This is a genomic window from Vibrio vulnificus CMCP6 (genome assembly GCF_000039765.1).
Classification (GTDB): domain Bacteria; phylum Pseudomonadota; class Gammaproteobacteria; order Enterobacterales; family Vibrionaceae; genus Vibrio; species Vibrio vulnificus_B.
Map to the genome: position 1 here is coordinate 692,058 of NC_004459.3, position 57,411 is coordinate 749,468.

A 57,411-nucleotide genomic window follows, 5' to 3' on the forward strand; every position below is an offset into this window, starting at 1 on the left:
GAATCTCACCTTTTGTACCCATGGTTTTCTGACGTGGCGCGCGGTTCACTGACGATTTAAAACGCGTGTTACCTAAACCATGCCAGCCGCCTTTGGCGACCATGACTTTCTTTCCGTGCTCAGCGACTTCCGCCACAATTTCATTGGTATGAATATCGACTGCACGTGTACCAACTGGCACGCGTAAAGTAATGTCTTTACCACGTTTACCGGTACAGTTACCACCACTACCGTTTTGGCCACGCTCCGCTTCATAGAAGCGTTGAAAACGGTAGTCAATCAGCGTATTTAAGTTTTCGTCAGCTTGGATGTATACATCACCACCGTCACCACCGTCGCCACCATCTGGGCCACCTTTGGTCACGAATTTTTCACGCCAGAAACTTACAACACCGTTTCCGCCGTCGCCAGCTTGAACTTTAATTACCGCTTCATCAACGAATTTCATTTCTTACTCCGGCTACTTTCGCCCGTAAATCAATATCACTACATTTTAGCAGATGACAGATCGAAGACACCATGAGAGGGTGTTTTGAATATGTCGACTGCAATAAAAAACCCCACCATTACGGCAGGGTTTTTCGATTCTGCTAGAAACCTAAATTACTCAGCTTCGATGCTTACGAATTTACGGTTTTTAGGACCTTTCACTTCGAACTTAACTTTACCGTCAGTTAGAGCGAATAGAGTGTGGTCTTTACCTAGGCCAACGTTGTTACCAGCGTGGAACTGAGTACCGCGTTGACGAACGATGATGTTACCTGCAAGAACAGATTCACCACCAAAACGTTTTACACCCAGACGTTTGCTTTCTGAGTCGCGGCCGTTACGAGTAGAACCACCAGCTTTTTTGTGTGCCATTGTTAAACTCTCCTAATAGATTACGCGTTGATACCAGTGATTTTCACTTCCGTGAACCACTGACGGTGACCTTGTTGCTTACGAGAGTGCTTACGACGACGGAACTTAACGATTTTAACTTTATCGCCACGACCGTGTTGTACAACTTCAGCAACTACTTTACCGCCCTCTACTAGAGGAGCACCAACTTTGATGTCTTCGCCGTTAGCAACAAGAAGAACTTTATCAAATTCAACAGTTGCACCAGTTTCAACGTCTAATTTCTCTAAACGAAGAGTTTGACCTTCGCTTACACGGTGTTGTTTACCACCAGATTGGAAAACAGCGTACATATTTTACTCCGCTCTTTCCGCACAGCCTATGCCTATATTTTGTGCAATAAGGGTGTGCGCTAAACTAATCATCAATAGGGCGCAGATTCTACAGAAAGGATCTCCCTATGACAAGCCATATTTTGAAAAAATTGGCGAAAAGCTAATCGCCAAATAAAAGTGCGGCAATCATGCCCTTTAGTAATGTATTAATCAATGTTTTTTAGTGTATTATTCGACAATTATACAAATCGATTAAGCCTTGCAGGGTCTAACTTCAGCCGGATATACGATGGATTTTAAAACTATCCAAGCGCTTACTGCCGATGACATGGCAAAAGTGAATGAAACAATTCAAGCCCAACTCAATTCTGATGTCTCTTTAATCAATCAACTTGGTTTTTATATCATCAGTGGTGGTGGCAAACGTCTTCGCCCTCTTTTGGCCGTGCTTTCAGCGCGAGCGTTAGGCTATCAGGGTAATGCTCACACAACCGCAGCCGCTTTCATCGAGTTTATTCATACCGCAACCTTGCTGCACGATGATGTGGTGGATGAGTCTGATATGCGTCGTGGCAAAGCCACCGCTAACGCTGCCTTTGGCAACGCTGCCAGCGTTTTGGTTGGCGACTTCATCTACACACGCTCCTTTCAGATGATGACAGAGCTAGGATCCATGAAGATCCTGAAGCTCATGAGCGATGCCGTTAACATCATTGCAGAAGGGGAAGTATTGCAGTTAATGAACTGTAACGATCCTGATACCACTGAAGAAAGCTACATGCAGGTGATCTACTCTAAGACCGCACGCCTGTTTGAAGCCGCAACACAGATTGGTGCCATACTCAATGATGCTCCGGCGGAAGTCGAAACCGCACTGCAAAATTATGGCAAGTATCTCGGTACCGCGTTTCAGTTGATCGATGATGTGATGGATTACACCTCAGATGGCGAAGAAATGGGCAAAAACGTTGGGGATGATCTCGCTGAAGGCAAACCTACTCTGCCCTTGTTACATGCCATGCGTCATACCAATGCAGAGAATGCGCAGATGATCCGCGAAGCGATCGAGAATGCCAATGGGATGGAACGTCTAGATGACATTCTGGCTGTAATGCAACAAGCAGGTTCGTTGACCTATACTGAAGCAAAAGCAATGGAAGAAGCCGATAAGGCCATTGCGGAATTACAGGTATTACCTGAGTCTGAATACAAGCAAGCATTGATTGCACTTGCACATATGGCGGTCAAGCGCAGCAAATAGTAAGAGCAAAGAAAGGGAGCAATGGCTCCCTTTCTTCTTTGTTGATTCGAATACTATCAACCACAAACAAAAAAGCCGATCCAACGATCGGCTTTGTTTTTCTAACACTCACATTCGCTGACTTACTTTACGAAGTCCACGCCAATTTGAATGTCACTGTTAAGCGTTTCTAGCATGCCATCTAGCGCTGCTTTTTCGAAATCACTTAGCTCACCGTAAGGTAGGATCTCTTCAACACCCTCTTTGCCAAGTTTCACTGGCTGTGCAAAGAAGCTAGCATGCTCGCCGTTACCTTCAACGTAAGCGTATTCGATCACTTCTTCACCCTGCAGTGCTTTCACGAGCGCAAGACCAAAGCGACACGCAGCCTGACCCATTGAAAGTGTTGCACTACCGCCACCCGCTTTCGCTTCAACCACTTCAGTACCTGCATTTTGGATACGTTTGGTTAGGGCTGCAATTTCTTCGTCGCTAAACTCGACACCTTCCACTTGAGAAAGAAGAGGCAGAATCGTCACACCAGAGTGACCACCAATCACTGGTACACGGACTTCACCTGGATCTTGACCTTTCAGCTCAGCAACAAACGTTTCTGAACGGATCACATCCAACGTCGTCACACCAAAAAGTTTACGCTTGTCATAAACGCCCGCTTTTTTCAGAACTTCTGCTGCAATTGGCACAGTGGTGTTCACCGGGTTGGTGATGATACCAATACAAGCATTTGGACAAACCACGGCAATGCGCTCAGCAAGTGATTTGACGATACCAGCATTGACATTAAATAGATCCGCACGATCCATACCTGGCTTACGCGCAACACCAGCAGAAATAAGAACCACATCAGCACCTTCTAGTGCTGGCGTTGGATCTTCACCGGCATAACCTTTGATCGAAACGTGGGTTGGGATGTGGCTTAGGTCTGCAGCAACACCCGGAGTAACCGGAGCAATATCATATAGGGCTAAATCAGAACCCGCTGGAAGGCGGTTTTTCAGTAAAAGAGCTAGGGCTTGACCGATGCCACCAGCGGCACCAATAACAGCTACTTTCATTGTAGTTCTCCTTGAGAGCGATCTCTTATAGACGTTTTAGTAGGGTATTTTGTAAACAACTGTGTAGAACGCTATAGCAATTACAACTTGATTACAATCAATTAACGCTCGCTTTGCGACCTTGCGCAACTCGATTATCGCGTGCCACATTCACCTCGGCCATTATCCACATAAATTGTAGGTATGACAAAGGCTTAAGCATGAAAGAAATTGACTACATTTCTTGCTTTGTTCGCCATTCACTGCGCTAATCGGACAGTAATCTGTTTAAAATTTACAGTGATACAACTAACAGATTGCAATCAGCTTTTGGCACTGAGTGAATATCTATGCGAAAATATGCAAAACGTTAAGAAATGGAATGTGGATTTTATGCGCCCATCAGAAAAACAAGACAACCTAGTACGCGCTTTTAAAGCTTTATTGAAAGAAGAACGCTTTGGTTCTCAAGGTGAAATTGTTGAAGCCCTGAAACAAGAAGGCTTTGAAAACATTAACCAATCTAAAGTTTCTCGCATGCTGACCAAGTTTGGTGCCGTTCGTACCCGCAATGCGAAAATGGAAATGGTTTACTGCCTACCCACCGAACTGGGTGTTCCGACCGTCAGCAGTTCTTTGCGTGAATTGGTTTTAGATGTTGATCATAACCAAGCATTAGTGGTCATCCATACTGGCCCTGGTGCGGCACAGCTTATTGCCCGTATGCTCGATTCTCTTGGTAAATCGGAAGGCATCCTTGGCGTGGTGGCGGGTGATGACACCATCTTCATTACCCCTACCCTAACAATCACGACAGAACAACTGTTTAAATCGGTCTGCGAATTGTTTGAATACGCGGGCTAACTAACGGCAAACAATGCTCACTTTAGCGATGCTTTGGTGAGCATTTTGTTTGAAATGCATTCAAATACGCGTTAATTGTTCGTGATCTAATTCACGCATTCAACCAAATCTCTACCAAGATAAGCATCAATTTAACTCATTGATCTAAAAGAACCTAACACTAAAAAAACGTCACTCCTATTCTCTTTCCTTAGATTTTTTCGCTATAAGTTTTAACAATTGTATAATTATCTGCCAATTATTTGTTATTATTCCGCCACTTTTCCAAACGATTGGATTGGAAAAGATGCCGTTTCCAAACAGGAAACCCCTGAAGATAATTTGTTATGCTTCTGGGTTAATAATGGATAAAGGAAGGAACATTCATGGCATTAAATACGCTGATTAAAGTGGGTGCAATTGCTGCTGCCGTTATGGGCGCAGGTGCGGTTCACGCTCAAGAATTTATTACGATTGGTACAGGTTCAGTGACGGGTGTTTACTACCCTACGGGTGGCGCCATCTGTAAACTGGTCAACAAAGATCGTAAAGATCACAATATCCGTTGTTCTGTAGAATCAACGGGCGGTTCGATCTACAACGTCAATACCATCCGCTCTGGCGAGTTGGACTTTGGTATTGTTCAGTCTGACTGGCAATACCATGGCTACAAAGGCACTAGTAAATTTGAAGAGCAAGGCCCTTACACTAAGCTGCGTGCCATGTTCTCTCTTCATACCGAACCTTTTAACATCATTGCACGCTCTGACGCAGGCATCGACAAGCTTGAAGATCTGAAAGGCAAGCGCGTCAACATCGGTAACCCTGGCTCGGGCGATCACGCAACGATGAGCGTGGTGATGGATGCTATGGGTTGGAACAACGACAGCTTCAAGCTAGCATCAGAGCTAAAAGGTTCTGAGCGTTCGCAAGCCCTATGTGACAACAAGATCGACGCGTTCATTTACATGGTTGGTCACCCAAATGGCTCAATCAAAGAAGCGACTACGTCTTGTGACGCCAAACTGGTGTCCGCAACAGGTCCACAGATCGACAAAATTGTTGCTGACAACCCATACTATGCTTACAGCACCGTGCCTGCTGGTATGTACCGTGGCACTGATAAAGACGTGAAGAGCTTTGGTGTAGCGGCAACGCTTGTCACCACTGCCGATGTGTCTGACGACGTGGCTTACAACGTGGCGAAAGCGGTATTCGAGAACTTCGATACCTTCAAACGTCTACACCCTGCGTTTGCTACCCTTAAGAAAGAGGATATGGTGAGCGCTGGTATTTCTATCCCACTACACCCAGGTGCAGTGAAATACTACAAAGAAGTGGGTCTGCTGAAATAAGCACCCCCACGGTTCAGGCAGGAAGGCCATCTTCCTGCCTGCGATTCAATCCTGATCCCGACTTCAATCATTCTGTTGTCTGATTTGCCGTTACAATCTCATTAATTCAGACAGCATTGAGTTCACTGCCCTCTCCGACTTCAGAATTGGAAGGGTGACAGCATCAACTAGACCATCAATAACAAGGAAACGTACATGACGACGAATACCACTCCGTCACAAGATGTGCAAGAAATGGTGGCTCAAGCCGATACTGGCGCACGTAACCCGGCAGGGTTACAGGGACGAATCCTTTGGTTTGTTCCTCTTTGCTGGTCATTGTTTCAATTATGGTACGCTTCACCGCTGCCGTTTATTTTCGATTTCGCCGTTCTTAATGACACGCAGGCACGAGCTGTACATTTAACCTTTGCTATCTTTCTTGCTTTCACTGCTTACCCTGCACTGAAAAGCTCACCTAGAGAGCACATCCCTGCCCTCGATTGGGTATTGGCTTTACTCGGCAGTTTCTCTGCTTCCTACATCTACATCTTCTACACCGAGCTTGCTGGCCGTTCAGGCGCTCCAACGACGATGGATGTTGTGGTAGCAGTCACTGGCATGGTGCTGTTGCTTGAAGCCACTCGTAGAGCGTTGGGCCCTCCTTTAATGCTCGTGGCCGCTCTTTTTCTCTTTTATACCTTTGCCGGTCCCTACATGCCGGATGTCATTGCCCATAAAGGGGCAAGCATCAACAAAGCGATGTCCCATTTATGGTTGACCACGGAAGGCGTGTTCGGCGTTGCTCTTGGCGTATCCACCTCGTTTGTGTTCTTGTTTGTACTCTTTGGTGCCATGCTGGAACGCGCAGGTGCGGGGGCATACTTTATTAAAGTGGCCTTCTCATTGCTCGGCCATATGCGTGGTGGGCCGGCCAAAGCGGCCGTGGTAGCCTCCGGTTTATCAGGGCTTGTTTCTGGTTCTTCCATCGCCAACGTGGTCACCACGGGTACCTTTACGATTCCCTTAATGAAGCGGGTTGGATTCCCAGGAACAAAGGCTGGCGCCGTCGAGGTGGCAGCATCAACCAATGGGCAATTAACGCCGCCGATCATGGGGGCTGCAGCTTTCTTGATGGTGGAATACGTTGGTATTTCTTACGTTGAAGTCATTAAAGCGGCCATTCTGCCGGCCTTAATTTCTTATATTGCGCTGATTTATATTGTTCACTTAGAAGCGTGTAAAGCAGGTATGACAGGCTTACCTCGCCGCCATAACCCAACGTTAGTGCAAAGCTTGCTCTCCTTTACAGGTACGATTTTAGGATTGTGTGTCGTCAGTGCGGTGGTTTACTACGGCATCGGTTGGACCAAGGATGTCTTTGGCGATGCCGCGACACCAATGGTGACCATTGCCTTACTGGTTGCCTATGTGGGCTTAGTCAAAATTTCCGCCAATCATGCGCAAGATGGCGCCTTGGAAATCGATGCAGAACTGACCGAAGTGCCCGACCCAGGACCGACGATCAAATCGGGTTTGCACTTCCTGCTTCCGATTGTTGTACTTGTTTGGTGTCTCACCGTTGAACGCTTTTCTCCTGGCCTTTCAGCGTTTTGGGCGACGGTGTTCATGATCTTTATTCTTCTCACTCAACGTCCTTTGATGGCGTTGATGAACAAGAGTGGCGACATTGCACAGCAAACCAAGGCTGGTTGGACCGATCTGTTAGAGAGCTTAGTATCGGGCGCTCGCAATATGATTGGCATCGGTGTCGCAACCGCCGCTGCGGGTACCGTTGTCGGCGTGGTGACCCTAACCGGGATCGGTTTGGTCATGACCGATTTTGTTGAGTTCATTTCCGGCGGCAGCGTGATCATGATGCTGATCTTCACCGCAGTGATCAGCTTGATCCTTGGTATGGGACTCCCTACAACCGCGAACTACATTGTGGTGTCGACCTTGATGGCGCCAGTGATCGTCACGCTAGGCGCTCAGCACGGCTTGATCATTCCACTTATCGCCGTCCACCTGTTTGTGTTCTATTTTGGTATTTTGGCCGATGATACCCCTCCAGTTGGCTTAGCTGCGTTTGCTGCGGCTGCGATTGCGAAATCCGACCCAATCCGCACTGGTATCCAAGGGTTTGCCTACGACATTCGTACCGCTATCTTGCCATTCATGTTTGTCTTCAATACTCAGCTCTTGTTGATGGGCATTGATACCTGGTGGCACTTGCTGTTAACGATACTCTCCTCGATTATCGCCATGCTGATCTTCTCCGCGGCCACACAAGGCTGGTGGTTCACCAAAAACAAATGGTGGGAAACGCTGTTACTGCTCATACTTACGTTCTCGTTCTTCCGTCCAGGCTTCTGGTGGGACATGATTTACCCAGCCAAAGTTCTTTCACCAGGTATTGAGATAGAGCAAATCACTCAGAAGCTAGATGTAGGACAATCACTGGAGCTTCGTGTAGCTGGTACCAATCTAGAAGGTGATTTCACTGAAAAGACGGTCCGTTTACCTTTTGATGATAATGCGACAACCGCACTTGAACGTCTTCAGTCGATGGGGCTTTCCCTCGTTGAAGATCAAGGCAAGATGCTGGTTGATATGGTTGAATTTGACAGCCCTGCTGAAGCATCCGGTATCGATTTCGATTGGGAAATCAAATGGGTGGTAGAAGAAGCAGATCGACCAATGAAAGAATGGGTGTTTGTCCCTTGTTTGCTGATCCTTATTTTCATGGCAGCAAATCAGAAACGCCGAATTCGATCTCAACTCATTCAAGCGTAAACATCAATAGCCCCGTGAAATCGGGGCTATATTTATCTCAAAACAGTATGCTGAAATAACAACAATAGAGATCATACCATGTACAAACAGATTCTTGTTCCCGTCGATCTGAACGATAAAGGTTTTTCAGATAGAGCCGTTGAGCTCGCGGTGTGGCACGCGCGCCAAGCCAATGCTCAATTACATTTGCTCAACGTATTGCCCGGCATTCACATGTCGATGGTGGCGAGCTACTTCCCTAAAGATGCGGCACAGAAAATGAAGCAAGATGTGGTGCAACAACTTAAGAACTTTGCGGATCAACACATTGCCGATGAAATTGTCTACAAAGTCCATGTTGCCGAAGGCAAACCTTACGCTACTATCTTAGAGTACGCAGAAAAGCTGGGGGCGGATTTGATTATCATGCCAAGCCACAAACGTTCAAAAATCGATAAAGTGGTGCTCGGTTCTGTTGCCAGTAAAGTGGTTGAGAACTCACCCATTAACGTATTGGTGGTCAAACCGCAAGCTTAGTCCCGAATTTTACTCAGTTAAGCCGGAACAAAAAAAGGATGTCATATGACATCCTTTTTATTTTAATCATCGATTTTTAAGTGAATCATTGCTGATTACGTAACTTCACTTCTTCATCCAAACTTTCTAATTTGGCTTTCATCTTTGCGCGACAGATTTCTGCAAGCTCGCGAATATGCTCTTTGCCATAACCTTCGGTGCTAATGGGATCCAACATTTCGACAATCACGTGGCCATTATTCCAACGATTCAATTTCAGTTGATCTGTTGAACTACATACGATCGGGATAATCGGTACGCCAGCGCCAATCGCAGCGTGAAAAGCGCCCGTTTTGAAAGGCATGAGACCACGACCGCGTGAGCGTGTGCCTTCAGGAAACATCCATACCGAAACTTCACTTGCTTTCATGCTTGCCACTACCTGATCAATCGTCCCTTTGGCTTTGGTCTTATTCGCACGGTCAATCAAGATGTTACCCGTCAGCCAGTAAAGCTGTCCAAACAGCGGTAACCACGCTAGGCTCTTTTTGCCTACCGTGACAACTTTGGGTGTCACTGCCGCAGAAACGGTAAAGAGGTCCCAGTTATTTTGGTGGTTGGCAATGTAGATATGTTGGCCACGTTGGTAGGCATCTTCAGGAAGACGCAGTTCCAGCTTAATGCCAAATACACGCGACATTTTGGCAAACAGACGGCCAAAGGTGAACACATGCTTAGGGTTTCTAGGGCTAAGTAAACAGTAGCCACAACCAAAGACGAACATCACAACAGCAAACAACGCCGTTGCTAACAAACGCACTAGAGCAATCATTTATAACTCCGGTATTCATTCAGATAGGCATTGCACTCCCAAGATATTGAAAGCCACGCTCTACTTCTCTGACAAAAACAGCTTCTAAAATATAAAAAAGCCGAAACCTGTGTTTCGGCTATATTGGTATCAACGTAGTTTAGTTTGACTCACGAAAACGCTCAATCTTTGCACCCAGTGCATTAAGCTTGTTCTCGATTTTGTCGTAGCCACGGTCAATGTGGTAAATGCGATCAACGATGGTTTCACCCTTAGCGATACAACCTGCAATCACTAAGCTGGCTGACGCTCGTAGATCGGTCGCCATAACTTGTGCTGCGCTCAAACGCTCCACGTCACCACAGATGACAGTGTTACCTTCAATCTCCGCTTTTGCACCCATACGTTTTAGCTCTGGAACATGCATGAAACGGTTTTCAAAGATGGTTTCAGTGATCACACCACCGCCTTTCGCCATCATATTCAGCAAGGTAAACTGTGCTTGCATATCGGTCGGGAAACCCGGGTGAGGCGCCGTGCGGATATTGACCGCTTTGAGCTCTCGACCTGTCATATCGACAGAAATCCAATCTTCACCAGTTTCAACCAAGGCGCCCGCTTCTTCCAACTTCGCCAACACGGCTTCAAGTAAATGCGCTTGCGTATTGTGGCAAACGACTTTACCGCCAGACACCGCTGCAGCAACAAGGAAAGTCCCCGTTTCGATGCGGTCTGCCACCACGGCATGCTTACCACCACCTAGACGTTCAACGCCCTCAATGGTGATGGTGTCAGTGCCTGCACCGCTGATTTTAGCCCCAAGCGTGTTGAGGAATTTCGCAGTATCGACAATTTCTGGCTCACGCGCTGCGTTATCTAAAACCGTCGTGCCTTCGGCAAGTGTGGCTGCACACATGATGGTGATCGTGGCACCTACGCTCACTTTGTCCATGACAATGTGTGCGCCTTGTAAACGGCCGTCGACATGCGCTTTAACGTAACCATCTTCTAATGTGATGGTGGCACCTAGTTGCTCAAGGCCAGTGATGTGTAAATCCACGGGACGAGCACCGATCGCACAACCCCCCGGCAGAGACACTTGTCCTTGACCGAAACGAGCAACAAGCGGCCCTAATGCCCAGATCGATGCACGCATGGTTTTCACCAAATCATAAGGCGCGCAATATTCATCGATAGAGCTAGGGTCAACATGAACGGAACCATTGCGTTCCACTTTGGCACCAAGGCGCTTTAGCAGCTCCATGGTGGTATCAATATCTCGAAGATGCGGCACATTGGCCACTTCAACTGGCTCTTCAGCCAGAATCGACGCAAATAAAATCGGCAGTGCAGCGTTTTTGGCACCTGAAATAGTCACCTCACCCACCAATGGCTGAGTCGACCCAATTACACGGAACTTTTCCATTATAAAACCTTAAAGAGACATCAGTTTCTTGTCACGTGCCCATTCGGCAGGCGTGTATGCTTTGATCGACAAGGCATGAATATCATTGCGTTGGATGTAGTCCATGAGTGGTTTGTAGATCAGCTGTTGCTTCTTAACGCGGCTCATTCCTTCGAAACAAGCATCAACAGCGACCACTTCATAGTGGCTACCTTCACCTTTTACATGCAACTCTTCAAGGTTGAGTGCTTCTTCTAGTAACTGTTGTACTTTTGCGCTATCCACAATTTACCCCTGATAACTTTGAATATGTTTGGCAACCACGGCTTCAACGTTGCTTAACTGAAACAGTGTGCGCAGTTGCGCTGGCACAAAACTCAGCATTATATGACAGTTTTGCTTTTTTGCATGCTCTAATAAGTGAATTAGCATCACCATTCCGGCAGAATCCACCCGTTGTACGGTTTTTAGTGAGAATTCCACCTGACTATTTCTTGGCTTCCAAGTCTGAGCAAAACGCCACAGTGATGGCACCTGTTCACGATCCAAATTACCACTTAAGCTGACTTTCTCGTCTGTCGATTGCTGCCATTGCGGGTGTGACATCAGTTTTTTGCCTCAAAACGAATCGGTTGTTTCGCTAATGCTTCCAGTTCGTTGGCGACGGCAAGAATACCATCTTGGCGAATTTTACCATTCCACTCCGACTGCTTGCTGGAGAGTAAGCTGATCCCTTCGGCAACCATATCAAAAGCCAGCCAATCGCCGTTATTCTCACGACGCAATTTGAACTCTAGCTTAATGTTTGGACGGGGGGTATCAATGATATCAACTTTCACACTGGTGATGCGCTGGCCGTCTTCTACCTTAGGTTCCGGGCCAAAGAGAATTTTCTGATCCGTGTATTGCGTCAATACCTGCGCATAAGAGCTCACTAAGTACGCGCGAAACGCGTCAATAAACGCGGTGACGTCTTCACGCTTTGACCCTTTTAGATTTGTACCCAATAACTTAAGTGCCGCGTACTTTTCATTCACGTATGGCATCAGCTCTTCTTCTACCACCACTTTGAGGTAGTCCGGATCTTGCTGAATTTTAGGTTGCTCTGCCTTTAAACGCGCAAAAGCCTGCTCTGAAACCTGCTTCATCATTTGATACGGCTCGGCTTTGTCCACTGCCGTGCTCGCCAATACATTAAGCGACATCAACAGCGAGAGACAGGTCAAAAAGAATCGTTTCATCGAATTAGTCCTTCTTAGTTTCATCTTTGTTGCCGACGCTATACAGCACTTGGCCAATCAAATCTTCCAATACCAATGCCGATTTGGTGTCTTCAATAAAGTCACCATCTTTAAGCATCTGCTCGTCTTCAAAAACGAATCCTGGCACTAAGCCAATATACTGCTCACCAATCAAGCCGGATGTTAGTATCTGCACACTCGAGGTTTCCGGAAACTGGTTGTAGAGACTGTTGATCGACAGCGATACGACAGGCACCAAAGTTTCAGGATTCAACGAAATGTCGGATACGCGTCCAATCACCACCCCTCCCACCTTCACAGGCGAGCGCACTTTGAGACTACCGATGTTGTCAAACTGTGCTTTGAGCGTGTAAGTATTGCCCGAGCCTAGCCCCTTTACGTCAGCGACTTGAAAAATCATGACCAGAATTGCGCAAATTCCCGCCAAGACAAAGCTGCCAACCCATAATTCTGTTTTACGTGTTTGTTGCATGTTTAATTCCCAAACATCAACGCAGTGAGGACAAAATCCAGCCCCAACACCGCTAAAGAAGAGTGAACCACCGTGCGAGTCGTCGCACGACTGATGCCTTCCGAAGTAGGAATAGCATCGTAACCATTAAAGAGCGCAATCCAAGTCACGGTAATGGCAAAGACCACGCATTTGATCATGCTGTTACCAATATCTTGCCCTAACTCCACCGAAGCTTGCATGGCTGACCAAAAACTGCCGTGGTCGATGCCTTTCCAGTCAACACCCACCAATTGGCCGCCCCAAATACCCACGGCCATGAAGATCATCGCCAACAGCGGCATCGAGATAATGCCTGCCCACAATCTTGGCGCTATGATTCTTTTTAGGGGGTCAACCGCCATCATTTCCATACTAGAAAGTTGCTCTGTCGCTTTCATCAGGCCAATTTCAGCCGTGAGCGCAGAGCCCGCTCGCCCAGCAAACAACAAAGCCGTCACAACTGGCCCTAGCTCACGCAATAACGACAGCGCGACCATTTGCCCTAGGCTGCCTTCTGCGCCGTAATCCACCAAAATCACGTAGCCTTGTAGACTCAACACCATACCAATGAAGAGTCCAGAGACCACGATGATGGCTAAAGACTGCACCCCCACGTTATAGATTTGCTTTACCAATAGTGGCAGCGTTTTTCGCGGTTGTGGTCTCCCCGCAAGTGCACCGGCAAGCATTAAGCTCGCCTTACCAAATGATTGACATAAGCTAAGGAAGCGACGCCCGAGCGCTGAAATCATGTCGACTAAGTTAGGCATCGTGAAATAAATCCTTTTCTATTGGTTGCGCGGGAAAACGAAACGGCACAGGACCATCCGCTTCACCCAATAAAAATTGTTGAACACGAGGATCGCTGTTGTTACGCAATTCCTCTGGTGTGCCTTTCGCGATCACTTTGCCATCCGCCAGCAGATACACCCAATCGGCAATGCTCATCACCTCCGGAACATCATGAGAAACGACAACGGCCGTGACCCCTAAGGCACTGTTCAAATTACGAATCAACTCAACCAGCACCCCCATGGTGATCGGATCCTGGCCAACAAAGGGTTCGTCATACATGATCAGTTCTGGGTCGAGCGCAATGGCTCTTGCTAGGGCAGCTCGACGAGCCATGCCGCCGGATAACTCACTTGGCATCAGTTCAGCAGCCCCTCTCAGGCCAACCGCTTCAAGCTTCAATAACACTAAAGTGCGAATGAGTGAGTCACTCAGTTGAGTGTGTTCACGTAAAGGAAAGGCGACGTTATCGAAGACATTGAGATCAGTAAACAGCGCGCCGGATTGAAACAGCATGCTCATTTTTTTTCTGGCGTGATAAAGCTTAGAGCGAGACAAACTAGGAATATTGACACCATCAAACCAAATCTCACCACTTTCCGGCAAGATTTGCCCACCAATCAGGCGAAGCAATGTGGTCTTTCCAATTCCAGATGGCCCCATGATGGCCGTCACTTTTCCTTTGGGAATACGCAAATCGATGTTGTCGAAAATCTTACGTTGGCCACGGGAAAACGTCAGTCCATGAATCGTTACTAAATCGTTGTGTGACATACTCTCTCTTTATTTACTCAGGTATTCCCCTGCGTTTTTTCATCGCGATTGTGTCGATTGGCGACAAATTCGGCAAGCCATGATAAGCAGATTATTTCAGAATTAAAAGCAGTGTTCGATTAATTCCTTTGAACCATCACTCAATTCAATAGACTTTCTTTCTGCACTCTTTATCAATCCTACCGAAAAATAACACCTTATCGGCTCATCTCTCATTTTCCTTACATATTAGCCTTTACCGCTTACGAGGATGTAATTTGTTACCACTTTGGCTTCCATTTTTGTCGGCAAAAGGTCAAAATTAGCGGTTAATCATTCAACTTATCATTACTTTCTGGAACTTATCATGCTCGAAGCCGTCGCGCTGCTTATCGTTGGTCTCATTTTGTTAGTCTGGAGTGCCGACAAACTTGTTTTTGGTTCAGCCGCCCTCGCTCGCAATATCGGTATTTCTCCATTGGTCATCGGTATGACCATCCTCGCAATGGGCTCCTCCGCACCAGAAATGATGGTTTCAGCCACCGCTGCACTTGACGGTAAAACCGATACCGCAGTGGGTAATGTTTTAGGTTCGAATATCGCCAACATCGCCCTGATTCTTGGTATTACCGCGTTAGTTCGCCCACTGTCGATCAACTCTGCCGTAGTACGTCGTGAGTTGCCGCTCATGATTGGTGTGACTATCTTGGCTGGCATCCTGCTTTGGGATAGTCACCTTGGTTTCTATGAAGGCGTGCTGCTGTTTGTTTTATTTACCTTATTCCTAGTCGCGATGCTGCAAATCAGCCGTCGTGAACAAAAAACCGGAGATGCCTTCTTAGAAGAGCAAGAGTCGGAAATTCCTCAAGGCGTCAGCAATCCAAAAGCCGCAATGTGGATCGTCATTGGTCTGATCCTTTTACCACTCGCGGCCGATATGCTAGTGGATAATGCGGTCATCATTGCCAAATACTTTGGCATGAGTGATTTGGTGATTGGTTTAACCATTATTGCCGTGGGTACCAGCTTGCCGGAGCTGGCCGCGTCTTTGGCGGGCGCTCTGAAAGGTGAAGATGACATGGCGGTCGGTAACATCATCGGATCCAACGTTTTCAATATTCTTGCCGTGATGGGGATCCCCGGTATTCTCAACCCATCATTTATTAGTGAATACGCAATGGGACGTGATTTTTGGGTAATGCTGGCGATTTCCTTACTTTTGGTTGTCATGGCATTGGGCAAATCTCGCAGAATTAGTCGTACCGAAGGTGGTATTCTACTGACCTGCTTTATCGGTTATCAGGCCTATCTGTTAATGAACATGGCAGCGTAAGCTGTTTCGCTAGGAGTACACATGACCCTGTCCTTTGATTATCGTGCGGTAGCAAAGCAAGTTTTAGCCACGGAAATACGCGGTCTTGAGCAGTTATCGCAATATTTTGATGAGCAATTTGAGCAAGCGTGCGAATTAATCCTGAATAACGCTGGAAAAGTGGTTGTTATGGGGATGGGGAAATCAGGCCATATCGGGAAAAAGATCGCCGCCTCGTTAGCCAGCACTGGCACTTCCTCGTTCTTTGTCCATCCAGGGGAAGCTTCGCACGGTGACTTAGGAATGATCGAACGTGGGGACATCGTCCTTGCCATTTCCAACTCCGGTGAATCCTCAGAAATTCTCGCGCTCTTTCCGGTGTTAAAGCGATTGGGTATCCGCATCATCAGCATGACTGGCAAACCCAGCTCAACCATGGCAAAACTGGCCGATTACCATTTACAGATCACCGTTCCTGAAGAAGCGTGCCCGCTGGGTTTGGCTCCAACCACCAGCACAACGGCTACCTTAGTGATGGGCGATGCCATTGCGGTGGCTCTGCTGCAAGCTCGCGGCTTTACCGCTGAGGATTTCGCACTGTCCCATCCTGGTGGCGCGCTGGGAAGAAAGCTATTATTGAAACTCAACGACATCATGCATACGGGCGAACAGTTACCACGCGTCTCTCCGAATGCTTTAGTGCGTGATGCGTTATTGGAGATCTCCCAAAAAGGCCTTGGCATGACGGCCATTGTGGATCACGACAATCTGTTGCTCGGCATTTTTACTGACGGAGACTTACGTCGTATCTTAGATAAGCGTGTCGACATCCACAGCGCACAGATCGGCGAAGTGATGACCAAACACCCAACGGTTGCCAATCCAAGCATGCTCGCGGTTGAAGGGCTCAATCTCATGCAACAAAAGAAAATTAACGGTTTAATGTTGTGCCAAGATGGTAAACTGGTTGGCGCATTAAATATGCACGATTTATTGAAAGCGGGAGTCATGTAGTGACGAAATTCGTTGAAACTTTATACGGTCCAGTAGAGCAAGCGATCGTCGATATTGCCCGCGATATTAAACTTCTCATTTGTGATGTGGATGGGGTATTTTCTGACGGTCTGATTTATATGGGCAATCAGGGAGAAGAGTTGAAAACCTTCCACACCCGAGACGGTTATGGCGTCAAAGCACTCATGAATGCGGGCATTGAAATTGCGATTATTACAGGTCGTCAGTCACAGATCGTCGAAAACCGAATGAAGGCATTAGGTATTTCACTCATTTATCAAGGTCAGGATGATAAAGTCCGCGCCTACTACGATATTTGTGACAAACTCTCCATCCTCCCAGAACAAACCGGGTATATTGGAGACGATTTAATCGACTGGCCTGTGATGGAAAAAGTCGCACTACAAGTTTGTGTTGCAGATGGTCATCCATTACTGGCACAACGCGCCAACTATGTTACCCGCATTAAGGGGGGGCATGGCGCAGTGCGTGAAGTTTGCGATCTCATTTTACAGGCACGTGGAGAATTAGACGCTCACAAAGGTCTGAGTATATGAGTTTTTCTCGGCTGATTTATTTACTGCTGTTTTTCGTTGTGAGTTGGTCTTGCTACTACTTGTATGGCCAACGTGAAGCTCAATCGGTACAAGTGGCACCCAATTTAGAGCTACCGATGTTTAGTGGCGAATCACTCAATAACATCAGCTATAACTCTGATGGCATACGAAGCCATCAGATCTCTTCGTCACATTTGGATCACTATGCCAAAAGTGGCGATACCGTTTTTGAAAATCCGAGTTTAGTCATCTACCGCGATGGCGACACGATCGAATGGAAAATCACAGCTCGACGCGCCGTGCTGGATGAAGAACAAGTTTTGACCCTCTCCGACCACGTGAGAATGCAAAACTTGTTGCCAGGTGCCAGCTTCGAAATGCTGTCTACGGACAAACTGGAAATCGATCTGTCGAATCGAGATTTTCATGCTGACCAGCAGGTTTTATTGATTGGTCCACAATTTGAAACCACCGGAGAAGCGATGAAGGGTAACCTGAAAACCAACACAGCGACTCTGTATAATCATGTACAAGGTAGATATGAAACCCTTACACCTTAGTCTTTTTGCTCTTATGCTGGCCACCAGCAACGCCTATGCGTTGAAATCTGACACTCAGCAGCCTGTTTATATTGATTCCGATTCACAGCAATTAGATATGCGTAGTAATCAAGTCATCTTTGATGGCGACGTTTCTCTCAAACAGGGCAGCATCAATATCAATGCCGATAAAATCGTCGTCACACGCGATCCTGAGAGCAATACGATTAAAAAGATCGAAGCCTTTGGCCAGCCTGCGACCTTTTCACAATTGATGGATGACGGCAAAACGCTCAGCGGCAGCGCTAAACAGCTCGATTACAGCATCGATAACGATCAGTTGACGATGAAAGGTCAAGCGGAGCTTGCGCAAGACAACAACGTCATCAAAGGTTCGTCAATTGTCTACCAAATTGCTTTACAAAAACTGATGGCTGATAGCTCTAAAAATGAGCGTGTCACCACCGTTTTACAGCCAAGTCAGGTGAATAACTAATGGCGGTATTGAGCGCAAAACACTTAGCGAAAAGCTATAAAAAACGCAAAGTCGTTACAGACGTTAGCTTGCAGGTTGAATCAGGCCAAATCGTGGGATTACTGGGCCCCAACGGCGCAGGCAAAACCACCTCGTTTTACATGATTGTAGGACTGGTGCCTCGCGATGAAGGCTCCATTAAGATTGATGATCGTGACATCAGTATTCTTCCGATGCATAGCCGCTCTAAATTGGGCATTGGTTATTTGCCGCAAGAAGCGTCGATTTTCCGTAAGCTCTCTGTTGAAGACAACATCATGGCGGTTTTGCAAACTCGCAACGAGCTCACGCGCGAAGAACGTCAGGACAAACTGGAAGACCTATTAGAAGAGTTCCACATTCAGCACATTCGTCACAGCGCGGGCATGGCATTATCCGGTGGTGAACGACGCCGAGTGGAAATTGCCCGAGCGTTAGCGGCCAACCCACAGTTCATTCTATTGGATGAACCTTTTGCCGGCGTTGACCCTATTTCGGTCATTGATATCAAAAAAATTATCGAACATCTGCGCGATCGAGGCTTAGGTGTCCTGATTACCGACCACAACGTACGTGAAACCTTAGACGTCTGTGAAAAAGCCTACATCGTTAGCCAAGGTCGTTTGATTGCGGAAGGAACACCTGAACAAGTTCTCAACAATGAACAGGTAAAACAAGTTTATCTCGGCGAACAATTCCGACTATGATTAAATGAAGAACAACAGAACCAATTACGAGAATAAAAGGTAAGTACTACTGAATGAAACCTTCATTACAACTCAAGCTAGGTCAACAGTTAGCCATGACGCCTCAGCTCCAGCAGGCCATACGTTTGCTGCAGCTGTCCACCTTGGATTTACAACAAGAAATCCAAGAAGCGCTGGAATCAAATCCCTTATTGGAAGTGGAAGAGCATCAAGAAGAAGCGCAACTGAATGGCGAAGAGAAAGCGATCAATGAAGGTTCCGATTCTGATGATTTTTCTGTTGAGATCGACATTCCCGACAGCTCTGATGTGATTGAAAAATCCGAGATCAGTAGCGAACTGGAAATCGACACCACCTGGGATGACGTTTACAGTGCCAACTCTGGCAATACGGGCATCGCACTCGACGATGACATGCCGGTCTATCAAGGTGAAACGACGGAAACACTGCACGACTACTTACAGTGGCAACTGGATTTAACCCCGTTTAGCGATACTGACCGCATGATCGCCTTTGCCATCATTGATGCCGTCGACGACACTGGCTACCTCACTATCAGCCCTGAAGAGATCTTAGAAAGCCTGAACAGCGTCGATATCGAACTCGACGAAGTGGAAGCCGTACGCAAACGCATCCAACAGTTCGATCCCCTTGGTGTCGCGTCGCAAAACCTACAAGAATGCTTGCTGCTACAACTGGCCACATTTCCTATCGAGACCCCTTGGCTAGCCGAAGCCAAAATGGTCCTGAGCCATCACATTGATGCGCTAGGCAATCGCGATTACAAGCTGATCGTCAAAGAAGCGAAGCTTAAAGAAGAAGACCTACGTGAAACGCTCAAACTGATCCAGCAACTTGATCCAAGGCCTGGCAGTAAGATCAATGCCATCGAGCCTGAGTACGTGATTCCAGATGTCTCCGTATTTAAAGAGCATGGCAAATGGAGTGTCGCGATCAATCCAGACAGCATTCCAAAATTAAAAGTAAATCAACAGTATGCGCAACTAGGCAAAGGCAGCAGCGCCGATAGCCAGTACATTCGCAGCAATTTGCAAGAGGCGAAATGGTTAATTAAGAGCCTTGAGAGCAGAAACGAGACGCTGCTCAAAGTTGCACGTTGCATAGTTGAACATCAACATGATTTCTTCGAGTATGGGGAAGAAGCAATGAAACCTATGGTGCTAAATGATGTGGCAACCGCGGTTGAGATGCATGAATCCACCATCTCACGCGTGACAACCCAGAAGTTTATGCACACGCCTAGAGGTATCTTTGAATTGAAATATTTCTTCTCTAGCCATGTTAGTACGGATAGTGGAGGAGAATGTTCATCGACAGCAATTCGCGCACTCATTAAGAAGTTAGTCACTGCCGAAAACAGTGCGAAACCACTGAGTGATAGCAAAATTGCTGCCTTACTGGCAGACCAAGGAATCCAGGTCGCACGGCGAACGATAGCTAAGTACCGCGAGTCCTTAGGCATTGCCCCATCTAGTCAGCGAAAACGCCTACTTTAGGCCTCAACTGAAAAGGAAAGTCTATGCAAATCAATATTCAAGGCCATCATGTTGATCTTACCGATTCAATGCAGGACTATGTTCACACCAAGTTTGACAAACTTGAACGATTTTTTGATCACATCAATAGCATACAAGTTGTACTTAAAGTTGAAAAAATTCACCAGATCGCGGAAGCTACGCTCCACGTCAATCAAGGTGAAATTCACGCCTCCTCTGACGATGAGAACATGTACGCCGCGATTGATTCGCTGGTGGATAAACTGGTTCGCCAGTTGAACAAACACAAAGAAAAACTACACAGTCATTAACCATGCAACTTAGCACAATACTTTCTCTGGACTGCACCAAAAGTGCAGTCCAGTGTTCTAGCAAAAAACGCGCACTAGAAATCATCAGTAACTTGGTCGCAGAGCACACAGGCCAAGATTCCACCGAACTCTTTGAATGTATGCTTAGCCGCGAGAAAATGGGCAGTACCGGTATCGGCAATGGTATTGCGATTCCACACGCGCGCATGACCGCCGCAGACAAAGCTGTCGCCGTTCTTTTGCAATGTGAAGAACCGATCGATTTTGATTCGATTGATAACCGTCCTGTGGATCTCCTTTTTGCTTTATTGGTCCCAGAAGAGCAGTGTAAAGAGCACCTAAAAACGCTTTCGTCGATGGCAGAGCGCCTCAGCGACAAGCAAGTTCTGAAGTTGCTGCGCGCAGCGCAAAGCGATCAAGAACTGTACGACATCATGACCAATCAGTAACGGAAACCAACCATGCGTCTTATTGTAGTGAGTGGGCACTCCGGTGCAGGGAAAAGTGTCGCGCTACGTGTGTTAGAAGATATGGGTTACTACTGCGTAGATAATCTCCCGGTTAACCTGCTGGAATCTTTCATACAATCAGTTTCGGAAAGTAAACAGAATGTCGCGGTCAGTATTGACGTTCGCAACATTCCGAAGAAACTGAAAGAGCTGACAACAACGCTACAAAAGCTGAAATCCAGCATTGACCTTTCGATTCTCTTTTTAGATGCGGATAAAGCTACCCTTCTCAAACGCTACAGTGAGACTCGCCGTGTTCACCCTCTTTCTCTAAGTGATGAGTGCCATACCCTAGATCAAGCGATCGACCTTGAGAAAAAAATGCTCAAGCCATTGAAAGAGATCGCCGATATCTTACTCAACAGCAGCAACCAATCACTGCACGATCTCAGTGAAGACGTACGCTACCGAATTGAAGGAAAAGAGCGTAATAAGCTCATCATGGTGTTCGAGTCTTTTGGCTTCAAATTTGGTTTACCAACAGACGCTGACTACGTGTTTGACGTCCGCTTTCTGCCCAACCCTCATTGGGAACCTGCGTTGCGTCCGATGACGGGGTTGGATGCGCCCATCAAAACCTTCTTAGAAAGCCATGATGAAGTGTTAGAACTCAAAAGGCAGATTCAAACGTTTATAGAGCATTGGTTGCCTTTGCTGGAAAAAAACAATCGCAGCTATTTAACCGTGGCGATTGGCTGTACGGGAGGGAAACATCGCTCCGTCTACTTAACTCAGCAAATCGGCGAATATTTCGCAGCGATGGGGCACACCGTTAAGATCCGCCACACCACTTTGGAAAAACGCAACAAGGAATAGCCGTGGAACTCAGCCGCAAAGTACTCATACAGAATCGACTTGGCTTGCACGCTCGTGCTGCCGTCAAATTGGTAGAACTGGCACAAAGCTTTGCCGCCGAAGTCACCATCGACAACGAAGAAGACAAAACCGCCGCGGCTGACAGCGTGATGGGGCTACTCATGCTTGAGTCTGCACAAGGGCAATATGTGACCATTCATGCCAGCGGAGAACAGGCAGAACAAGCCCTGGACGCCATTTGTCATCTTATCGAAGATAAGTTTGAAGAAGGCGAATAGCCTTCTTCACTTTCACACTCTGCACACTTTCCCCGTCACGAATCATCACAACTGCTATTCTTTTCATAGCCAAGGTTACTCAGTAAACCAATTGTTTCTTTGGAAGAAATACTGACAGAGTTTTGTCGAGCGAGCATGCTTTCTCGGGTTACTTGTGTGGCGAATTAAGTTATTATTCAACACATTGTAAATATCTAGGAATCAGGGGGTCACCGTGGCAGAGCAAATTGAATTCGACCAAGCTCACCAAGCCCTCCAGGAAGTTTCTGAAGCGCTCGAAAATGGCCGCTTCGTTCACGTCCGCCGTCAGCTTCAGGACATGGAGCCTGAAGATATTGCCCATCTACTTGAAGCATCCCCGCGTAAAAGCCGCGAAGTCTTATGGCAACTTACCGACCCTGAGGATTATGGTGAAATCCTTGACGAGCTGAGTGAAGACGTCAAAGACAGCCTTGTCTCAAAAATGGCCCCCGAGGATCTCGCCGAAGCGACCGAAGGGATGGATACCGATGACGTTGCTTACGTTCTACGTAGCCTACCAGATAACGTTTCTCGTGAAGTACTGGCGCAAATGGACGCGGCGGATCGTCTGCGCGTGGAAACCGCGCTGTCCTATTCTGAGGACACGGCCGGTGGCTTGATGAACACCGACGTGATCACCATTCGTGGTGATGTTGATGTCGATGTAGTCCTGCGTTACTTACGTATGAAAGGCGAGCTGCCGGAAAACACCGATGCACTTTACGTGATTGACGAAGAGAGCCGTTTAATTGGCGAGCTGCCTATCTCTATCCTCATCACCACCCAACCTGATGTCAAAGTCAGCGAAGTGATGGAAGATGTGGATGACGCCATTGCGGTCACCACCAGTGACTCAGATGTGGCTAGCCTGTTTGAACGTCGAAACTGGATCTCCGCCCCCGTCATTGATGAAAACCAACATCTGGTTGGTCGTATCACCATCGATGACGTCGTCGACGTTATTCGTGAAGATGCCGAACACTCCATGATGAGTATGGCGGGTTTGAATGACGACGAAGATACCTTTGCTCCCGTGGTTAAATCGGCGCGTAAACGCAGTATTTGGCTCGGGGCGAATGTGCTTGCCGCCTTAGCAGCCGCATCGGTTTCCAACATGTTTGAAGCAACCCTTGATCAGATGGCAGCCATTGCGGTATTGATGACCATTGTTCCCTCCATGGGCGGCGTGGCAGGCAACCAAACGGTCGCACTGGTGATCCGTGGTTTGGCTCTGGGCCATATCGGTGATGCCAACAAACGCGAACTGTTGATGAAAGAAGCGGCGATCGGTTTTCTCAACGGCGTATTATGGGCGTTAATCATCGGTGGTATCGTGGTGGCTTGGAAAGGTAACTGGCTACTCGGCGGCATCATTTCCGCCGCAATGATGACCAACTTAATTGTCGCGGGCATCGCCGGGGTAACCATCCCTATCCTGCTCAAGAAGATGAATATTGACCCTGCCTTGGCGGGCGGTATGGCGCTGACCACCGTCACTGATGTGATTGGTTTATCGGTGTTTTTAGGCCTTGCCACCATTTTGATTTAACGACCTGACGCTATCAAAATGAAAGCAGAATAGAAACGAAACAAAAAAGGTTGCTTACTGAGCAACCTTTTTTCATCTCTTAACGAATGCCGCAATCGCGGTTATTCTCCCGCAATCTTCATCGATGGCAACAAAATAGAACCGGTTTGAATTTGTGAGCGCGTCTCTACATCGCTACCAACGGCAACGATTTGCTGGAACATCTCTTTCAAATTACCCGCAATGGTGATTTCTGACACTGGGAATTGCAACTCGCCATTTTCCACCCAGAAACCCGCCGCGCCACGCGAATAATCGCCGGTCACCACATTCACACCTTGACCCATCACTTCGGTCACAAGTAAACCCGTACCCAGCTCTTTGAGCATCTGTTGGAAATCTTGCCCTGTCGATTGCACAAACCAGTTGTGGATACCACCAGCATGCCCCGTTGGCGCCATATTCATTTTACGCGCAGCGTAACTGGTGAGCAGATAAGTGGCGAGCACACCATCGGTGATGATTTCACGATCTTGCGTGTAAACCCCTTCGCTGTCGAATGGGCTTGATGCCAAACCACGCAGAATATGCGGGCGCTCAGAGATATTGAACCACTCTGGCAGCACTTGTTTGCCCAAATGATCAAGCAAGAAAGACGATTTGCGATACAAGTTACCGCCACTGATCGCCATCACTAAATGACCGATAAGCCCGGTTGCCACATCCGCGGCAAACATCACCGGGTATTTGCCCGTTTTTAGCTTGCGGGCATCTAAACGTTCAATGGTTTTTTGCGCCGCTTCGCGACCGACTTGTTCAGGACGCCACATGTCATCACGATGACGGGCGACAGTGTAGCTGTAGTCACGCTCCATTTCGCCATTTTTGCCTTCACCAATCACACAACAACTGATGCTATGGCGACTCGAGGCATAACTTGCCAATAAGCCGTGACTGTTGCCGTAGACGCGAACGCCGTAATGGCTGTCGTAACTCGCGCCATCACTCTGCTTAATTTTATCGCTGTAGTTAAGCGCATGCTCTTCAGCAGCAATGGCCATTTTCGCCGCATAATCGGGATCGGGCGTATCTGGATGGAAGAGATCCAAATCCGGAATCTCTTTCACCATCAACTCAGCTGGAGCAGGCCCAGCACAGGGATCTTCTGACGTGTATTGCGCAATATCCAAGGCCGCCAAGACAGTCTGTTCAATCGCTTTTTCACTGAGATCCGATGTCGACGCGCTGCCTTTACGCTGACCACGATAAACCGTAATGCCTAAAGCGCCATCACTGTTAAACTCGACGTTTTCTACTTCACACATGCGAGTCGAAACACTTAAGCCCGTGGTTTTGTTGATCGCAACTTCAGCACCATCGCTATGTTGCGCTGCCAGCGCGAGCGCTTTGGCAACCGCGGCTTCGAGCTCAACTCTTTGCTGAGCAACTTGCTGTTTTACATCCATATCTCAATCATCTTTGATTTGTAATGGCATAAGAATAACAAGAATTTCGCTTTCTCCCCACGATTCTTGTTAAAATAGGGCTAATCTTATTTTGAGAAAGTGATATAGGCAGAAAAGATGGCCCGTAAAAACCAAAAAGCGCCATGGGAACCTGAAGAAGAGTACATCCTAGTCAGCAAGTCTGAAATGAAGCGTGATATGGACGCGCTACAGAAGTTGGGTGAAGAGCTAGTGGAACTCAAACCTTCGGTATTGGCTAAGTTCCCAATCAGCGAAGAGTTACTTGATGCAATCAAAGATGCGCAGCGTTTCAAAAACGAAGCCCGTCGTCGCCAGTTGCAATACATTGGTAAAGTGATGCGCCAAGAAGATCCAGAGCCAATTCAAGCGGCGCTGGACAAAATCCGTAACAAGCACTCGCAAAACACCGCCGTGCTACACAAGCTAGAAACGCTGCGTGAACGTATTGTTGAGCAAGGTGACAGTGCAATTGATGATGTGGTTGCCCTTTACCCTGATGCGGATCGTCAACGCCTACGCCAGCTAGCACGTATGGCGACGAAAGAGAAGCAAGCGAATAAGCCGCCAAAGGCCTACCGTGAAATCTTCCAAATCTTAAAACAGCTTAATGATGATGCGGTTTCAGACTCGATCGAAAACGAGCTAAAACAGTAATAGCAACGCTGTAAAACATAAAAAACAAAGGTTGGCTCACTGCCAACCTTTTTTATCTCTGCACCACAACAGATCGTTGCCGCCTTTTATCTATCATACTGCAGCTTGGAAAAACTCTACCAACTCTGGATGGCTATGCTTTTCATTGAGGCTCGCAATAGGCCCATGCGCGGCAATGGTGCCCTTGTCTATGTAGGCAAAGTGGCTAGCAATGGCACGTGCATCACTTAAATGATGCGTCACCATCAAGACCGTAATGGCGCGCTCTTGCGCCAGCTGTTTGACGAGCGAGAGCATTTCGTCACGCAAGACTGGATCGAGCGCGGAAAACGGCTCATCCAGTAACCAAATTGGGTTGGGCTGGACAAAACAACGCGCAAGGGCCACTCGCTGTCGCTGACCACCAGAGAGCTGTTCAGGCAGCCGATCTAAATAGGCTTCAATGCCAACCTGCTTTGCCGCTTGCTCCACTTGCTTTTGTTGCTGCGACGTCAGTTTCAAACCGGGATGCAATCCCAACGCAATGTTGTCGCGCACCGTGAGATGAGCAAACAAATTGTGTTCTTGAAACAACATCGAGAAAGGACGCTGCGCTGGAGAAAGCGTATTGAGCAAACGCCCATCCAATGCCATTTGGCCCGACTGAGGCGCAATGAACCCCGCCAGCAGCGCCAGCAAGGTGGACTTTCCTGCCCCACTTGGCCCCATCAACGCCACAATACTGCCTGCTTCTACCTCTAAATCAAAAGCAAACAGATCTTGATGATAATAATAATGCACCTGTTGCAGCGTTAGCATGGCGCCTTCTCCTGATGTTGATTCGATTTGCTGCTGAGTAAGGACTCACTCAGGGCAAAACAGCCGACACTCAGCAGCAATAACGTGAGTGACACCACAGCTGCTGCCTCCATTTGATAACTGCCGAGTAACTGGTACAGATAGAGCGGTAGGGTACGAAAATCTTGACTACCAAATAAGGCAATCGCGCTCAAATCGCCAATGGAAAACATAAAACAGAGCGCAAACGCATTGGCGAAAGGTTTACGCAGTGCTCGCCACTCAACGATTTTAAAACGATTCCACCCGCTTAAGCCCAATGTAGCAGCCAAGTATTGATACTGCTGCTCGCAATGCAACATCGGCTGAGCGAGCGTTTTGATGGCGTACGGTAATGCCATCAAACTGTTGACGATGATGACGATCAACAGCGACAAACTGAACACATCTGCAAAACTGCGCAGCAATAAAAACAGCCCCGTACTCACCACCAAACCTGGCGTCACCAAGATGATGGTGCCCACCATCTCAATGCCGTCTGCAGGGTATCGCAGACCACGCAACCGCCATGCACGACTGGTGAGCAAAATAGCAATCGCCGCGCCCACGGCTAACGTGGCGGCGCCAAACGCTACACGTAACGAGGCCCCCAGAGCGGACCAAAATCGGCCATCACTGATCACGTCGGGGAGCTTGCTGTTTATCCCGCTGGCCACCACAAACAGTAGCGGCGGAACCACCAGCAGCGTCGCCAGTGCTATCCACGCATAATCCCACATAAAATGACGCTTAGAAGCTGGGGTTAACTGAACGAAGCGGGTATGGCTGCCAACCGAGACAGGCAGCGGTTTAGTCAATCGCTGCAGCGCCAACACCAGCAAGCTACACAATAGCATTTGCCAGATCGCCAGTAGCGCTCCAGCTTGTAAGTCAAAATCAAATTTTATCGCTTGGTAGATAGCCAGCTCGATGGTGGTCGATTTTGGGCCGCCACCGAGGGCCATGACCGTGGCAAAGCTGGTGAAGCAAAGCATGAACACCAAGCCACACACATGTGGCAGTTGCTGGCGCAATCGCGGCCATTCGACCCAACGAAACTTCTGCCAGCTGTTCATACCAAGATGAGCCGCCAATTTGTGCTGCTCTGCCGGAATCGACTCTAAGGTTTGCAGCAGCAATCGCGCTGCATACGGCAAATTGAAAAACACGTGCGCGAGCAAAATGCCGCTCAATCCGTAGATCGAAAAGGGCAATTTGGCGTCAAAGCTCGCCAATACACTTGCCAACCAACCACTGTTCCCATAAATGGCCAACAAGCCAAACACGCCTACCAATACTGGCAGCACTAAAGTTGACGCAAACAATTTGAGCAATAGCGAGCGGCCAACAAAAAGTCGCCGAGACAAGGCGTGTGCGACAGGAAGCGCCAAACCGACACTCAGCAGCATCGACAGCGTCGCTTGAAGAAAACTAAATTGCGTAACATGCCGGTAATAAGGATCTTGCCATACCGCCGTGAGATTCAGCGTCGGCGTCGCCAACAAGAGCGCCGAGAGAGCAGAAACAACAAAGGTCGCGATGATCATCGCGACCCCAATGCCCAATTTAGGAACCGAATTCAATGCGACGCCTTAAAACGTCAACGCGCTTTGCCATTCGCGAATCCAAGCTTTACGCTGCTTCGCTACCTCTTCCGCACTGAAACTCAACGCCTTCTCAGGCACGGTTAAACTGCGGTAGCCCTCTGGCAGCGTCACGTTGGTCACTGGGTACATCCAGTTGCCCGTAGGCATTGCGCTTTGGAACTCATCACTCAAAATGAAACTCATAAACTGATCAGCCAGCGCTGAGTTCTGGCTACTTTTCACTTTTGCGGCGACTTCCACTTGCATGTAGTGTCCTTCACTAAAACCCGCCGCGGCATATTGCGCATCATTTTCGGCAATCAGGTGGTACGCAGGTGAGGTGGTGTAAGAGAGCACCATGTCCGATTCGCCTTTGAGGAACATCGAGTACGCTTCCGACCAACCTTTCGTGACCGTCACGGTTTTCTTCGCCAGTTGCTGCCATGCTCCAGCCACGTCATCGCCATACACTGACTTTATCCACAGCATCAAACCTTGACCGGGTGTTGAAGTGCGAGGGTCTTGGTAGATGACTTTCAGATCGTCGCGTGATTCCACCAGCTCTTTTAAGCTCTTGGGTGGATTCGCCAGTTTGCCTTTGTTGTAAACAAACGCAAAGTAACCGTAGTCATAAGGAATAAACGTGTCGTCAGCCCAACCATTTGGCAATGACAGCGCTTGGGTGTTCACTTGATGTGGCGCCAGCAAACCTGTGGCTTTAGCTTCTGCCATCAAATTGTTATCCAAACCTAAAACAATATCCGCTTTGGTATTGCTGCCTTCTAAACGTAAGCGGTTGAGAATTGACACCCCATCGTCCAGCGCGACAAAATTCACATCGCAGCCGCACTGAGCTTCAAATGCTTTTTCGACTGTCGGGCCAGGGCCCCAATCGGAAGCAAAAGAATCGTAGGTATAAATGGTTAAGGTTTTGTCCGCCGCAAGTGCAGAAGAAGAGATGCCCATCATTGACGTGATTGACGCTAGGGCTATCAGGTTTAGAGTGTGTTTCACTGCTCGCTCTCCATTTGGCATGAGTTGAGCGGCACAGGCTTGAGGTAGGTGTTAATCGTCCTTGCTAATTAATCCCGACTCAATTCCTACGCCAGCATTATCTGGTTCAGGTTTACGGGTCCTAGGCCTTTGCCTAGTCTCAGCCACTGCGATGCAATAAAACACCACAGTTAAGCGCCCCGATGAGTGGTTCGGATTGTAATCGGAATGATCTCTCTTGGCTATACAGAGTCACCGTCATTGCGATGATCGTATCCCCAACGTGGCACCAAAACCTGTTCAATGCCGAGATGATCTAAGATACGCGCGACCATAAAATCAATCAGATCGTCTATCGACTGCGGTTGATGATAGAAACCGGGCGCGGCGGGCATGATGGTGACCCCGAGCTGAGAAAGCTTGTGCATGTTTTCAAGATGCAAGGTCGAAAAGGGCGTTTCACGCACCACTAAAATCAATTGGCCACGCTCTTTCATTACCACATCCGCAGCACGCTCAATTAAATTATCCGACATACCATGAGCAATCGCCGCCACACTCCCTGCCGAGCAAGGGCAAACCACCATCTGCTTAGGGGCAGCCGAGCCAGAAGCCACTGGCGAAAACCAATCGTCTTTACCACACACCACCAGCTTGTCGGCAGGACAACCCAGATGCTTCACTAGCGCTTGCTGCGCTGCGTCAGGATTGGCTGGAAGCTTGAGACCATGCTCGGTTGCCAATACCACTCTTGCCGCAGAAGAGATCAGCAGGTAGACGCGGTAGTCTGCCGCCAGTAATTGCTGTAATAAACGTAACCCATAAGGCGCGCCAGAGGCGCCCGTAAAGGCTAACGTGATCGATTTTTCTTGGTTTGTCATGCTCATCTAATGTGTGTCTTTTCTAGCGCGTTGAACTCTCTAAAGCGGTCAGTAATTTGCCGTGAATGCCTTCAAAACCGCCATTGCTCATGACCAAAATTTGCGTTCCCGCCTCGGCGCGCTGCGCAATGCTCGCCACAAATTGGTCAATATTATCACTGGTGAATGCCGGTTGCTGACATTGCGCCGCAACGTCCTGCACCGACCAAGCAATTGACTCTGGTTGGTAAAGGAACACTTCATCTGCCTGCTTGAGTGAAGCCGCCAAGGTCTCTTTGTGCACGCCACGTTTCATAGTGGCTGAGCGTGGCTCCAGTACCGCGATGATTTTCTTATCACCCACCTTATTACGTAAACCTGCGAGAGTCAGTTCAATCGCAGTTGGGTGATGGGCAAAATCGTCATACACCGCCACGCCATTGATTTCCCCTTTCAGCTCTAGGCGACGCCTGGTATTAATAAAGCGCCCTAGTGCCTCACAAGCCAGATCTGGCGTCACACCCACATGGCGCGCTGCTGCGATCGCCATCAACGCATTATCGACATTATGATCACCGACTAAGTCCCATTGCACCGTGCCTACTTGCTCACCCTGTAGCCACACTTCAAAGTGTGAACCATCTTTGCTGAGTTTGACCGCTTGCCACTCGCCGTCCTGACCAGAAAACTCCTGGTCACTCCAGCAGCCACGTGACAACACATCCGCTAATGCGCCGTCTTGCTTGGGCGCTAAAATACGGCCATTACCGGGAACAGTACGCACTAAGTGGTGGAATTGTCGCTTGATCGCTTCAAGATCATCAAAGATGTCAGCATGATCAAACTCTAGGTTATTCATGATCAAGGTGCGAGGATGGTAATGCACAAACTTAGATCGCTTGTCGAAAAAAGCACTGTCATATTCGTCGGCTTCGACGACAAAAAACATGCTTTCGCCTAAACGCGCGGAGACACCGAAGTTACCAAGCACGCCACCAACAAGAAATCCCGGCTGGTAACCACAATCTTCCAAAATCCACGCCAGCATGCTCGAGGTAGTGGTTTTACCGTGTGTGCCCGATACCGCCAATACCCAGCGGTCATGCAACAAAAACTCCTGCAGCCACTGCGGCCCAGAGGTGTAACGCAGGTTGTGATTCAACACATATTCAACACAAGGGTTACCCCGGCTCATGGCATTACCAATCACCACCAAGTCTGGCGCAGGATTGAGTTGCGAAGGGTCAAAGCCTTCAATAATTTCAATACCTTGAGACTCGAGCAAGGTGCTCATTGGTGGGTAAACATTGGCGTCAGAGCCAGTCACTTTGTGGCCCAACTGTCGCGCTAAAATCGCAGCACCACCCATGAAAGTGCCACAAATTCCCAAGATATGAATATGCATAAATTGAATCCTGCCATCAGACTGTTTTTTCTCGTTCTCATTATCATGATAACCGTTAGAAAAGCGAGCAGCATTGTTGGCCTTGTGCCACATGCCGCTCAGTTTTTACCGTTGGGTTGAAGCAAATGCTGTTTTTTCAGTCACTTTTTATCGAACTCTTCCGTGTAATCAACCGGTTTCATTCGACATACAAATTGAGATCTGCGTCGGTTACTTCATTACCATTAATAAGATCTAAACCTTACACTTATTGGGAGCGCAAACGATAACCTTCGTCACATCCATCAAGAGATGCCGCTCACACTCCCCCAACATTATTCAGCGAAGTTTAAGGAAATAACATGTCTGGAATGCGCACCCTTGGCGAGTTCATTGTTGAGAAACAAGCGGACTTCCCCCACGCTAGCGGTGATCTCTCTTCTCTTTTGTCGTCGATTCGCTTGGCGGCCAAAATCGTTAACCGTGAAATCAACAAAGCGGGTCTCGTTGATATCACAGGCGCGGCAGGAGTAGAGAATATACAAGGCGAAGTTCAACAAAAGTTGGACGTGTATGCGAATGAAAAATTCAAATCGGCACTCGAAGCACGCGACCAAGTGTGTGGCGTAGCGAGTGAAGAAGAAGATGAAGCGGTTGCTTTTAACAAAGAGCTAAACAAAAACGCCAAATACGTGGTGTTGATGGACCCTCTTGATGGGTCATCGAACATCGATGTTAACGTTTCTGTTGGCACCATTTTCTCTATCTACCGTCGAGTTTCTCCTATTGGCACTCCCCCGACTCAAGAAGACTTCTTGCAGCCAGGACACAAACAAGTGGCCGCGGGTTACATCATTTACGGCTCTTCCACCATGCTGGTGTACACCACAGGCAATGGCGTGAATGGTTTCACCTACGATCCATCACTCGGCACCTTCTGTCTGTCGCACGAAAACATGATGATCCCACAAAATGGCAACATCTATTCGATCAACGAAGGCAACTATATTCGCTTCCCTATGGGCGTGAAAAAATACATTAAGTATTGTCAGGAAAATGTGCCTGAAGATGGCCGTCCTTACACCTCTCGCTACATCGGCTCGCTCGTGGCGGATTTCCATCGCAACCTGCTTAAGGGCGGTATTTATCTTTACCCAAGCACACAAAGCCACCCACAAGGCAAACTGCGCTTGTTGTACGAGTGCAACCCAATGGCGTTCTTGATTGAGCAAGCCGGTGGTTTGGCTTCTGACGGGGTGAACCGCATTCTTGATTTAAAACCGACAGAATTGCATCAACGCGTGCCTTTCTTTGTTGGCTCCACCAACATGGTGAAGAAAGTCGAAGAGTTCCTCGAAGTCTATCGTGACGAAGCCTAAAGAATGAAACAAAGCGCCTGCAACAGCAGGCGCTTTTTGTTAGCCACTTTGGAAAGCCCAACGCACTCGGTTTACAGCTCAGCCTGTTTGCGGCTAAATTATCACCGTTCAGCCCAAAACAAAGAAAAGGAAATCACTCATGAGTTTAAATAATGTCCCAGCGGGCAAATCACTGCCTGATGATCTGTATGTCGTCATCGAGATCCCAGCCAACGCGGATCCGATCAAATACGAAGTGGACAAAGAGTCTGGCGCGGTGTTCGTTGATCGCTTTATGTCAGCGCCGATGTTCTACCCATGCAACTACGGCTACGTTAACCATACCCTTTCACTGGATGGCGACCCTGTCGATGTATTGGTCCCAACCCCTTACCCTTTAATGCCTGGTTCAGTGATCCGTTGCCGCCCGGTCGGTGTGCTTAAAATGACCGATGAATCCGGCGAAGATGCCAAAGTCGTCGCAGTACCACATTCTAAGTTGTCCAAAGAGTACGATCACATCCAAGACGTTAACGATCTACCTGAGTTGCTCAAAGCGCAAATCACCCATTTCTTTGAACGCTATAAAGAGCTTGAATCAGGTAAGTGGGTCAAAGTGGATGGCTGGGAAGACGTGGAAGCGGCGCGTAAAGAGATCTTAGATTCTTACCAACGTGCACAGAACAAATAATCCTTGCCCATTGAAAGACAAAAGAGCTGTGTGAACACAGCTCTTTTTGATCCTGACAAGCACTTCGGTTCTTAGCATCTCTTTCGCCTTTACAAACCACCAGCGGTCGACATCTGTCCGGAGATATAATCCTGTTTGAAGAACGGGTCAACATCATCACAAATGCCATAGTAAGGCTTGCCAATCACCCCCAACATATAGGCATTCTGTTGGCAGTACTGCTGCTTACCCTCTTGGTAGCCCGCTTGGTATGAGGCCAGCAAATTGGCCGAGAGGTTTCGCGGTTCCGCCAATTTGAGTAAACGTGCTTCGCTTAAAGCTATCTTACCTTCTAAAGCGCTTTCAACGCCAAAGGTGTGCCAATCTAAAGCTTGCTCCGATTGCGGTAACGGAGTCTGCACGCAGCCAACCAGCAACAGCAGCGGGAACGTCAATACGAGAGCTTTCATGCTCGGTCTCCTTTGTTGAGATAGGTCCTCAAGGCTCTATCGTTTCCTCACCCACAACAACAGAACCTATCACAGTATACGACCTTCGAGACTCAATCGCTCAAATGCGTTGGCACCAATCTCCTGAGGCAATTTCCTCCACCAACTTACTGCTGTCTTGATAGAGATAAATCCACGCTTGACCAAATGGGGTCGCGATGGTTTCACGGCGGTATTCCACTGGCACATCTTCCAACTTATCCAGCGCTTGCAGTGTTGCGTCGTCAATCAGATACACTTCCCCACTGACGGCGCGATTGCCTTCGCCAACCGCTGGGTAATCACCGAGATCGTACAGGCGATATTCTTGCCCACTCTGGCAACCCCCCAGAAACTCACTGTGTTGCAAATAGTGGTGATTGGATTCACCTTTTCTCAACGTGCCATAGACAAACACTAAATGTTGCATAACCACTCCTTGTCGCCAACTGACCATTTCGCCTAAGTGCAGTGAATAGCATGTGGCGAGATTTTAATCAAACTCAAACTGATAAAGCAGATCAACGGCGCTTTCAACCCCTGAAACCCCTTCTAGATAGAGATCTTTCATCAGACGATAGCGCACGGTGAACTCACCAAGCGGTTTGAAAATACCCACCCCATACTTCACTTGCAGCCCTGGCATTATGTAGCCACTGACCGTGACTTGTGAATCTTCCCCGGAACCTGCGGTATCCAACTGCAGATCTTGCACGCCAAACGCCTGACCAATTTCACCGACGACTTTGCCGCTTTTGGCCAGACTCAATCCGATTAAAGCCGTGGTCATGGCGTTGCCGCCTCCCGATTCACCATCAATGTCTTGCCCGCGCAATAAGTAAGAAAGCGCATTGGCCTGCGGCATGGCAGGTTCGGAGAAAATCGTAATACTTGGCTCGGTGGCAGGGCCAGTCACTTTCACCCCCGCGATGACATCATCTTGGGTATTTTCTGGGTTGCGAATTGCTTTGATCGCCACATATGGCTGATCGGCAGGCCCGTTCATCAACACTTTGCCTTCTTTGATCAAGAGGTCTTGACCAAAGGATCGATAGGTCCCGTCAACGATGTTGACTTCACCAAGGATAAACGGCCCTTTGTCTTTCTGCGTGACATTCAACTGGCCTTTTAAGCCCCCTTCAAGGCCAAATGCCGCCAGTTTGAAATCGTCACCAATCGAAATGTTAATGTCGGTTTCAACGTTAAATGGCATCGAGGAAGACTTATCGATTGGCTCAAGTTGGTCGTTGAGCAGCACCTGATCTTTCGACACACTCACCGCGCTTGGTGGCAGTTCTTCGACAACAATACGCCCCCAAGGCAGAGCCAAACTGCCCGTCACTTTGGCCAGTGTCGGATTAACTTCAATCGTCATATCCGGCACCAACTTAATTTTCACCATCGGCGGCATGTCGACTTTGAGGGAATCGGCAAAAACCCGCACCTTACTGTGCCAGTTATCCAATTGCTGCCAATTCGCCTCACCACTGACGTTGAGCTCTCCATCAGGGGTCACAATGTTGGCCGCCAAATCGGCGTCATAACCGCGAAAATCGATCGCCAGTTTGCCCTGTTTCACGTCGATTGGGCTGATATCACCGTTCACTTGGATATCGTCTACTAAGAACTGGCCCTTGACTTGAGGGTGATAAGCCGAACCCGACACCGACAGATCGGTTGAAATCAGCGCTTTCAGCGCGCTGTATTCCCCAACCAAAGGCGCCAAGAAATCCAAATTGAACTGGCTCAGTGCCAACTTGGCCTTCAGTTGTGGATCGCTGGCTTGCACATCGGCCACTTGCAGTTGCCCCGTTAAATCACCATTGTCACTCACATTGATCTGCCAATCCGCGTTCAATTGGTCTTGATGCAGTTGCGCATTGAGATTGATGTCGTCCCAACCGAGCGTTACGACTTGTTCAATTTTCTGTTGCACCTGACCTGTGGGTAAATGCAGCGACACTTTGGCCTGTGGCGAACTCTCTGGTGCCCATTTTGCCCACACTGTTGCATCGACACTGCCATCGAGCTTCGTTTCCGGCGGTAAAAACATCGCAATCTGAGCGAAATCGAATTGGTTTAATGCCAGCTCGGCTTCGCCTTTTTCACCGACGCGAATGTCTTTCGTTAGGCAAAGCGTTGAACCTTGTTGCTGCCAGCAATGTGCTGCGACATCGACCTGTTGCTGATCAATATTGGCTTTAATCGCCGTCGCTTGTTGTAAGGTCCACGTCCCTTGCTGAGTGGTGGCAAACATGCGCTCCAACTCCCCAGACCAAACCATCTGTGGTTTTTGCTGTAAGCCACCATGGATAGCCAAGCTGGTGGAGACCAGATCCGAAGAGACGTCCAAACTCAGTTGATGCTGTTTTTCGCCGCCACTGACCGAGAGCAAAATCGAGTCAATCAACTGCTCTTGATAACGCAGTGCCGCCACCTTCAATGTGACATCCGCTTGTGGCTCCGGCAAAGGCGTGACTCTGCCTGTGAGCGACAACTGTTCGATGCTCGCTTGCTGCTGCCATTGGATGTTCTGTGCTTGCAGTGCCAGTTGAATGTCTGGCTCTTTCAACGCACCGCGCAAATCAACTTCACCAGCCACCGAACCAGACAGATCCGGCACGCTCTTCGCCAAATCGGTGAAATGGATGTCGACATCCATCTGCCACTCTTTTTTCAACTGACCTTTGGCGGTTAAGCCATTCGGACCGTGAGACAAGGTTAAGCGCTCAGTATCAAGGTAGACTTCCCCGTTACCCTCTTCGTCGGAAGCGTGTAGCGAACCTTCAATGTTAAGTGGATAGCCACGCAGCAAACCATCAATATCCAGTTCTGGCAGCGCCACTTTCCAACCGCCTTTCTCAGTCAACGAGCCAGTGGTTGCAAGTTTGCCACTGATGTTGCCTTCCGCTTCAGGCCATTGCAGACCAGGCTGAATATTTTGCAGCTGCAAGCTCGCCTGCCAATTGACCAACGATTGCCAGTTGGCCATCACTTGGCCTTTAAGCTCTCCCCCCAGTGTCTCGACATTGAGCTTATCGAGATCAATGTGTTGCAGATCACCGCTGCCATGTACATCAAGCGTAATCGCAGGGATCTCTTTACCCTCCAACTGAGATTGCAGCGCCAACTGGTAGCCCTCAAGAGAGCCTTGGGTCATCAGGTTGGTTGCCTTGATCTGATAGTCACTCTCACCACTCAGTGGCCATTGAGTCTGTAGATCTGAGAGTTTGACATCAAAAGGCAAGCTCACTAATAGTGGCTCAAGTGTGGCAGACAGCTGTGCGGAAACGGGCCCAGATAAGGTACTCTGCAACTGCAAATGCGCCACGCTTTGCGAGGCATTCAGCGTAATATTCTGTCCTTTCAGGTCGGTTTCTTTCAGTTTCGCTTTGAGATCCAATGAAAGTGGGTACTCACCTTTCAATTCAACCTGCGCATTCGCTTGGGCCGACACTTGCGGCATGTCGAGCTCCAACGTCTCCACGTCAACACGGTTTTTGCCCGCCTTCGCTTCTAAGGCTAAATGATTGACTATCAATGGCGTTTCTTGATGCAAGGTAAAACGGTTGACATCAAAACGCTGCAACACAATTTGTAGCGGGATCCATACTTCTGGCAGTTCAATATCTTGTCGTGGCGCGTCATTTGGCGCCGCCGATTGAGCTTGCGGCTCGCTGGGTGCCAGCGTGACATCAATGTCGCTAAAGCGAGTTGGCGCGATGACCAGACGATCCCCTTGCATGGAGAGGGCGCTACTCAATTCTCCCCAAGAGATTTGGTTGCCCAGCACATCCAGTTGAATGTTGGTCAATGCCAATCGATGCAAAAAGACGGGCACGGGTGTGCTGATACTTTTCAGCGGTTCGCTGGGTTCTTCGACGCTCTCTGAGCTGGGAGGTAACTGTGGCAGAGAGAGCGCCAAGCCATCAATACTGATTTCATTGATGCAAACTTTGGGCTCCAACAAACACTGAAAATTCATCGCTAAAGTCAGTTCATCCACAGACGAAGCGATGTTGAGTTCGGCATCATTAAAGGTGACTTTTCTCAGCGTGAACTTGGGAAACAGCGCGCCTTGTACTTGGCCAACTTGCAACTGCGGCACTACTTTTTCCGCGACCCAAATGGCCGAAGTTAGGCCGGGATGCGTAAAGAGCAGCAGAGCAATCAAGGTCAGCAGCAAAACCAGCAGCGCCATTACGCCCGCAGAAATCCACTTGCTCCATTTAAACACCACTTTGATCATAACTCAGGCCCCAAAGTGAAGTGCAAACGGAACTCATCCCCCGGCTTGGCGTCCAGCCCCCATGCGAAGTCGATGCGAATTGGGCCAACTGGCGAAGCCCAGCGAATGCCAAGCCCCGTCCCTGTTTTCCAATCAGGCGCATCATTAAAGGCATCACCATAATCAACAAAGGCAGCCGCCCACCAGTTACCATATAAGCGATACTGGTACTCTAGCGTACTGGTCGCAATGTACTGCGCCCCGGTTAAGGCACCACTGCTGTCTTTGGGTGAAATGGATTCGTAACCATAACCACGTAGGTTATTGTCACCACCGGCGAAGAAACGCAGCGAGGGCGAGAGCTTTTCAAATTCCTCGGTGAGATTGGCCCCCGCTTCAAGCCGTGCAAGACCACGATGATTCTCACCTAGGCTGCGAATCCAGGTGGTTCGGCCTTGCACGCGCAGCACTCGCGTTTCAGACAACAAATTGTCGTCACCATACTCAAAGGTAATACTCTGTTTGTCACCCCAGCTCGGCATGCTGCCACCACGCACGCGACTGCGAGAAAAAGAGACGCCGGGCAAAACAAACTGTGCGACGTCGTCTTGCAAACCTTGTTCATAGTTTTCAATCAAATAACGAACAAACACCGTTCTGTGCCAACGGTTGTCTAGCAACCAATGACGCTCAACGGCTAAGTTCGATTCCAAGCTTTTGGTGTCTCGGCTGTCGACGTGTTTCATCGCGTATTGAATGCGGTAGTAATCGTGCAACACATCTTCAAGCGGGATCTGATAACCCGCGGTCACGGTTTGTTCTGGTTTCGAGATCGACAAGCTGCTGTCAAAACTGTGGCCAAGTTCATTCACCCACGGTTTTTTCCATTTCAACGTACCGCGAAATTCAACGTCGGTGGCGTAACCAATACCCGTTTCAATCTGGTTTTTTGCTTGCGGAGCCAAGCTGACTTTCATCGGCAACTCGCGGGTATCATCAAGGGATGACAAATCAGGTTCGACGAATACCGATGAGAACCAATCGGTGTTAGAGAGGTTTTGATTGTACTCCCCCACTTTGGCGACCAAATAGGGATCACCGGCTTTAAACGGTTGCAAGGAGCGCACTCGGTTTTCTTCAATTTGACTGCCCGTAATGGTCGTTTGACCAAAGTGGTAACGCATCCCACTGTCGTAATGGAGGCGCACAAACGCTTGATTGAGATCGGCTGCGACCTCTAAACGCGTTTCGATAAAATCGCCTTTAAAATAGCCTTTTTGCAGTGCGAGGTTACGTATTGAGGATTTGAGCGTGTCGTAGTCGCCATGATTTAAAATCGCCCCCTGTTTAAGCGGCGATTTTTCTAACAGTTGCAGGAAATCTTTGTCATTCGAGGCTTCCCCCTCAATGCGCACATCAAAGGTCTCAACTCTCACCGGTTCGCCCAGGGTGATATGGGCCGTCAGTTCTTCCTGATCGTCGCTGATTTGATAGTCAATCTGGGCATGATAGTAACCCAATGCGTTCAACGCGCCATTAATGATGCCATCAAGACGAGATTGAAAACGCAACGAGGTGGAATAATCCTTTTCATCAATCGAGGTAAGGTGCGCCTCGATATTTTCCTCCACAGCACCGCTCACCCCTTCCAAAGAGAGAGAAACTTGAGGTGCCGCAACAAGATTGCTGGCAAAAAGCGAGCTGACTAATAGTGGTAATACTTTTTTTATCATGCTTTAGTACGTACAAAACAACGTCGGCTGACATCGAGGCTTTGCGGATATGAATGTGGTGTAGAATCGACACAACTCATAAGCAGACAAGTTGCGTTAAGCTGACGGTCTAAACTATCCTGCATCACCAGCTGAGACTGAGCTTGCAAGATAGCACCCGACCTACAAAGGGACAACCAGATTCCGTTTTTTGTTCGGAGTCATATCACAGATGAATATAAGGGAAGAGAGATGCTCAACAAACAAATCATGGTCGATGCCGATAACGCGCTAGCGGGCCGCCAAGAAGCAATGGCCGTAGAGCCTATTCATTTTGTCAACGGCAGTGATATCACTGCCTCTGCCACACAAGGACAACAAGAAATACTGTTCGGCATGGGCTGTTTTTGGGGGGCAGAACGCTTGTTTTGGCAACTCGATGGGGTGGTTTCAACGTCGGTTGGATACAGTGGTGGCTTTACGCTCAATCCCACCTACCAAGAAGTGTGCAGTGGTCAAACGGGCCATACGGAAGTGGTGCGCGTGATCTTTGACCCGCAAGTATTGCCACTTGAGCAACTGCTGGAAAAATTTTGGGAACGTCACGATCCCACTCAAGGCATGCGCCAAGGCAACGATCTTGGCACGCAATATCGCTCTGCCATTTACACTTTCAGTGATCAACAGCTCGATATCGCCCTTGCTTCTCAGCAAGCCTATCAAGCGGCATTGGCAAATCAACAACACAACACCATCACCACCGAGATCCGCCCCGCTGGACCTTATTTCTACGCAGAAACTTACCACCAGCAATATTTGGCCAAAAATCCAGAAGGCTATTGTGGTCTAGGCGGCACCGGTGTGTGCTTCCCGCCAGCCTAGTGTCAGCATCAAAGCGATCACCTCAGCGTGATCGCTTGCTTGAGATCGCGAAGTGTCATTGCCCGCCAAGGTGCTAGGTGTTTTAGCTTCACGTTGAATGTAGACTACGCGGCAGCCAAAGACAGAGCGTTGATCTCTGCGTTGACTTCACGATAGACAGACAATTTTTGTGTATTGTGAGTATCAGGCAACAGCACTTTGCCGTTGTCGAATTCAAACTCCCCAATGCCATTGATGGAAAAAGAACCTTTGAAAAGGGTTTTAACAAATCGAGCCACTTGACGTGGACGATAGACAGCAAACTCGCGCAACATAAGCAAACCTCAACTTCCGTATCAGTTAATGTGACGGGCAAAGAGCACGTCACCCATGCCTTTTGGCATTCCTTGTTTAGCTCACTCTAAGGCGAGATCCTCTCACCTCAGCTTGGCCATTTTATTTGTCGTTGACTCATTAGCGTTCACTAATGAATGAAAAAAGCATACCTCAGAGTGATGGAGAGTTAAACTCATTAACGCCATTTTTGTTAAAAAAATGTTATTTACAACCAGATATTTTTGCCAACAGCGTATTATACTCAGCCAGCACAAGATAAAATGCACTCTGCTCTTAATGAACGGAGTTTCAGATACATAAGGATAAATCGATGAAACGAAAGACTCTCCTCACTCTGGCACTGCTTAGTGCTTCTTTTGGTGCAGCAGCACACAACCTCTCTCTAGGCAACCCAGTCCCTAGCGTCAGTGTGGCCTCGTATGGCGAAATTGTGCTGCAAGGAAAAGGCACCGCCTTTCAACCTTGGGCTTCTTCACAAATGCTCGGTAAAGTTCGCGTGATTCAAGCTATTGCGGGTCGCAGCAGCTCAAAAGAGATGAATGCGCCGCTGATGCAAGCCATTACTGCCGCACAGTTTTCAGCGGATCATTACCAAACCACCACCATCATCAATCAAGATGACGCGATTTGGGGCACGGGATCGTTTGTCAAATCTTCAGCGCAAGACAGCAAGAAAGAGTTCCCTTGGTCATCAATGGTGTTAGACGAAAATGGCGTGGTGGCCAGCAGTTGGCAACTGGATAAAGAGAGCTCTGCGATCATCGTACAAGACAAGCAAGGCAAAGTGCTGTTTGTCAAAGAAGGGGCACTTTCAAGCGATGACATCACTCAAGTCCTTGAGTTAATCAAAGCTAACATTTAATTGCTTTTCTTCATCAATAAAACCCATACACTCCATCGGTATGGGTTTTATTTTTTGTACGCTTTTTGACAAAAAGAGTGAACTTTGCGGCTGAATAGCTGTTATATTGTAACACTTTCAAATGTCTCAATCGGTTTATGCAACACAATCTTAGCCTCCCTTTCATGACTTTGCGCCACACTGCGATCTTTGCGGTGGTACTCAGCGTGTTTTTGAGCTTTGCCAGCATTGCCCATGACTTTGACTTTAATGCCGAGCACCACAACAGCCATCACTGCCAACTGTTTGCCAATGCCCATCATGGTGTTAACCAAGCAGCAATTAGCGTCCCCGTTTTGGTGCCCGAATACGCACAACCGCAACCCGTTACAGCAATTGCACCTTATCAACCAACCAGGGCCTATTTGGCGCGTTCTCCTCCCTTCAACTAAATAAGTCTATAAGTATTTCAATTTAGTTTATTAAGGATTAGAACCATGCTACGCAAAACTTCTCTCGCCATTTTGGTTGGGCTTTCTTTTTCCGCTCTCGCGTCTGCGCAAGAGGGCTTTCGTCAACACGATGCTCACGTACACGGTCAGGTCGAATTTAATATCGCCCAAGACGGCCATGATCTTCTGCTCGAAATCACCGCTCCGGGGGCCGATGTCGTCGGTTTTGAACACGCTCCAGAAAACACAGAGCAAGAAAATCAACTTAAGGCCGCAGTGGAAAAACTCTCTCAAGCCGACTTGATGGTTCAAATCAATGAAGCCGCCAAATGCACGATTGAGAATGTATCGGTAACACACACCTTAGGCGGTGAAGAGCACGATGACCATGAGCATCATGATGACCACAAACACCATGATGACCACAAACACCATGATGACCACGAACACCATGACGACCACGAACACCATGATGACCACAAACACCATGATGACCACGGACATGAGCACGATGGTCATGGGGCTTTTACCGTCGAGTACCAATATCACTGTGACAATGTGGCAGCGTTGAATGCACTTGAAACCGATTGGTTTAAACAATTCCCTGCGACTCAAGCTATTCAGGCCAATGTTCTAACGGACAAAGTACAAAGTGCCCTTGCCTTGTCACCAGCACACAACACAGTCTCATTGAAATAACGGCCAAGCTCAGCAGGTAAGTGGTTACTTACCTGCTATTCTTCTCCACTCAATAGGGTAAATGTTATGGTGAACACTTCGCCTGCCGTCATTGAACTACAGCAAGTCTCTTTTACGTGGAAAGAGGCTACCCAGCCTATCCTGCAGATACCGCATTTTTCCGTTGCTCGCGGTGAGCATGTTTTTATTAAAGGCCCTAGTGGTTGTGGCAAGTCCACACTGCTGAGTCTATTAACCGGCATCAACCAAGTACAATCTGGTCAACTCACGATTCTCGGTACAGAACTGGCCGCACTGTCTCCCAGTCAACGAGATAAGTTTCGCGCCGACAATATCGGTTATATCTTCCAGCAATTTAATCTATTGCCATATCTCAATGTATTGGAGAACGTTTTGCTGCCTTGCCAGTTCTCTCGCACACGCGCAACCCATGTGGAAGGCGATGCCCGAGCGAAAGCGGCGCAGTTGCTTACTCGCCTCCATTTACCGCAATCGCTGCATCTCAAATCGGTCAGTGAACTGAGTATCGGGCAACAACAACGCGTTGCGGCGGCACGTGCGTTAATCGGTGCACCGGCTCTAGTGATTGCAGATGAACCAACGTCAGCACTGGATTTCGACAATCGCAGCGCCTTTATCGAACTGTTGATGGAACAAGCCAACGCTGCCAATGCCACCTTGGTGTTTGTCAGTCACGATCCCACCTTGGAACGTCTTTTTGACCGTACAGTGGATCTACGTCAACTCAACCAAGCAGGAGAAGCCTCATGAGCGCAACGATGACCTTAGCTTGGAAAAGCTTACGGAATCGCAAAGCCACCGCCTTTTTGACCGTGCTAACGGTGGCGATCTCGGTCATTCTGCTGTTGGGGGTCGAGAAAATTCGCACGCAAGCCAAAGAGAGTTTTGCCAATACCATTTCAGGTACCGATCTCATCGTCGGCGGACGTTCTGGCCAAGTAAACCTCTTACTGTATTCGGTATTTCGCATCGGCAATGCCACCAACAATATTGACTGGAAGAGCTATCAAGATTTTGCCAACCATCGTGCTGTAGCGTGGGCTATCCCGATCTCATTGGGCGATTCTCATAAAGGCTTTCGCGTGATGGGGACCAACCACAGCTACTTTGAACATTTCAAATACGGCAGTAAGCAACCACTCACGTTTTCTCAGGGCAAACCGTTCAATGGCTTGTTTGAGACGGTACTCGGTGCCGATGTGGCGAAACAACTGGGCTATCAGATCGGCAGTGAAATCATCATTGCTCACGGCATCAGTGACGTCGGTTTTAGCCGCCATGACAATTTGCCATTTAAAGTGGTCGGCATCCTAGCGCCAACAGGCACCCCCGTCGACAAAACGGTGCACGTTTCACTTGAAGCCATTGAAGCGATCCATGTCGGTTGGGAATCGGGCGCTCGACTCGGCCCTTCCCCCGATGCCACTCAATTGGAACAAAAACAATTTCAGCCCAAACAGATCACCGCGATGATGCTCGGGTTGAAATCGCGCATCCAAACCTTCGCACTGCAACGTGAAATCAACACCTACAATCAAGAGCCGCTCAGCGCCATCATGCCTGGCGTGGCGCTGCATGAGCTATGGGGCATGATGTCTGTCGCCGAACAAGCCTTAATGGCCGTTTCGGTATTCGTTGTCATTGCCGGGTTGCTTGGCATGCTCAGCAGCTTGCTCACCAGCTTACAAGAGCGTCGCCGTGAGATGGCCATCCTACGCGCAATGGGAGCAAGGCCTCGTCATGTTTTCACGCTATTGATAAGCGAAGCCAGCTTACTGACACTGGCAGGTATCGTCACTGGAGTGGCGGGGGTGTACGGATTACTGTCGATTGCGCAGCCAATCATTCAACAACAATACGGCATTAACATCACTATGACGGCGATTTCTCCTCATGAATGGATGTTACTCGCCTTCGTTCAAACTGCAGGCATCCTCATCGGTTTTATCCCTGCAATCAGAGCTTATAAACAATCACTCAGTGATGGAATGACCATAAGGATTTAACGTCATGAAACGTAGACTCACTCTGTTTTTAACGCTGATTTTTGCCGCTTGGCTGCCTGTGCAAGCCATCGCGCAACAAGTCACCACTTTAGATTGGATCGATTTGGTCCCCGAGCAAGAGCGTAAAATGTTCGACAGTGTCGGAATGCCCGCCGCCGATCACTCCGGTACGGCCGCCGCCCAATCCAAAGTTGGCGGTGTTCGCCCTGAACTCAACAACAAAAAAGTTAAGATCCCAGGCTTTGTGATTCCGCTTGAAGGGGATGCCAACAAAGTAACAGAGTTTCTGTTGGTGCCGTACTTTGGTGCGTGTATTCACGTACCACCACCACCACCAAACCAAATTATTTATGTGAAGTTTCCAAAAGGCGCTCCCGTTCAGGAGCTGTGGGATGTGATTTATCTGGTGGGTACCTTAAAAACCGAAACCGTCAGCCATGAATTGGCAGAAACGGCTTATGTGATCGAAGGTGATGCCATTGAGCCTTATGACGACATGTAATCACGATTAACATTTACACAACCTGTCAATCGTTCTCTCTCAAGCAATGAATTTAGATAAATAAATTAACGTTGCTAGGTAAGCCACCAAGAGTAGCGCGATTGATAGGTGCTTTTTCAGCTTATTCTCTCCGAAGTACTTCATAGTTCCCTCACAAAACACCGCAACAATTTTAACAACTTATTATCATTTGGCATAGTCTATTGCACAGTTAATTTGCGATTTTCTCCGCGAACAGGACAATATCTCGCCATGATCCAGCAGAGTGTGAGGCGTGAATCTTGCAGTCTGCTTCTGATTGCAGGTACATTGAGAGCTTAGCCAGCGAAAAGATGAAAGGAAAACCCCATGGCGGATAGCAGACCTCCCGTCGTCATTGACGTGGAACCCGAAACCAAAAGCGGCGGTTATCAGGAGAAAAAGTCCAGCTATATCAAAGACAGCGCGAGCCGAATCCAAACCATAGCGCAAACCTATGGCCTCGATGCGCTGTTGCAAAAAGATCCGCCAGCCAAAAATGCTCTAGAGCGGGCCGTGTTTCGTGAAGAGCAACGCAAAGAACAGCGACAAAAAAACCTAGAGCAGATCCTCAAGCTGGCGCATGTATCATGCAAAGATGAAACGGCTGGTGAGCCAGACCAGGATTGGCTCTACCGCTTCTTCGACATGGCGCAAGAGATCCACAACAGTGCCATGCAAAAATTGTGGGCACAGGTGCTTAAACGCGAAGTAACCAATCCGGGTTCAACCTCAATGAAAGCGCTGAAAGTGCTACAAGACATGACGCCAAAGGAAGCGCACATACTGCAACGTGCCGCCTCGCTTGCCTGCAGCTTTGGCGGTGACGCCAGCCGTAAATTACTCATTGGCTTTCGTGCGCAAGGCGGACTGTTCAGCTTTGGTAAGCGCGATACCACCAGCAACATTAATATTGGCAGCTTCCAACTTCCTTTCTCCAGTCTACTGGTTTTGATTGAGTTAGGGTTGCTGCACGGAACTGAGCTTGAGTCGGGTGAAATTGAACAGCAAACGCCGCTCATGCTCACTTATCAAGGCAAAAATTTGCAGTTGAATGCCACATCCAAAGGAGTGCGTTTGCTTTATTACCGTTTTACTCCAACGGGGAATGAATTGTGTAAATTGCTTGGCAACAAACCGAATAACTCGTATTACGATCAACTGGTTGCGCTACTCAATCAAAAATTTACCGTACAAAGTGACGCGCAAAGCAGCATCCATCACACCGTGTAAAACCGACGCGAAAATTGCCAGTACGGCAATAACGTCAAGCTATCCACATAAAATGAATCACAATAAAAAAGTGAGTCTCGCGCTGCGACACTCACTTCTTGTCATACAAAAATTCAGTTAACAGTACTAACGTGGGGAAATCACACCACGCAGAGTGAGCTGCTCCACCAGCAAATCCACCAGCGCTTCGATGCCTTTTTCTCCCGCAGGCAGGTCAATCTCTGGATTGAGTGGTACCTCATATTCAGAGTCGATTCCCGTGAAGTTGGCAATTTCGCCTGCACGTGCTTTTTTATACAAACCTTTTGGATCGCGTTGTTCGCACACTTCTAATGACGTATTGACGAAAACTTCAATAAACTCCCCTTCCGGCAATAAATCACGCACCAACTGACGCTCAGCGCGGTGAGGAGAAATAAATGCCGTCAACACGATCAATCCCGCATCAGCCATCAACTTAGCTAACTCACCGATACGGCGAATGTTTTCACGACGATCTTGCGTCGAAAAACCAAGATCACTGCACAAGCCGTGGCGTACGTTGTCTCCATCCAATAGATAAGTATGAAAACCTTGTTCAGCAAGCCGATTTTCCAGCGCACCAGCCACTGTCGATTTGCCCGCACCAGACAATCCCGTAAACCAAAGCACGGCTGGCTTTTGCTGTTTTAAATCTGCGCGCTGCGTTTTAGTCACAGCATGTTGATGCCAAACGACATTTTCATCTTTTTGCGCGATAACGCTGCTCATAGAAAATCCTTTTTTAAAACGGGAAGAAAATCGGAATCAGAGTCAACACCAGCACCGAATACACCAAAGAGATCGGCACACCAATTTTCAAATAATCCAACAAACGATAATTCCCCACGCTGTACACCAGCAAGTTGGTTTGATACCCGTAGGGTGAAATAAAACTGGCACTGGCACCAAACAACACCGCCATGATAAACGGCATCGGATCAACGCCATAGCCCAACGCCATGCTATAGCCCAGTGGAAAGGCAAGAGCCGCCGCGGCATTATTGGTCACCAATTCCGTCAGAATCAAAGTGACAAAGTAGGTGGCCACCAAAGCGCCAAACACACCCCAGCCATTGAAGGCTTCAATGAACATGCCGCCCATACGCTCTGAAAAACCAGAGCTGATCATCAACTGCGCAATCGACAGCGCTGAGCCAACAATCACCACAATATCAATCGGAAAACGTCGTCTTAGCTCATTGAGCTGCACAATACCAAAAACTACTAGAGCCAGCAGATACACCGCCAAGCCTTTAATGATCGGCACTAACCCCGTCAGTGCTGCAGCAATCACCGCCATAAAACCGAGTAACACCAACGTCGATTTGTGGCTGTCTAAACGTGCGCTGGAATCCAAATCGTTCATCAGCACAAACTCTTTACGATGTGCCTGACGCTCCGCTTCAAATCGCTTGCCCGGCACTACCACTAAGGTATCGCCAGCCGCTAAGGTAATATTACCTAAGCCCCCTTCGAGACGCTCATGACCACGACGAATCGCCACCACAACCGCATCAAACCGGTCACGAAAACGGCTCGATTTGAGGGTTTTATTGCAAAATGTCGCCGATGAACTCACCACCACTTCAACAAAGTTTTGTCCGTTGAGATGCTGCTGACCAAACAAGGTCAAACCGGGAATTTCTTGCAACGTCGAGACGCTATCGACCTCACCACAAAACAACAAACGATCTTTGGCTTGCAGAACAAAATCAGGCCCCACTGAAGGCACCGTTTGCCCATCACGAATCACCTCTGCCAAAAACAGCTTACGCAAAGCACGTAGATTGTTCTCGGTGATGCTACGCCCCACCAGTGGTGAACCGGGTTCCACCGCGGCTTCTAGGAAATACGGTAACTCATCTTGGCCTTGGTCATCGTAATCGGGTAGCAAATAACTGAGCGGAATCAGTACCAACACCCCGCCAATCACGATCGCCAAACCAATCAACGTTGGAGTAAAGAAACTGAGACTGGGTAGTCCCGCATCTTCGACAAAACTGTTGATGATCAAATTGGTGGACGTGCCAATTAACGTCAGTGTGCCACCAAAAATCGCCGCATAAGAAAGCGGGATCAAGAGCTTAGAAGGCGCATGCTGACGATTGCGTTTGATTGCCCCAATCAGAGACACCACTACTGCGGTGTTATTGGTAAACGAAGAGAGAAAGGCCGTAGAAAAACCCAGTTTCGCTACCACTGTCAACAATCTGCCTTCCGAAATACTGCGACTGACCCAACTGATCAAACGCGTCTTTTCCAACGCAGTCGAAGCGAGAATCAGCAACACTAAGGTCAATAAGGACGAGTTGGTGAAATTCGCCGCAATCGCGGTTAGATCACTCATTCCAGCCATAAATGCAGCAAACGCCGCACCAGCAAAAATATAGCTTGGTTTGATTTTCGTGACGAGCAAACAGGTGATGATGCCCAGCAACAACGCCAATACAAATCCTTGCTCCCACATACTACATCCCCATGACGGGGGAGCCTCACTCCCCCAGTTACAACAACGTCTGACTGACTCTACAAACTTCGGTATGATGACTCAGTGTTACTTCTTAAGCAGTTCGCTCAAATCTTTCGCATCCCAATGTGGGAAATGCTTGCGAATGAGTGCATTCAATTCCAACTCAAATGCGGAGAAATCACTGCTTGCTTTGGTTACTTCCGTCAAGCTCTCACTCACCATGCCCGCACCAACAGTGACGTTTGTCAGGCGATCGATGATGATGAAACCACCAGTATCAGCACAGTCTTGGTAGTTATCCAGAGCGATAGACTCATTAAACGTCCACTCACACAAACCAATACCATTCAATGGCAACTCAGCCGCACTGTGTTTAGAAAGGTTGTTGATGTCATATTGATGATGAATGTGCTCAACGCGACCAATGGTCTTTTTACCAGCAATCTTGATGTCATAATCACGACCAGGCTGAAGTGGCTGTTCTGTCATCCACACCACATCCGCTGCCAAATGGTTAGTGAGCTCCACATTCGCACCATGGTGAACAATCAAATCCCCGCGGCTGATATCGATCTCATCGGCCAGAGTCAGCGTCACTGCTAAACCCGCTTGCGCCTGTTCAAGATCGCCATCGAAGGTGACGATGCGCGCAACGGTTGAGCTCTTACCCGATGGCAACGCCGTAATGCGATCGCCCACCTTCACCACACCAGACGAAATGGTGCCAGCGAAACCACGAAAATCGAGGTTTGGACGATTAACGTATTGCACTGGGAAACGGAATTCACCCGCTTCTTTCTCTTTTACTACGTCCACCGATTCCAAAATTTCCAGTAGTGTCGGGCCTTGGTACCAAGCCATTTGCTGGCTTAGTTCAACCACGTTGTCGCCTTCCAGAGCAGAGATTGGGATAATTTGAATATCCGTTTCACCACGAAGATTTTTCGAAAACGCTTGGTATTCGGCTTTAATTTCTTCAAAACGCTGTTGAGAAAATTCCACCAAGTCCATTTTGTTAACCGCCACCACAAAGTGTTTCAGGCCGAGCAAATTGGAGATAAACGAGTGGCGACGCGTTTGATCCAACACCCCTTTACGCGCATCGATCAAAATCACCGCAAGATCACAGGTAGAAGCACCTGTTGCCATGTTGCGCGTGTACTGCTCATGCCCTGGAGTATCGGCGATAATGAATTTCCGCTTTTGGGTTGAGAAGTAGCGATAAGCCACATCGATGGTGATGCCTTGCTCACGCTCCGCTTGCAGACCATCCACTAACAACGCCAAGTCTGGACGGCTGCCGGTGGTGCCAACGCGCTGGCTATCGTTATGTACGGCGGCCAATTGATCTTCATAAATCTGTTTTGAGTCGTGTAGCAAACGACCAATCAGGGTACTTTTACCATCGTCTACCGAGCCACATGTCAGGAATCTAAGTAGCGATTTGTGTTGGTGTTGATTTAGGTAACCTTCAATACCTAACTCAGCGAGCTGAGCTTGAACTGCACTATTCATTTTCTTTCCTTAGATCCTTAGAAGTAACCCTGACGTTTTTTCAGTTCCATCGAACCCGATTGATCGTGGTCGATGGCTCGTCCTTGACGCTCACTGGAAGTCGCCACCAGCATCTCTTCAATAATGCCTGTCAACGTATTCGCCTCTGATTCGATCGCGCCCGTCAGTGGGTAACAACCGAGGGTACGGAAACGTACGCTTTTCTCTTCAATCACTTCACCTTCTTTCAGCTTCATACGATCATCGTCCACCATGATCAGCATGCCATCACGCTCTACCACCGGGCGTTTAGCGGCCAGATACAGCGGAACAATCTCGATGTTCTCTAGATAGATGTATTGCCAAATATCCAATTCTGTCCAATTCGACAAAGGGAACACGCGAATGCTTTCGCCTTTGTTTACTTGGCCGTTATAGGTTTTCCACAGCTCTGGGCGCTGATTTTTTGGATCCCAAGTGTGGTTTTTGTCGCGGAATGAGTAGACACGCTCTTTCGCTCGCGATTTTTCTTCATCACGACGCGCGCCACCAAAGGCAGCATCAAAACCATACTTATTTAATGCTTGCTTAAGACCTTGCGTTTTCATGATGTCAGTATGTTTCGAAGAGCCGTGGGTAAATGGGCTACATCCCATAGCGAGACCTTCTGGGTTCTTATGTACCAACAATTCAAAGCCGTACTTCTCTGCCGTACGATCACGAAATTCGATCATTTCGCGGAATTTCCAATCCGTATCTACATGCAGTAGTGGGAAAGGAATCTTCCCTGGATAGAAGGCTTTGCGTGCTAAATGCAGCATGACCGAAGAGTCTTTGCCGATTGAGTACATCATTACTGGATTGTCGAACTCAGCAGCCACTTCACGAATAATGTGAATGCTTTCTGCTTCCAGCTGCTTCAAGTGAGTCAGGCGTTGTTGATCCATAGTTATTTCCTTTTTAAACCTTTTGGCTTATACGTATCCCTAAATCTTTGGTAACGATTATATTGAGTTGGCAATAGCACTATTGTTGATTCGAGTACCAGATAAGAACCAATCTAATTTCTGAGACAACTGCACCACTTCACCGATCACAATCAGTGCTGGAGCCTCTGCTTTCTTAGCTAAATCAGCAAGTTCCGATAATTGACCTTTAAAAACTTTCTGTGACAACTGAGTCCCACGTTCGATAATCGCAATCGGTGTTTGTGCTCTGCGACCGTGTTTGATCAATTGCTCTTGAATGTAATTCGACTTCATCAACCCCATATAAATCACCAGTGTTTGCTGCCCTCTTGCCAGAGTCGACCAATCCAATTGGTCACTTTCTGCTTTGAGATGCCCTGTAATAAACATAGCGGATTGTGCGTAATCACGATGGGTAAGCGGTATGCCCGCATACGCTGTGGCGCCCGCTGCGGCAGTAATACCTGGGACCACTTGAAAGGTAATACCAGCATCGGCTAACACTTCTAGTTCTTCGCCGCCACGGCCAAAAACAAACGGATCCCCCCCTTTGATGCGCACGACTTTGTAACCTTGCTTGGCAAAGTCCACGAGGAGTTGGTTGGTTTTCTCTTGAGGCACGCTGTGGTGACCCGCTCGCTTACCGACACACACTAAAATGGCGTCATTGGGTACCAGAGCCATGATCTCATCAGAGACGAGGTAGTCGTACAGCACGACTTCGGCTTGCTGTAGGTAATTGAGTGCTTTGAGCGTCAGTAGCTCCGGGTCACCCGGACCCGCACCGACTAAAGCCACTTCACCATGCTTGAGCTGGCTGTGACCATAACGGCCAGCCGTAGGATTACTTGCCACAACGCTAGGGCGCTTAAAGGGGAAAACCGTTGCTGTGTCCTTGTCTGCCATGCTCATCTTTCCATCGAACTATTGATAAGCGCATTATGGCGAGCTCTTCATATTACCTGAAATTCTAAAATTTCATTTTTTATTCAAAAAACTGCTAAGGAAAAACAATCTCGTTACTCTCAGCGCTGAAATAACCCGCAAAAGGTGAGAGATAATAAGCAGAACGGGATAAAGTAATTGCTCAAAATCACAATTCAATGTGTCGCGTAAGATAGGTTTCATCATTATTTGTTACATTAATCACCGACCTTTCCGCAAACATTCTTTTGGAGCAGACAATGAAAGTGGCAGTGAAACCCCTATCTCTAGCCGTTTTAAGCAGCATGTTAGTCATGGCTGGCCCAGCAATGGCTGAGACCATCAAACTACGCATTATTGAAACCACCGATATTCACACTAATGTGATGGACTACGACTACTACAAAGACAAGCCTTCACAACAAATTGGTTTGACGCGTGCAGCAACGCTGGTCAAACAAGCACGTGGTGAAGTGGTCAACAGCGTATTGGTTGATAACGGTGACTTAATTCAAGGTAGCCCGATGGGTGACTACATGGCAGCTAAAGGCATTAAAGCGGGTGAAGTTCATCCTGTTTACAAAGCCATGAACCAGCTGAGCTACGATGTCGGTAACATTGGTAACCACGAATTCAACTACGGTTTGGAGTTCTTAGCGGAAACCATTAATGATGCTGATTTCCCGTACGTCAGCGCCAACGTTTTTGATAAGAAAACGGGCAAGCACTACTTCAAACCTTACATCATCAAAGATCACACCTTCAAAGACGTAAACGGTGAAGAGCACACCATCAAAGTGGGCTACATTGGCTTTGTACCTCCTCAAATTATGGTGTGGGACAAGAAAAACCTCGAAGGCAAAGTGTTCGCCAAAGACATCAAAGAAACAGCAGAAGAGCTGGTTCCGCAGATGAAGAAAGAAGGTGCCGATGTGATCGTCGCCATTCCACACTCAGGCGTCTCCTCTGACCCATACAAAATTGGCGCAGAAAACTCGGTTTACTACCTCTCAGAAGTGGACGGCATTGATGCAATTGCGTTTGGCCACTCCCACGCCGTGTTCCCAGGTAAAGGCTTTGACAACATCCAAGGTGTCGATAATCAAGCTGGCACCATCAACGGTGTTGCGGCGGTGATGCCAGGACGCTGGGGCAGCCATGTCGGCATCATTGATTTGGAGCTGCAACAGAAGCAGGGCAAATGGACGGTGGTGAAAGGACAAACGGAAGCGCGCCCAATTTTCGACAAAACGACCAAGAAACCATTAGTCGACGCCGATGCGGCGATGGTAAAAGCACTGGAAGCCGACCACAAAGGCACACGCGAATTCGTTAACCAACCTATCGGTAAAGCGAACGATGTGATGTACAGCTTCCTCGCATTGGTTCAAGACGACCCAACAGTGCAAATTGTTAACTTAGCGCAGAAAGATTACGTAGAACGCTTCATTCAAGGCGATCCTGATCTTGCTGGCCTGCCTGTTCTTTCTGCCGCTGCCCCTTTTAAGGCGGGTGGTCGTAAAAACGATCCGGCCAACTTTACCGAAGTTGAATCTGGTCAATTAACGTTCCGTAACGCAGCCGATTTGTACCTTTATCCAAATACACTGGTAGCAATGAAAGTCACTGGTCATGAAGTGAAAGAGTGGCTTGAATGCAGTGCAGGTCAGTTCAAGCAAATCGACGTCAGCAGCACGGCGCCTCAATCTCTGATCGATTGGGATGGTTTCCGCACGTATAACTTCGATGTGATCGATGGAGTGAACTACCAGATTGATGTGACCAAACCTGCAAAATACGACGGTGATTGTAAAGTGATCAACGCCGATTCAGAGCGTGTTATTGGCCTGACTTACCAAGGCAAGCCGATCGATGTGAAGCAAACATTCATTATTGCGACCAACAATTACCGCGCTTACAGCAACAAATTCCCAGGCACTGGATCTGAGTTTGTTGCGTTTGATTCACCAGATGAAAACCGCACTGTTGTGGCCAACTACATCTCTCGCGTGAGCCAAGAAAAAGGTGAAGTGACACCAAGTGCCGACAATAACTGGACTTTTGCGCCGATTAAGTCAGACAAAGCACTGGATATTCGCTTTGAAACCTCGCCAAGCGACAAAGCGGCTCAGTTCATCAAGGAGAAAGGCATCTACCCAATGAAGCAGATTGCGACGGACGACGTTGGTTTCGCCGTGTACCAGTTGGATCTACAAAAATAACTTTTCTCGATATGAGAAATGCTTAAACTCAAACCGTTGCCCTAAGGCAACGGTTTTTTTTAGGGAGAGACATGGACACTCGCTTTACACAACAGCTTCAGCAGCTCAATTTATCCGCCGATGACATTGCTCTGGTGCTCTCTCACGCCAAAGAGTTGCAATTACCCACTCGTCATATTCTCCATCATCAGGGAGAGTATCCGCAGCAATTTTATTTTTTGCTCGATGGATTGTGCCACGCCTGCTATCTCACCGAAGACGGTAAAGAATTCAGCAAAGAATTCTATTGGGAAGTCGATTGGATGATCGGTTTTGAAAGCGCAATTTTGCAACAAGCGAGCCCTTTTCTGCTTGAGACATTAACACCAGTGCATTTACTGACATTTCCTATCGAACTACTGCAGCATTGGCGCTCAACGCATCACCCGCTTTACACGCACTTACTCGAGACTCAACTGGTTTACAAAGAACGTAAAGAGCGCTTTTTGCTGCTTCACACTCCTGAGCAAAAATACCACTTGTTTAAAACATCGTTCCCCACGTTATTGGAACGGCTCAGTGATCGGCAAATTGCGGCGTATTTGGGTATCACCCCTGTCAGCCTAAGTCGAATCAAAAACCGTTCAACGGTTTAACTCGATGACATAGAGATAACCATCGTTAACCTATGTTAATGGCATTAGCGGGAGACAAAGATTAGAGTCGCCATACTCATTTCATAAGGAGCGTTATCCATGATCCAATGGCAATTGCTGCCGTTTGCGCAGCTGTCAAACACCCAGCTTTATCAGTTATTAAAACTTCGCGTTGATGTCTTCGTCGTTGAGCAAAATTGCCCGTATCCTGAGCTCGATGGTCACGATACAAAACTAGGGGTCTACCATCTATTGGGTTATCAAGGAGAAGAGTTGGTTGCTTGTAGTCGCTTGCTTCCTGCTGGAACCACTTACCCTCACGCCTCAATCGGACGCGTGGCAACCTTAGCCAGTGCACGAGGCAATGGCCTTGGCCATCAATTGCTCAATCAGGCGTTGCAATGTTGTGACAAACTTTGGCCAAACACAATAATCGACATTGGTGCCCAACAACACCTTGAAGCGTTTTACCAACATCACGGCTTTCGCACAGTGTCAGACATGTACCTTGAGGATGGCATCCCCCATATCGACATGCGTAAAGGCGACTAAATGCAAGCTCAGCAACTGGCTATCGTTTTACTGATTGTTGGCAATTTCTTGGCGACGCTTCCCGATGTCGCCGTTAAGCTCATCGACGGCGACATCTCCCCATTTCAATACATGTTTTTACGTCAGGTGGTCTCGCTCTCACTCATCACGCCCTTATGGTGGGTTCAATCGCCAGAACAACGGCGATTAACACAACCCGCAGTGACCATCACCCGAGCGCACCTCATTTTGATTGGTAGCGGTTGCATGATGGTTTCTATCACTTATCTACCGCTGGCAACCGCCAATGCGGTTTTTTATGCCGCACCGTTACTCATGCTGCCATTGTCGATTTGGCTATTGAAAGAACGCCCTTCCGCCGCCAAAGTGCTTGCGACCAGCCTGGGCTTTGTTGGTGTGTTGATCGTGTTGCGTCCTTCTCAATTTCATTGGGCGGCACTCTTTGCACTCGGCACCGCCACCACACTCGCACTGTTTAACATCCTAGTGAGAAAATTGCCGGCCTCGCAATCGGTGGTGACCACATTATGGTGGACAACCCTGTTCTCCATTCCGGTATCTGCCTTGCTCGCGCTATTTCATTGGCAACCCATGAGTGCTCAACTGTTTCTGTTGGTCGCAATAAGCGCAGTGTGCATCCTTGGCTATAACGGCTTGGCCGTTGCAGCGTATCGCCGTGCGCCAGCAGGCCAAATTGCGCTCTCGGAGTATTCTGGATTGCTGTTTGTCACCCTCATTGGCGTGGTGGGTTTTAACGAGCTGCCTGATGGCTTCACTTGGCTAGGAATTTCATTGATTGTGCTGCCGCTACTGCCCGTCCGC

General features: G+C 48.2%; 60 protein-coding genes and 1 riboswitch (2 of these 61 running past the window's edge). Of the genes, 32 read left to right on the forward strand and 28 right to left on the reverse strand.

Annotation, left to right across the window (positions count from 1 at the left end):
• From cgtA to rplU, 3 genes are all read right to left on the reverse strand, one after another.
• A protein-coding gene (gene cgtA, locus VV1_RS03245; protein WP_011078748.1) for an Obg family GTPase CgtA crosses the window boundary here: on the reverse strand, positions 1-448 show its 5' end (the start). Its footprint begins 722 nt before the window's first position; the window shows 448 of its 1,170 coding nt (coding positions 1-448); the start codon lies at positions 446-448; its stop codon lies off the left edge, out of view.
• A gap of 155 nt (positions 449-603) precedes the next feature.
• Positions 604-861: a 50S ribosomal protein L27 gene (gene rpmA, locus VV1_RS03250; RefSeq protein WP_011078749.1), complete on the reverse strand. Its 258-nt coding sequence runs from the start codon at positions 859-861 to the stop codon at positions 604-606.
• A 20-nt stretch (positions 862-881) separates the two neighbouring features.
• Entirely contained in the window at positions 882-1,193 is a 312-nt protein-coding gene (gene rplU / locus VV1_RS03255) for a 50S ribosomal protein L21 (protein ID WP_000271393.1), read from the reverse strand.
• 271 nt (positions 1,194-1,464) lie between these two features.
• On the opposite strand from rplU, the gene ispB reads away from it, so the two are divergent.
• Positions 1,465-2,436 carry an octaprenyl diphosphate synthase gene (gene ispB, locus VV1_RS03260; RefSeq protein WP_013572474.1) on the forward strand — a complete coding sequence of 324 codons (972 nt, stop codon included), beginning with the start codon at positions 1,465-1,467 and terminating at the stop codon, positions 2,434-2,436.
• 122 nt (positions 2,437-2,558) lie between these two features.
• Here the strand turns inward: ispB and mdh are convergent, their stop codons facing one another.
• A complete protein-coding gene (mdh, locus tag VV1_RS03265) occupies positions 2,559-3,491 on the reverse strand; it encodes a malate dehydrogenase (RefSeq protein ID WP_011078751.1) in 933 nt (310 codons plus the stop codon).
• Between the two features lie 372 nt (positions 3,492-3,863).
• Between mdh and argR the strand changes: the two genes are divergently transcribed.
• From argR to VV1_RS03285, 4 genes are all read left to right on the forward strand, one after another.
• The gene (gene argR / locus VV1_RS03270) at positions 3,864-4,334 is read left to right on the forward strand and encodes a transcriptional regulator ArgR (RefSeq protein ID WP_011078752.1); all 471 of its coding nucleotides are present in this window, start codon (positions 3,864-3,866) and stop codon (positions 4,332-4,334) included.
• Positions 4,335-4,699: 365 nt separating this feature from the next.
• Positions 4,700-5,668 carry a TAXI family TRAP transporter solute-binding subunit gene (locus VV1_RS03275; protein ID WP_011078753.1) on the forward strand — a complete coding sequence of 323 codons (969 nt, stop codon included), beginning with the start codon at positions 4,700-4,702 and terminating at the stop codon, positions 5,666-5,668.
• A gap of 195 nt (positions 5,669-5,863) precedes the next feature.
• Entirely contained in the window at positions 5,864-8,443 is a 2,580-nt protein-coding gene (locus VV1_RS03280; protein WP_011078754.1) for a TRAP transporter permease, read from the forward strand.
• A gap of 78 nt (positions 8,444-8,521) precedes the next feature.
• On the forward strand, positions 8,522-8,959 hold the full coding sequence (locus VV1_RS03285) for a universal stress protein (protein ID WP_011078755.1): 438 nt from the start codon (positions 8,522-8,524) through the stop codon (positions 8,957-8,959).
• A gap of 85 nt (positions 8,960-9,044) precedes the next feature.
• Here VV1_RS03285 and VV1_RS03290 read toward each other — a convergent pair whose 3' ends face one another.
• The 8 genes from VV1_RS03290 to mlaF form a co-directional block, all read right to left on the reverse strand.
• Positions 9,045-9,770 carry a 1-acylglycerol-3-phosphate O-acyltransferase gene (locus VV1_RS03290; protein ID WP_011078756.1) on the reverse strand — a complete coding sequence of 242 codons (726 nt, stop codon included), beginning with the start codon at positions 9,768-9,770 and terminating at the stop codon, positions 9,045-9,047.
• A gap of 139 nt (positions 9,771-9,909) precedes the next feature.
• The gene (gene murA / locus VV1_RS03295; RefSeq protein ID WP_011078757.1) at positions 9,910-11,175 is read right to left on the reverse strand and encodes a UDP-N-acetylglucosamine 1-carboxyvinyltransferase; all 1,266 of its coding nucleotides are present in this window, start codon (positions 11,173-11,175) and stop codon (positions 9,910-9,912) included.
• Between the two features lie 9 nt (positions 11,176-11,184).
• Complete coding sequence (gene ibaG, locus VV1_RS03300) at positions 11,185-11,439, reverse strand: BolA family iron metabolism protein IbaG (RefSeq protein WP_011078758.1); 255 nt, start codon at positions 11,437-11,439, stop codon at positions 11,185-11,187.
• A 3-nt stretch (positions 11,440-11,442) separates the two neighbouring features.
• Positions 11,443-11,760, reverse strand: a complete 318-nt coding sequence (locus VV1_RS03305; protein ID WP_011078759.1) for an STAS domain-containing protein — start codon at positions 11,758-11,760, stop codon at positions 11,443-11,445.
• Entirely contained in the window at positions 11,760-12,359 is a 600-nt protein-coding gene (locus VV1_RS03310) for an ABC transporter substrate-binding protein (protein WP_395337252.1), read from the reverse strand. The genes VV1_RS03305 and VV1_RS03310 overlap by 1 nt, the downstream gene beginning before the upstream one ends.
• Positions 12,360-12,399: 40 nt before the next feature.
• The gene (gene mlaD, locus VV1_RS03315) at positions 12,400-12,888 is read right to left on the reverse strand and encodes an outer membrane lipid asymmetry maintenance protein MlaD (RefSeq protein ID WP_011078761.1); all 489 of its coding nucleotides are present in this window, start codon (positions 12,886-12,888) and stop codon (positions 12,400-12,402) included.
• Between the two features lie 2 nt (positions 12,889-12,890).
• Entirely contained in the window at positions 12,891-13,679 is a 789-nt protein-coding gene (mlaE, locus tag VV1_RS03320; protein WP_011078762.1) for a lipid asymmetry maintenance ABC transporter permease subunit MlaE, read from the reverse strand.
• Entirely contained in the window at positions 13,672-14,475 is an 804-nt protein-coding gene (mlaF, locus tag VV1_RS03325; protein WP_011078763.1) for a phospholipid ABC transporter ATP-binding protein MlaF, read from the reverse strand. The genes mlaE and mlaF overlap by 8 nt, the downstream gene beginning before the upstream one ends.
• A 346-nt stretch (positions 14,476-14,821) precedes the next feature.
• On the opposite strand from mlaF, the gene VV1_RS03330 reads away from it, so the two are divergent.
• From VV1_RS03330 to mgtE, 12 genes are all read left to right on the forward strand, one after another.
• Positions 14,822-15,787, forward strand: a complete 966-nt coding sequence (locus VV1_RS03330) for a calcium/sodium antiporter (RefSeq protein ID WP_011078764.1) — start codon at positions 14,822-14,824, stop codon at positions 15,785-15,787.
• A 21-nt stretch (positions 15,788-15,808) separates the two neighbouring features.
• A complete protein-coding gene (gene kdsD, locus VV1_RS03335) occupies positions 15,809-16,780 on the forward strand; it encodes an arabinose-5-phosphate isomerase KdsD (RefSeq protein ID WP_011078765.1) in 972 nt (323 codons plus the stop codon).
• Positions 16,780-17,337 carry a 3-deoxy-manno-octulosonate-8-phosphatase KdsC gene (gene kdsC, locus VV1_RS03340; RefSeq protein WP_011078766.1) on the forward strand — a complete coding sequence of 186 codons (558 nt, stop codon included), beginning with the start codon at positions 16,780-16,782 and terminating at the stop codon, positions 17,335-17,337. The genes kdsD and kdsC overlap by 1 nt, the downstream gene beginning before the upstream one ends.
• Entirely contained in the window at positions 17,334-17,897 is a 564-nt protein-coding gene (gene lptC / locus VV1_RS03345) for an LPS export ABC transporter periplasmic protein LptC (protein ID WP_011078767.1), read from the forward strand. The genes kdsC and lptC overlap by 4 nt, the downstream gene beginning before the upstream one ends.
• Positions 17,878-18,372, forward strand: a complete 495-nt coding sequence (gene lptA / locus VV1_RS03350; RefSeq protein WP_011078768.1) for a lipopolysaccharide transport periplasmic protein LptA — start codon at positions 17,878-17,880, stop codon at positions 18,370-18,372. Before lptC ends, lptA begins: the two co-directional genes overlap by 20 nt.
• Positions 18,372-19,097, forward strand: coding sequence for an LPS export ABC transporter ATP-binding protein (lptB, locus tag VV1_RS03355; RefSeq protein ID WP_011078769.1), 726 nt, complete (start codon positions 18,372-18,374; stop codon positions 19,095-19,097). The genes lptA and lptB overlap by 1 nt, the downstream gene beginning before the upstream one ends.
• Positions 19,098-19,150: 53 nt before the next feature.
• The gene (locus tag VV1_RS03360; protein ID WP_011078770.1) at positions 19,151-20,614 is read left to right on the forward strand and encodes an RNA polymerase factor sigma-54; all 1,464 of its coding nucleotides are present in this window, start codon (positions 19,151-19,153) and stop codon (positions 20,612-20,614) included.
• Between the two features lie 23 nt (positions 20,615-20,637).
• Positions 20,638-20,925 (forward strand): ribosome hibernation promoting factor, encoded by a 288-nt coding sequence (hpf, locus tag VV1_RS03365; protein WP_011078771.1) that lies wholly within the window; start codon positions 20,638-20,640, stop codon positions 20,923-20,925.
• Positions 20,926-20,927: 2 nt separating this feature from the next.
• Complete coding sequence (gene ptsN, locus VV1_RS03370) at positions 20,928-21,374, forward strand: PTS IIA-like nitrogen regulatory protein PtsN (RefSeq protein WP_011078772.1); 447 nt, start codon at positions 20,928-20,930, stop codon at positions 21,372-21,374.
• Positions 21,375-21,386: 12 nt separating this feature from the next.
• Entirely contained in the window at positions 21,387-22,250 is an 864-nt protein-coding gene (gene rapZ, locus VV1_RS03375) for an RNase adapter RapZ (protein WP_011078773.1), read from the forward strand.
• A gap of 2 nt (positions 22,251-22,252) precedes the next feature.
• On the forward strand, positions 22,253-22,528 hold the full coding sequence (locus VV1_RS03380) for an HPr family phosphocarrier protein (protein WP_011078774.1): 276 nt from the start codon (positions 22,253-22,255) through the stop codon (positions 22,526-22,528).
• Positions 22,529-22,742: 214 nt separating this feature from the next.
• Positions 22,743-24,098: a magnesium transporter gene (gene mgtE, locus VV1_RS03385; RefSeq protein WP_011078775.1), complete on the forward strand. Its 1,356-nt coding sequence runs from the start codon at positions 22,743-22,745 to the stop codon at positions 24,096-24,098.
• A 101-nt stretch (positions 24,099-24,199) separates the two neighbouring features.
• Here the strand turns inward: mgtE and pmbA are convergent, their stop codons facing one another.
• Positions 24,200-25,543 (reverse strand): metalloprotease PmbA, encoded by a 1,344-nt coding sequence (pmbA, locus tag VV1_RS03390; protein WP_011078776.1) that lies wholly within the window; start codon positions 25,541-25,543, stop codon positions 24,200-24,202.
• Positions 25,544-25,660: 117 nt separating this feature from the next.
• Between pmbA and yjgA the strand changes: the two genes are divergently transcribed.
• On the forward strand, positions 25,661-26,218 hold the full coding sequence (gene yjgA, locus VV1_RS03395) for a ribosome biogenesis factor YjgA (RefSeq protein WP_011078777.1): 558 nt from the start codon (positions 25,661-25,663) through the stop codon (positions 26,216-26,218).
• Between the two features lie 93 nt (positions 26,219-26,311).
• Here the strand turns inward: yjgA and thiQ are convergent, their stop codons facing one another.
• The 5 genes from thiQ to mpl form a co-directional block, all read right to left on the reverse strand.
• Entirely contained in the window at positions 26,312-27,016 is a 705-nt protein-coding gene (gene thiQ, locus VV1_RS03400; protein WP_011078778.1) for a thiamine ABC transporter ATP-binding protein, read from the reverse strand.
• Entirely contained in the window at positions 27,010-28,617 is a 1,608-nt protein-coding gene (thiP, locus tag VV1_RS03405) for a thiamine/thiamine pyrophosphate ABC transporter permease ThiP (protein WP_011078779.1), read from the reverse strand. Before thiP ends, thiQ begins: the two co-directional genes overlap by 7 nt.
• 9 nt (positions 28,618-28,626) lie before the next feature.
• Entirely contained in the window at positions 28,627-29,634 is a 1,008-nt protein-coding gene (gene thiB, locus VV1_RS03410) for a thiamine ABC transporter substrate binding subunit (RefSeq protein WP_043920914.1), read from the reverse strand.
• Positions 29,635-29,700: 66 nt separating this feature from the next.
• Positions 29,701-29,826, reverse strand: a riboswitch (TPP riboswitch).
• A gap of 29 nt (positions 29,827-29,855) precedes the next feature.
• Positions 29,856-30,500 carry a flavin prenyltransferase UbiX gene (locus VV1_RS03415; RefSeq protein ID WP_011078781.1) on the reverse strand — a complete coding sequence of 215 codons (645 nt, stop codon included), beginning with the start codon at positions 30,498-30,500 and terminating at the stop codon, positions 29,856-29,858.
• A 16-nt stretch (positions 30,501-30,516) separates the two neighbouring features.
• Positions 30,517-31,878: a UDP-N-acetylmuramate:L-alanyl-gamma-D-glutamyl-meso-diaminopimelate ligase gene (gene mpl / locus VV1_RS03420; RefSeq protein ID WP_043921077.1), complete on the reverse strand. Its 1,362-nt coding sequence runs from the start codon at positions 31,876-31,878 to the stop codon at positions 30,517-30,519.
• 341 nt (positions 31,879-32,219) lie between these two features.
• On the opposite strand from mpl, the gene fbp reads away from it, so the two are divergent.
• Together fbp and ppa are read left to right on the forward strand one after the other, a co-directional pair.
• Positions 32,220-33,236: a class 1 fructose-bisphosphatase gene (fbp, locus tag VV1_RS03425; protein ID WP_011078783.1), complete on the forward strand. Its 1,017-nt coding sequence runs from the start codon at positions 32,220-32,222 to the stop codon at positions 33,234-33,236.
• A 139-nt stretch (positions 33,237-33,375) separates the two neighbouring features.
• Entirely contained in the window at positions 33,376-33,906 is a 531-nt protein-coding gene (gene ppa, locus VV1_RS03430) for an inorganic diphosphatase (RefSeq protein WP_011078784.1), read from the forward strand.
• Positions 33,907-33,995: 89 nt separating this feature from the next.
• Here ppa and VV1_RS03435 read toward each other — a convergent pair whose 3' ends face one another.
• From VV1_RS03435 to tamA, 4 genes are all read right to left on the reverse strand, one after another.
• Positions 33,996-34,355: a DUF2799 domain-containing protein gene (locus VV1_RS03435; RefSeq protein ID WP_011078785.1), complete on the reverse strand. Its 360-nt coding sequence runs from the start codon at positions 34,353-34,355 to the stop codon at positions 33,996-33,998.
• A gap of 100 nt (positions 34,356-34,455) precedes the next feature.
• Complete coding sequence (locus VV1_RS03440; protein WP_043920915.1) at positions 34,456-34,803, reverse strand: gamma-glutamylcyclotransferase family protein; 348 nt, start codon at positions 34,801-34,803, stop codon at positions 34,456-34,458.
• Between the two features lie 63 nt (positions 34,804-34,866).
• The gene (gene tamB / locus VV1_RS03445; protein WP_011078787.1) at positions 34,867-38,622 is read right to left on the reverse strand and encodes an autotransporter assembly complex protein TamB; all 3,756 of its coding nucleotides are present in this window, start codon (positions 38,620-38,622) and stop codon (positions 34,867-34,869) included.
• Positions 38,619-40,334, reverse strand: coding sequence for an autotransporter assembly complex protein TamA (tamA, locus tag VV1_RS03450; protein WP_011078788.1), 1,716 nt, complete (start codon positions 40,332-40,334; stop codon positions 38,619-38,621). Before tamA ends, tamB begins: the two co-directional genes overlap by 4 nt.
• A 231-nt stretch (positions 40,335-40,565) precedes the next feature.
• Here tamA and msrA point away from each other — a divergent pair, with 231 nt between their 5' ends.
• Entirely contained in the window at positions 40,566-41,195 is a 630-nt protein-coding gene (gene msrA / locus VV1_RS03455) for a peptide-methionine (S)-S-oxide reductase MsrA (protein WP_011078789.1), read from the forward strand.
• A 104-nt stretch (positions 41,196-41,299) separates the two neighbouring features.
• Here the strand turns inward: msrA and VV1_RS03460 are convergent, their stop codons facing one another.
• Positions 41,300-41,509, reverse strand: coding sequence for a DUF1107 domain-containing protein (locus tag VV1_RS03460; protein ID WP_011078790.1), 210 nt, complete (start codon positions 41,507-41,509; stop codon positions 41,300-41,302).
• A gap of 332 nt (positions 41,510-41,841) precedes the next feature.
• Here VV1_RS03460 and VV1_RS03465 point away from each other — a divergent pair, with 332 nt between their 5' ends.
• The 7 genes from VV1_RS03465 to VV1_RS03495 all read left to right on the forward strand — a co-directional run bounded on the left by VV1_RS03465 (position 41,842) and on the right by VV1_RS03495 (position 47,303).
• Positions 41,842-42,393: a YtfJ family protein gene (locus tag VV1_RS03465; protein WP_011078791.1), complete on the forward strand. Its 552-nt coding sequence runs from the start codon at positions 41,842-41,844 to the stop codon at positions 42,391-42,393.
• Between the two features lie 137 nt (positions 42,394-42,530).
• Complete coding sequence (locus VV1_RS23045) at positions 42,531-42,824, forward strand: DUF2607 family protein (RefSeq protein ID WP_080553398.1); 294 nt, start codon at positions 42,531-42,533, stop codon at positions 42,822-42,824.
• 45 nt (positions 42,825-42,869) lie between these two features.
• Positions 42,870-43,523, forward strand: a complete 654-nt coding sequence (zrgA, locus tag VV1_RS03475; protein ID WP_011078793.1) for a zinc uptake protein ZrgA — start codon at positions 42,870-42,872, stop codon at positions 43,521-43,523.
• 66 nt (positions 43,524-43,589) lie between these two features.
• Positions 43,590-44,294 carry an ABC transporter ATP-binding protein gene (locus VV1_RS03480; RefSeq protein WP_011078794.1) on the forward strand — a complete coding sequence of 235 codons (705 nt, stop codon included), beginning with the start codon at positions 43,590-43,592 and terminating at the stop codon, positions 44,292-44,294.
• Positions 44,291-45,550 (forward strand): ABC transporter permease, encoded by a 1,260-nt coding sequence (locus VV1_RS03485; protein ID WP_011078795.1) that lies wholly within the window; start codon positions 44,291-44,293, stop codon positions 45,548-45,550. The genes VV1_RS03480 and VV1_RS03485 overlap by 4 nt, the downstream gene beginning before the upstream one ends.
• A gap of 4 nt (positions 45,551-45,554) precedes the next feature.
• The gene (locus tag VV1_RS03490) at positions 45,555-46,052 is read left to right on the forward strand and encodes a DUF3299 domain-containing protein (protein ID WP_011078796.1); all 498 of its coding nucleotides are present in this window, start codon (positions 45,555-45,557) and stop codon (positions 46,050-46,052) included.
• A gap of 348 nt (positions 46,053-46,400) precedes the next feature.
• Complete coding sequence (locus tag VV1_RS03495; protein WP_011078797.1) at positions 46,401-47,303, forward strand: TIGR03899 family protein; 903 nt, start codon at positions 46,401-46,403, stop codon at positions 47,301-47,303.
• 126 nt (positions 47,304-47,429) lie between these two features.
• On the opposite strand, the gene cysC is transcribed toward VV1_RS03495, so the two are convergent.
• From cysC to cobA, 5 genes are all read right to left on the reverse strand, one after another.
• On the reverse strand, positions 47,430-48,053 hold the full coding sequence (gene cysC / locus VV1_RS03500) for an adenylyl-sulfate kinase (RefSeq protein ID WP_011078798.1): 624 nt from the start codon (positions 48,051-48,053) through the stop codon (positions 47,430-47,432).
• Positions 48,054-48,066: 13 nt separating this feature from the next.
• Positions 48,067-49,791 (reverse strand): SLC13 family permease, encoded by a 1,725-nt coding sequence (locus VV1_RS03505; RefSeq protein WP_011078799.1) that lies wholly within the window; start codon positions 49,789-49,791, stop codon positions 48,067-48,069.
• Positions 49,792-49,878: 87 nt separating this feature from the next.
• Entirely contained in the window at positions 49,879-51,309 is a 1,431-nt protein-coding gene (gene cysN, locus VV1_RS03510; RefSeq protein ID WP_011078800.1) for a sulfate adenylyltransferase subunit CysN, read from the reverse strand.
• Between the two features lie 17 nt (positions 51,310-51,326).
• Positions 51,327-52,235, reverse strand: coding sequence for a sulfate adenylyltransferase subunit CysD (gene cysD / locus VV1_RS03515; RefSeq protein ID WP_011078801.1), 909 nt, complete (start codon positions 52,233-52,235; stop codon positions 51,327-51,329).
• Positions 52,236-52,292: 57 nt separating this feature from the next.
• A complete protein-coding gene (cobA, locus tag VV1_RS03520; RefSeq protein ID WP_011078802.1) occupies positions 52,293-53,168 on the reverse strand; it encodes a uroporphyrinogen-III C-methyltransferase in 876 nt (291 codons plus the stop codon).
• A gap of 272 nt (positions 53,169-53,440) precedes the next feature.
• Here cobA and cpdB point away from each other — a divergent pair, with 272 nt between their 5' ends.
• The 4 genes from cpdB to VV1_RS03540 form a co-directional block, all read left to right on the forward strand.
• Positions 53,441-55,402: a 2',3'-cyclic-nucleotide 2'-phosphodiesterase gene (gene cpdB / locus VV1_RS03525; protein WP_026130534.1), complete on the forward strand. Its 1,962-nt coding sequence runs from the start codon at positions 53,441-53,443 to the stop codon at positions 55,400-55,402.
• Between the two features lie 71 nt (positions 55,403-55,473).
• On the forward strand, positions 55,474-56,037 hold the full coding sequence (locus tag VV1_RS03530; protein WP_011078804.1) for a Crp/Fnr family transcriptional regulator: 564 nt from the start codon (positions 55,474-55,476) through the stop codon (positions 56,035-56,037).
• A gap of 99 nt (positions 56,038-56,136) precedes the next feature.
• On the forward strand, positions 56,137-56,589 hold the full coding sequence (locus tag VV1_RS03535; RefSeq protein ID WP_011078805.1) for a GNAT family N-acetyltransferase: 453 nt from the start codon (positions 56,137-56,139) through the stop codon (positions 56,587-56,589).
• A protein-coding gene (locus tag VV1_RS03540) for a DMT family transporter (RefSeq protein ID WP_011078806.1) crosses the window boundary here: on the forward strand, positions 56,590-57,411 show its 5' portion. The gene runs 51 nt beyond the window's last position; only the first 822 of its 873 coding nucleotides appear in the window; it begins with the start codon at positions 56,590-56,592; its stop codon lies off the right edge, out of view.

Bases quoted from the DNA above. Each gene is read 5' to 3' on its own strand.
- murA (WP_011078757.1), bottom strand. From the start codon at position 11,175: ATGGAAAAGTTCCGTGTAATTGGGTCGACTCAGCCATTGGTGGGTGAG.
- VV1_RS03440 (WP_043920915.1), bottom strand. From the start codon at position 34,803: ATGCAACATTTAGTGTTTGTCTATGGCACGTTGAGAAAAGGTGAATCC.
- rpmA (WP_011078749.1), bottom strand. From the start codon at position 861: ATGGCACACAAAAAAGCTGGTGGTTCTACTCGTAACGGCCGCGACTCA.
- VV1_RS03290 (WP_011078756.1), bottom strand. From the start codon at position 9,770: ATGATTGCTCTAGTGCGTTTGTTAGCAACGGCGTTGTTTGCTGTTGTG.
- VV1_RS03465 (WP_011078791.1), top strand. From the start codon at position 41,842: ATGAAACGAAAGACTCTCCTCACTCTGGCACTGCTTAGTGCTTCTTTT.
- VV1_RS03280 (WP_011078754.1), top strand. From the start codon at position 5,864: ATGACGACGAATACCACTCCGTCACAAGATGTGCAAGAAATGGTGGCT.
- mdh (WP_011078751.1), bottom strand. From the start codon at position 3,491: ATGAAAGTAGCTGTTATTGGTGCCGCTGGTGGCATCGGTCAAGCCCTA.
- VV1_RS03535 (WP_011078805.1), top strand. From the start codon at position 56,137: ATGATCCAATGGCAATTGCTGCCGTTTGCGCAGCTGTCAAACACCCAG.
- VV1_RS03460 (WP_011078790.1), bottom strand. From the start codon at position 41,509: ATGTTGCGCGAGTTTGCTGTCTATCGTCCACGTCAAGTGGCTCGATTT.
- zrgA (WP_011078793.1), top strand. From the start codon at position 42,870: ATGCTACGCAAAACTTCTCTCGCCATTTTGGTTGGGCTTTCTTTTTCC.
- lptC (WP_011078767.1), top strand. From the start codon at position 17,334: ATGAGTTTTTCTCGGCTGATTTATTTACTGCTGTTTTTCGTTGTGAGT.
- tamA (WP_011078788.1), bottom strand. From the start codon at position 40,334: ATGATAAAAAAAGTATTACCACTATTAGTCAGCTCGCTTTTTGCCAGC.
- VV1_RS03505 (WP_011078799.1), bottom strand. From the start codon at position 49,791: ATGTGGGAGCAAGGATTTGTATTGGCGTTGTTGCTGGGCATCATCACC.
- yjgA (WP_011078777.1), top strand. From the start codon at position 25,661: ATGGCCCGTAAAAACCAAAAAGCGCCATGGGAACCTGAAGAAGAGTAC.
- VV1_RS03330 (WP_011078764.1), top strand. From the start codon at position 14,822: ATGCTCGAAGCCGTCGCGCTGCTTATCGTTGGTCTCATTTTGTTAGTC.
- thiQ (WP_011078778.1), bottom strand. From the start codon at position 27,016: ATGCTAACGCTGCAACAGGTGCATTATTATTATCATCAAGATCTGTTT.
- ppa (WP_011078784.1), top strand. From the start codon at position 33,376: ATGAGTTTAAATAATGTCCCAGCGGGCAAATCACTGCCTGATGATCTG.
- rapZ (WP_011078773.1), top strand. From the start codon at position 21,387: ATGCGTCTTATTGTAGTGAGTGGGCACTCCGGTGCAGGGAAAAGTGTC.
- VV1_RS03285 (WP_011078755.1), top strand. From the start codon at position 8,522: ATGTACAAACAGATTCTTGTTCCCGTCGATCTGAACGATAAAGGTTTT.
- kdsD (WP_011078765.1), top strand. From the start codon at position 15,809: ATGACCCTGTCCTTTGATTATCGTGCGGTAGCAAAGCAAGTTTTAGCC.
- msrA (WP_011078789.1), top strand. From the start codon at position 40,566: ATGCTCAACAAACAAATCATGGTCGATGCCGATAACGCGCTAGCGGGC.
- lptB (WP_011078769.1), top strand. From the start codon at position 18,372: ATGGCGGTATTGAGCGCAAAACACTTAGCGAAAAGCTATAAAAAACGC.
- ispB (WP_013572474.1), top strand. From the start codon at position 1,465: ATGGATTTTAAAACTATCCAAGCGCTTACTGCCGATGACATGGCAAAA.
- hpf (WP_011078771.1), top strand. From the start codon at position 20,638: ATGCAAATCAATATTCAAGGCCATCATGTTGATCTTACCGATTCAATG.
- argR (WP_011078752.1), top strand. From the start codon at position 3,864: ATGCGCCCATCAGAAAAACAAGACAACCTAGTACGCGCTTTTAAAGCT.
- fbp (WP_011078783.1), top strand. From the start codon at position 32,220: ATGTCTGGAATGCGCACCCTTGGCGAGTTCATTGTTGAGAAACAAGCG.
- cpdB (WP_026130534.1), top strand. From the start codon at position 53,441: ATGAAAGTGGCAGTGAAACCCCTATCTCTAGCCGTTTTAAGCAGCATG.
- VV1_RS03495 (WP_011078797.1), top strand. From the start codon at position 46,401: ATGGCGGATAGCAGACCTCCCGTCGTCATTGACGTGGAACCCGAAACC.
- rplU (WP_000271393.1), bottom strand. From the start codon at position 1,193: ATGTACGCTGTTTTCCAATCTGGTGGTAAACAACACCGTGTAAGCGAA.
- mlaF (WP_011078763.1), bottom strand. From the start codon at position 14,475: ATGTCACACAACGATTTAGTAACGATTCATGGACTGACGTTTTCCCGT.
- VV1_RS03305 (WP_011078759.1), bottom strand. From the start codon at position 11,760: ATGTCACACCCGCAATGGCAGCAATCGACAGACGAGAAAGTCAGCTTA.
- cysD (WP_011078801.1), bottom strand. From the start codon at position 52,235: ATGGATCAACAACGCCTGACTCACTTGAAGCAGCTGGAAGCAGAAAGC.
- tamB (WP_011078787.1), bottom strand. From the start codon at position 38,622: ATGATCAAAGTGGTGTTTAAATGGAGCAAGTGGATTTCTGCGGGCGTA.
- lptA (WP_011078768.1), top strand. From the start codon at position 17,878: ATGAAACCCTTACACCTTAGTCTTTTTGCTCTTATGCTGGCCACCAGC.
- VV1_RS03435 (WP_011078785.1), bottom strand. From the start codon at position 34,355: ATGAAAGCTCTCGTATTGACGTTCCCGCTGCTGTTGCTGGTTGGCTGC.
- VV1_RS23045 (WP_080553398.1), top strand. From the start codon at position 42,531: ATGCAACACAATCTTAGCCTCCCTTTCATGACTTTGCGCCACACTGCG.
- mlaD (WP_011078761.1), bottom strand. From the start codon at position 12,888: ATGCAACAAACACGTAAAACAGAATTATGGGTTGGCAGCTTTGTCTTG.
- mpl (WP_043921077.1), bottom strand. From the start codon at position 31,878: ATGCATATTCATATCTTGGGAATTTGTGGCACTTTCATGGGTGGTGCT.
- VV1_RS03360 (WP_011078770.1), top strand. From the start codon at position 19,151: ATGAAACCTTCATTACAACTCAAGCTAGGTCAACAGTTAGCCATGACG.
- VV1_RS03490 (WP_011078796.1), top strand. From the start codon at position 45,555: ATGAAACGTAGACTCACTCTGTTTTTAACGCTGATTTTTGCCGCTTGG.
- VV1_RS03415 (WP_011078781.1), bottom strand. From the start codon at position 30,500: ATGAGCATGACAAACCAAGAAAAATCGATCACGTTAGCCTTTACGGGC.
- VV1_RS03530 (WP_011078804.1), top strand. From the start codon at position 55,474: ATGGACACTCGCTTTACACAACAGCTTCAGCAGCTCAATTTATCCGCC.
- VV1_RS03310 (WP_395337252.1), bottom strand. From the start codon at position 12,359: ATGTCGCTTAATGTATTGGCGAGCACGGCAGTGGACAAAGCCGAGCCG.
- cysC (WP_011078798.1), bottom strand. From the start codon at position 48,053: ATGAGCAGCGTTATCGCGCAAAAAGATGAAAATGTCGTTTGGCATCAA.
- pmbA (WP_011078776.1), bottom strand. From the start codon at position 25,543: ATGGATGTAAAACAGCAAGTTGCTCAGCAAAGAGTTGAGCTCGAAGCC.
- cysN (WP_011078800.1), bottom strand. From the start codon at position 51,309: ATGAATAGTGCAGTTCAAGCTCAGCTCGCTGAGTTAGGTATTGAAGGT.
- ptsN (WP_011078772.1), top strand. From the start codon at position 20,928: ATGCAACTTAGCACAATACTTTCTCTGGACTGCACCAAAAGTGCAGTC.
- VV1_RS03480 (WP_011078794.1), top strand. From the start codon at position 43,590: ATGGTGAACACTTCGCCTGCCGTCATTGAACTACAGCAAGTCTCTTTT.
- VV1_RS03485 (WP_011078795.1), top strand. From the start codon at position 44,291: ATGAGCGCAACGATGACCTTAGCTTGGAAAAGCTTACGGAATCGCAAA.
- mlaE (WP_011078762.1), bottom strand. From the start codon at position 13,679: ATGCCTAACTTAGTCGACATGATTTCAGCGCTCGGGCGTCGCTTCCTT.
- VV1_RS03275 (WP_011078753.1), top strand. From the start codon at position 4,700: ATGGCATTAAATACGCTGATTAAAGTGGGTGCAATTGCTGCTGCCGTT.
- cobA (WP_011078802.1), bottom strand. From the start codon at position 53,168: ATGAGCATGGCAGACAAGGACACAGCAACGGTTTTCCCCTTTAAGCGC.